The organism is Pseudomonas sp. 10S5 (assembly GCF_035019745.1).
Taxonomy (GTDB): Bacteria; Pseudomonadota; Gammaproteobacteria; order Pseudomonadales; family Pseudomonadaceae; genus Aquipseudomonas.
Map to the genome: position 1 here is coordinate 56430 of NZ_JASJVL010000015.1, position 57671 is coordinate 114100.

The following is a 57671-nucleotide window of genomic DNA, read 5'->3' on the forward strand; positions in this document are numbered from 1 at the left end:
CGTACATAACTGTCTGTACCGCCCACCAATTTGATAACTTCGATCTCGGTTCGGCGATTTTCGATGTGCAAACGAATTGTGTTACCAATTACCAAAAGCAGCGCCAATACCAGCAATACCGTTAGGCCGAAAACAAAACGATCACCCAGCTTTAAAATCGCGGCCAACCGCTCAACCCACACCAGGTCGAGCTGAGCCTGTTGCACCTTGGGTAGTTGCGCAAGGCGACCGCGCAACGCTTCGAGCGCTGGTTTATCGACTTCCTGCGGCGTGACTAACACCACACCCGGAAGTGGGTTCTGCGGCAGCTCCTTAAGGGCTTCACCCAATCCTGATTGCTGCTGAAACTCAGCCAACGCCTGATCACTGTTGATGTACTCCGCGTCGGCAACGCCGGGCATGCCTTTAATCTGTTCACGCAGTTGCTCGCCATCACTGACGTCAGCATCAAGCTTTAAATAAAGTGAGATCTGCGCCGCACGCTGCCAGGAGCCGCCTAGCCGCTCAACATTGCTTAGCAGCAGCGACAATCCCATGGGTAAGCTCAGCGCAATGGCCATCACCAGACAGGTAAAAAAACTGCCAATTGGCTGTTTGCCCAGACGCCGCAAACTATCAACCATGCTTGAGCGATGCGCTTCGAGCCACGCATTCAACTGTGCGCTGAAATCGGGGCCATCGTCGTCATCGTGCTGCTTTTTCTTTTTCTGCGGCGCCGGTTCGGCGGCCTTGGGTGAAACCCGCTCCGATACTTTTGGGGTACGTGTAGCACTCATACCGCCGCCTCCCCGTCACCGATCAATCGACCGCGTTGCAGGGTCAGCATACGATGACGCATCCTTGCAATCAGCGCCAAGTCGTGACTGGCGATCAACACGCTGGTGCCGAGACGGTTGATATCTTCGAACACGCCCATGATTTCGGCTGCCAGTCGTGGATCGAGATTACCGGTCGGCTCATCCGCCAGCAGTAAGGCTGGGCGGTGGACAATGGCTCGAGCTATACCGACGCGCTGTTGCTGGCCGGTGGATAAGTCGCCAGGGTAGAGATCGGTTTTGTCGGAGAGCGCAACGCGCTCCAAGGCCGAATCGACGCGTTTTGTGACTTCGCCTTTGGACAAACCCAGGATTTGTAAAGGCAAGGCAATGTTATTGAACACCGTACGGTCAGACAACAATTGGTGATTCTGAAAGACCACCCCTATCTGGCGACGCAAATAAGGAATCTGAGCGGTGCTGATTTTCCCTAGATCCTGGCCTGCAAGTAACAGCTTGCCAGTGGTGGGCCGCTCCATCGCCAGCAATAGGCGCAACAACGTACTTTTACCCGCCCCCGAGTGGCCGGTGACGAATAAGAATTCACCGCGACGGACTCGAAAGCTCAGCTCGTGCAGACCCACATGACCATTTGCATAACGTTTTCCGACTTGTTCAAAACGAATCATGTGCGCTCCCGCTCGGCAAACAGAGCTTGAACAAAGGGTTCGGCTTCAAAAGTGCGTAAATCGTCGATGCCTTCACCGACGCCGATATAACGGATCGGCAACCCGAATTGCTTGGCCAGCGCAAAAATAACGCCGCCCTTGGCCGTGCCGTCGAGTTTCGTCAGCGCCAAACCGGTCAGGGTCACGGTCTGGTGGAATTGCTTGGCCTGATTGATCGCGTTTTGCCCGGTGCCGGCATCCAGCACTAGCAAAACCTCATGGGGCGCCTCAATGTCAAGCTTGCCCATGACCCGGCGAACTTTTTTCAATTCTTCCATCAAGTTGTCTTTGGTATGCAAACGGCCAGCAGTATCGGCGATCAACACATCGATACCCCGTGCCTTGGCGGCCTGCACCGCATCGAAGATAACCGAAGCCGAGTCAGCGCCAGTATGCTGGGCGATGACTGGAATATTGTTGCGCTCGCCCCACACCTGCAATTGCTCCACGGCCGCTGCGCGGAAAGTGTCGCCAGCCGCCAGCATGACCTTCTTGCCTTCGAGCTGAAGTTTCTTCGCCAACTTGCCAATGGTAGTGGTTTTACCCGCGCCGTTGACGCCCACCACCAAAATCACAAATGGCTTTTGCTGACCGGTGATTACCAGCGGCTGTTCAACCGGCTTGAGCAGTGCGGTCAGCTCGTCTTGCAAGGATTTATAAAGGGCGTCACTGTCGGTCAACTGCTTGCGCGCGACTTTTTGGGTCAGGCTTTGAATGATCACGGACGTGGCTTCGACGCCCACGTCAGCGGTCAATAAGCGGGTTTCGATTTCTTCGAGCAGGTCATCGTCAATGGCCTTTTTGCCGAGAAACAAGCTGGCCATGCCCTCGCCAAGACTGGCGCTGGTTTTCGACAATCCCTGTTTGAGACGGGCGAAAAATCCTATTTTGTTGGCTTCGGTGGGTGCCGATTCAACCTCCAGTGCGGAAAGTGAAACGGGCGCCGCAACGGCGAGTGCTTCGACGACGATAATCGGCTCAGACTTGACCGGTGCTTCAGAGACGATGACCGGCTCGGGTACCGGCACCGGGTCAACCGCAACTAGCGGTTCAGCGATCACTCCAGGCAGCGGCTGCACGGTTGAATTATCCTGCGGCGCGATCGCGGGCGTTACGTGGGGTTCACGCTCGTCAACCAAAGCAACGGACTCTTCTGCAACCGGCAACACCAGCCAGGGTTTGGGCGCAAGGCTTTCGGGCGGATGCGCTTGTACCGCAGGATCGAGCAGAGTCCCAGGCTCTAACTGCGACGCGAATGACGGATCAACGGCCACCTGAGCCTGGTCGATGGCCGGCTCGGGCGCTGCTGAAGTTTCGTCTTGAGGCTGATCGGCAGCGGTTTCCTGCGGCTTTTTGCGCAGCCAACCGAATAGGCCTTTCTTCTCTGCAGCCGGAGCTGAGGTCTTCTTGTCGTCATTGGAACCAAACATGGAGGACGGCTATCTCAAGGTAGCGACGCGCCATAACGGCGGGTCTGGAAGTTCTGTCAATGCGAAACAGACTGCTTTTGACCCGCCTTGTTCACACTCAGCTATAGATAAGCAAAGAATAAACGGGCCTGAAAACGTCATTTCTGCGGATTTGTCGGCGCTCAATCAGCTACTAAAACACAAGTAACAACACAAGAACTGCTCTAGCCGTGGTCGGCAGCCAAACGGACCCGTATCCTAGCACCTCCGCGCCCGCCTACGCTAAGTTCAAGCAGGCCGCCTCACAGGTTCAAACACGAATGAATGCTTTCTCCCGCCGCGCTGCAGGCCTGCTGTTCAGCGCGGTTTGTCTGCCTTTTTCAGCACTGGCCGCAGTTCCGCAATCTACCCACGAATTCACTTTGGATAATGGCCTTAAAGTCATCGTTCGCGAAGATCACCGCGCCCCCGTGGTGGTTTCCCAGGTGTGGTACAAAGTCGGCTCCAGCTATGAAACTCCCGGCAAGACCGGTTTGTCCCACGCCCTTGAACACATGATGTTCAAAGGCAGTAAGCACGTCGGTCCTGGCCAAGCTTCGTTGATCCTGCGTGACCTCGGCGCACAAGAAAACGCTTTCACCAGTGACGACTACACCGCCTATTACCAAGTATTGGTTCGTGATCGTCTGGGCGTAGCCTTCGAATTGGAAGCAGATCGGATGGCCAGCCTGTTATTGCCGCCCGAGCAATTTATCCGCGAAATCGAAGTAATCAAAGAGGAGCGTCGGCTGCGCACCGATGATAAGCCCATTTCGAAAGCCTTCGAGCGCTTCAAAGCAATGGCTTTTCCCGCCAGCGGTTATCACACCCCGACCATCGGCTGGATGGCCGACCTCAATCGAATGGACGTCGCCGAACTGCGCCATTGGTATCAATCCTGGTACGTACCGAACAACGCCACGCTGGTAGTGGTTGGCGATGTGCAGCCTGATGAAGTGAAAGCCTTGGCGCAACGCTACTTCGGTCCAATCCCCCGTCGGGAGACACCGCCCTCGAAAATTCCGCTGGAACTGGCCGAACCCGGTGAACGGCTCATTACCCTACATGTACAGACTCAACTGCCAAGCCTTATATACGGCTTCAATGTTCCAAGCATGGCCACCGCCGAAGACAAAAGCTTGGTCAATGCCTTGCGCCTGATTTCCGCATTGCTCGACGGTGGCTACAGTGCCCGTATCCCCTCACGTCTGGAGCGTGGCGAGGAATTAGTGGCGAGCGCCTCATCGAGTTACGACGCTTTCAGCCGTGGCGATAGTCTGTTCATGATCAGCGCCACGCCTAACCTGCAGAAAAATAAAACCTTGGCCGATGTCGAGGCAGGTATCTGGCGCCTGCTGGATGAATTGAAAACTACCCCGCCTACCTCCGCTGAACTGGAACGGGTCCAAGCCCAGGTGGTTGCAGCGCTGGTCTTCGAGCGGGACTCGATCAGCAGTCAGGCCAGCACCATTGGCGAACTTGAAAGCGTCGGCTTGTCGTGGAAACTCATCGACCAAGAACTGGACGCGATCAAACACGTCACCCCAGCCGATATTCAAAAAGCTGCGCGCACTTACTTCATCCGCGAACGTCTTAGCGTTGCGCACGTTTTGCCTGAGGAGAAAAAACATGATTGAGCGCAAGGCTATGCATTTGACTGTGGCCACGGTGCTGGGTCTGTTCATCACGCTCTCGGCCAAAGCCAATGACCCTGCGCCCGACACAATGGCTCCGGCCTACACTCTGCAATCGTTGAAAGAACTCGACGGCAAGCCGCCAGCCCACCGCAAGATGAACATTCAGACGTGGAAAACCTCTGAGGGCGCCAAGGTCATGTTTGTTGAAGCTCCCGAGCTGCCCATGTTCGACATGCGCCTGATTTTCGCCGCAGGCAGCAGCCAGGATCAGGGCATTCCCGGTATTGCTGTCTTGACTAACGCCATGCTCAACGAAGGCGTGCCAGGAAAAAATGTCGGCGCCATCGCTGAAGGCTTTGACGGTTTGGGCGCGAACTTTGGCAATGGCGCTTATCGCGACATGGCGGTAGTTTCGTTGCGCAGTCTAAGCGCCTTGGATAAACGCAAGCCTGCGCTAAAGCTGTTCGCCGATATAGTGGGCAAACCGACGTTTCCTAAAGAGTCGTTGGTACGGATCAAAAACCAATTGCTGGCCGGGTTTGAATATCAAAAACAAAACCCCGGCAGGTTGGCCGGCAACGAACTTTTTGAACGTCTTTATGCAGAGCACCCTTACGCGCACCCAAGTGAAGGTACGGCTAAAAGCGTGACCCCGATTACGGTTGCGCAACTCAAAGCGTTCCACGCCAAGGCTTACTCAACGGGCAATGTGGTGATTGCGCTTGTAGGCGACCTGTCTCGATCAGAAGCCGAAGCTATAGCGGCTCAGGTATCCGCCGCATTGCCTAAAGGCCCTGCATTGCCAAAAATAGCCGAACCTGTGGCTCCAATAGCGGGCGAAACCCACATTGAGTTCGCCTCCAAACAAACCCACTTGATGCTCGCGCAGCTGGGAATTGACCGTAATGACCCGGACTATGTCGCGCTGACATTGGGCAATTCGATACTGGGCGGCGGAGGTTTCGGCAGCCGCCTGATGACTGAGGTGCGTGAGAGACGTGGCCTGACCTATGGTGTTTCGTCAGGTTTCACGCCAATGGAAGCCCAGGGTCCGTTTTTGATTGCTTTGCAAACTCGCGCTGAACTCAGCGAAAACACGCTTAAACTGGTTCAGGGCATCGTGCGAGACTTTCTCGCTACAGGTCCGACCCAGAAAGAACTGGACGACGCCAAGCGCGAATTGGCCGGCAGTTTCCCACTGTCCACGGCGAGCAATGCCGAGATTGTTGGCCAATTGGGCGCTATCGGTTTCTATGATTTACCGCTGACGTTCCTTGAAGACTTCATGCAGAAAGCCCAGAGCACCACGGTCGAGCAGGTCAAAACGGCGATGAACAAGCACCTGAGCGCGGACAAAATGGTAATTGTTACCGCCGGTCCGACCGTCGCGCAAAAGGAGCTACCGCCCCCTACAGATAACCCCGTCAAGCAGCTGCTTGGCGTACCGGAGCATTAATGGCTAATCCAAGACCTAAGGGCCACAACGGCCTGGGTCAACTGCGCATCATCGGCGGCCAATGGCGCAGCCGTCGCCTGACTTTCCCTGACGCTCCCGGTCTGCGCCCTACGCCAGATCGCGTACGTGAAACCTTGTTCAACTGGCTGGCGCCGACCATCGAAGGCGCTCGTGTCCTCGATCTGTTCGCAGGCAGCGGGGCGCTGTACCTTGAGGCGCTGTCCCGTGGCGCGAGCATGGCCTTGGCCCTAGACTCCAGCGGCGGGGCCATCGCCAGCCTGCGGCACAATTTAACCGCCCTCGACTGCACGACTGGGCAGTTGGTCCATACCGATGCATTGCGCCATTTGGAAGGCCAGCCTGCCGAGCAATTTGATGTAGTGTTCCTCGACCCGCCCTTTCACCAAGGCTTGTTGCCGACAGCCTGCGCGCTGCTGGAAGAGCGCAACTGGTTGGCCGATGAAGCGTTGGTCTACACCGAAAGCGAGATACCACCGGCAACTATTGGCGTCCCCGGCACTTGGCGCTTGCACCGCGAGAAGAAAGCGGGTCAGGTTTATTACGCGTTGTGGCAGCGGTAATTGACAGCGGTGTGCCTGGCGCACCGCTTCAAAGCGATACTCAAGGAGCAAATTGTTGGCGACACCTCGTGTTAGGCAAACCGCGTTATACCTCTCAATACACTGGCTCTTACAGTTGGTCAAAAACCTCCGCACGCCGTTCCACAGTTGTGGCAACGTAGCGATTAAGCAGTAACCGTGAATCGCCATGAGTAATAACGTGCCTATCCGATCTGCTTTGCCAACGCCCGCCGAACGCTTTATCCCTGCCTTGGGCTTGGGAAATCCGCACCTGCAAACTTTATGGGGGCCGCTGTGGCGCAAAAAAGCGCGAATTGAGCGTGAACGTGAGCGGATGTGGTTGGCCGATGGTGACTTTCTTGACCTCGATTGGTACGGCCCGCACGAAACGGATACCCCGCTGGTGCTGGTGTTGCACGGCCTGACCGGGTCATCGAATTCGCTATATGTACTGGGTTTACAGCAGGTGTTGGCCTGGCAAGGCTGGGCCAGTGTGGCGTTGAACTGGCGCGGTTGCTCCGGGGAACCTAATCTGCTGCCACGCAGCTACCACTCCGGCGCCAGCGAGGATCTTGCCAGTGTTGTCGCTCATATCCGTGCCAAGCGACCATTGTCGCTGTTGTACGCAGTCGGCTACTCCCTCGGTGGCAACGTCTTACTCAAATACCTCGGGGAAGAAGGCGTAAACAGCGAGTTACAGGGCGCCGTCGCGGTTTCAGTACCGTTTCGTCTGGATCAAAGCGCGGATCGGATCGGCCAAGGTTTTTCCAAGGTCTACCAGGCGCACTTCATGCGCGAGATGGTCGCCTACATCCGAGACAAACAGCGGCGTTTCCAGCACGAAGGGCTAAGCGAAGGATTGGCCGAGCTTTCAGCGCTGGGGTCGCTGGAGAATATGCGTACGTTCTGGGATTTTGATGGTCGGGTCACGGCGCCGCTGCACGGGTTTGTCGATGCCAAAGACTATTACCGCCGTGCTTCCAGCCGCTATTTTTTAGGAGAAATCCGCACGCCCACGCTGATTATTCACGCGGCCGATGATCCCTTCGTGTTTCTTCACAGCGTGCCAGACCCCAACGAACTGTCATCGAGCACACACTTCGAGCTTCATGCCCGAGGCGGACATGTCGGGTTCGTTGAGGGTTCGCTGAGAAACCCCAGCTATTACCTCGAACGGCGGATTCCGTCCTGGTTGAGCACGGCTCATGGCGTGGGTTCGCAGGTCGCTGATTGATCTAAGCGCACAATCGTTCAAGACGCGCTTTTCTAGACCGCCTACTATTGCGGGCTCAAGGAGCGACCCATGTCCCGTTATCAACTTTTTTCCCGAGGCCTTCGCGACAGCGCTCCAATGCTGGTTGGCATTGCGCCTTTTGGCATTATTTTCGGCACCCTGGCCGGGGCAGGCGGATTATCGCTGTGGCAGGCGGTTGGCATGTCGCTGTTCGTCTATGCCGGTTCCGCGCAATTCATCGTCGTCAGCCTTATGGGCGCAGGCGCCAGTGCGGTGGTGATTTTGCTGACCACCTTCATCGTCAACCTGCGTCACGTCCTGTACAGCGCTACGCTGCAACCGCAGGTGAATGAGCTACCCCAGCGCTGGCGCGTAGTGTTGGCGTTTTGGCTGACCGATGAAACCTTTGCGGTGGTTCAGCGTTATTACCTGGTGCACGGCCGCTCCACGCTCGCGCACTGGTATTGGCTCGGTGTCGCCAGCGCGCTGTACACCTGCTGGGTCGGCAGTTCCTTGGTGGGCGTCTTGTTTGGCGAAGCCGTTCCGAATATGGCCAGCTGGGGGTTGGAGTTCGCCATGCTCGCAACTTTTATCGGCATCGTCGTGCCCTTGCTGCGCAACCGACCGCAAGTGGCGGCGGCGCTGGCGGCAGGCGCGGTAGCACTGATCACACATGCCTGGCCGTACAAACTCGGATTGATGGCGGCGGCCTCCTGCGGCATAGCGGTAGGCGTTCTGCTGGAACGTCGGTGCACCGAGCAAGCCGACACGTCTAGCAACGAGGTGCATTCGTGAGCTATTGGTGGCTGATCCTCGGCATGACCTCGATTACCTTTTTGATGCGTTACAGCTTGTTCGCCTGGCCGAATTTGCGCTTCCCGCCGGTGGTTCGCCAAGGACTGCATTACGTGCCAACCGCCGTGCTTACCGCGATTGTTGTGCCCGGCATGCTCCTGCCCGACGGCGAACATTGGCAACTGACCCTGAACAACGCATATTTGCTGGCAGGATTAGCCACCATTGCCATCGCCGCCCTCAGCCGTAATTTACTGGCATCAATTGGTGGCGGATTGCTGGTGTTCTTCCTGCTGCGCTGGGCGCTGGGGCAAATCTAAAAAAACACCGACATCTGTAGAAAGGTGAAGTGGCACTGATCAAGCACCCGTGGCGATTTTATGGGTCGGGTCGGTTATCCACTCGCTCCACGATCCGGCGTACAGCTTGCCCATCGGATAGCCCGCCAAGCTCAGTGCGAAGAGGTTATGGCATGCCGTCACCCCTGAACCGCAGTAAGCCACCAAATCCTCGGGTGAGCGGTCTTCCAGTTTTGCCGCGAAACGCCGCTTGAGCTGGTCGACCGGCAAGAAGCGCGCATCCGGCCCAAGGTTCTCGTTGAATGCGGCACACACTGCGCCGGGAATATGGCCGGCGACGGGATCGATCGGCTCGACTTCGCCCCGAAAACGCGGTTCGGCGCGAGCATCGATTAATGTCATTTCCGGCTGGCCAAAACGCGCTTGCAACGCTTCTGCGCTTACTAGCAGCGACTCGTCTGCATGCCCGGTGAACGCTCCCTTTTGAACGTCGGGCACATCCAGACTGAGTTTTTGACCCGCCGCATGCCAGGCTTTCAATCCGCCATCAAGCAAATACAAGCCATCGCGCTTGCCCAACCACACCAACAACCACCAGGCCCGCGCGGCGAATGCACCGGGAGCATCGTCGTAAAGCACGATGTCGCTGTCCTGATTAACGCCCCACGCCTGCAAGCGCCGGGTCAAATCAACCGGGTTTGGCAACGGATGCCGGCCGGTTACACCCTTAGTCACGGGACCGCTAAAGTCACGTTCCAGATCCGCAAACAGCGCACCGGCAATATGCCCTTCGGCATAGCTGCTGTGGCCATATTCCGGGTCTTCCAAGGCGAAGCGGCAATCCAGAATTACCAACCCTGGTTCCCCCAGGCGGGCAGCCAGTTGTTCCGAGCTGATCAATTGCGCAATAGACATGACAGGCTCCTCTATGGAAAAAGTTGATTCAAACCCAGGCATCAGCTCATTTCTTGCAGCGCCCGGTTCAACGGCACATAAAATTCTTCGCACAATGCATTCACCGTACCGCGTGCGTGTGGGGTGACATAACCCAACTCCAACATCAACACTTGGTAAACGCCTCGCCGCAGGGCTTCTTCACTGAGCCGCGTGGCATTTTCGGTTGTGGTGCATAGAAAGCGCACCCACGAGGTGAGGATAATCCAGACGTTCAGGGTCAGCGATTCAATCTGCACTTTGTCCATCTGCAGAATGCCAGCTTCGACAAACCCGCCATAGATCGCCATGCCGTGAACCATGCAGCGCTGGGAAAACCGCCTGTAGCGCGCGGCCAATTCTGGATCGGCTTCCAGAAAATGCTCCAGGTCACGGTGCAAAAAACGATAGCGCCACATGCCGTCGAGCAGCTCTCGTAGATAAAAGCGCTTGTCTTCAAGACCAGGCAAACGGCCTTTAGGCAAGCGCAAAAAACTGTCCACCAGCGTTTCATATGCAGCAAACAGCTCAGCGATAATCGCCTGCTTATTGGGAAAGTGGTAATACAGATTGCCCGGAGAAATCTCCATGTGCGCCGCAATATGGTTGGTGCTGACGCTTCGCTCACCCTGCTGATTGAACAGCTCTAGACTGATATGCACGATACGCTCACGGGTTTTAATGCGGGGAGCCATGTTTAGGTCGACCGGGAAGACGGGATGGAATGAGCAGGATCTTAACGCAACCGCTGCGAGCGTACCTATTCTGGGAAGAACTTGCAGGAGCGCGCTCGACCGCAGCCGTTAAACGATCCGGCGATTCAACTTACAGTCGGACCAAGCCACCTATTGGGCTTGCCAATGAAAGCGCAATGAAAGCGCCCGCGTTTTTCTTTGGAAATCAGCGAGAGAATGACGGGCGTTCGCAAGCGAGCCAATCCCTCGCTGTCTGCGGCAATATGCGTTGCCGTACCGGCGCTGGGAGGGTCTGCGGGTCAGATCGTGACGCGGTGGATAGTTGCTAAAAAGGCAGCAGCGCCTACGAACAGCCCAGCGAAGGTACGGTTCATGCGGCGCTGTTGTTTAGGTGTGCGCAACAACCTTAGTACCCGCGATGCCAGACCGGTATATCCCGCCATGACCGTCAGATCCACAACAACCATGGTCACAGAAATAATCAAGTATTGGGCTAGCAAAGGCCGAATCGGATCAATGAACTGCGGCAGGATTGCCAGCATGAACACCAGCGCCTTCGGATTACTGATGTTCACCAGAAATCCGCGCATCACCAAGCTCAGTGGACGACCGATCGGACTGACCGCGTCGTCATTGGCCATGTCGATCGCCAAGGCACGCCATTGTTTGACGGCGAGGTAGACCAGATAGAACACGCCAAACCATTTGATCAGACTGAACGCCAATGCAGATGTTGCGAGAACTGCGCCCAGCCCAGCGGCAACAATCGCGATTTGCAGTACCAAAGCAACTTGCAGGCCGAGGGCGTTCCAGTAACCGCGCCAAAAACCGTAGCGCAAACCGCATGACATTGACGCAATAGCGCCGGCACCCGGAGACAGGCTGATCACCCAACAAGCGGCGAAGAAGGCCAGCCACGTTTCAAGTAACATCTTTCACCTCAGCAGTATATGAAGGCAGCTATGAGGACAGCGCTTCCAACTCGGCCTGCATGCTTTCCAGCAGCTCTAGCGCTTCCATCCAGGTTTCTTCCAACTCGGCTTCCCGAATTTTCAACTTGGCCTGATCGGCCAGCAAGTCGCGCAGTTTGTCTTTGTTCGCCGCGTCGTAATTCGTGCTATCGGCCAGCCCCGCTTCTACCGTGGCAAGCTTTTCATGCAGTGTACCGAGGTCGCGTTCGAGCTTGTCGGCCTCACGCTTGTGCGGCGCCAGCTGTTGACGTAAAGCCGCGGCCTGTTGGCGCTGGGCTTTTTTGTCGGTCTTATCAGGATTGACCGGCGTGTTGCTGACCGGTGCGTTGCGCAGGCGATAGTCCACCAACCAGCGAGCGTAATCTTCAAGATCGCCGTCGAAGGTCTGCACCAAGCCATCGGCCACCAGCAAGAAGTCATCTGTGGTGCTCTTAAGCAGGTGTCGATCGTGAGAAACCACCAACACCGCGCCACTGAACTCCTGAAGCGCCATAGTCAATGCCAGGCGCATTTCCAAGTCCAGGTGGTTGGTCGGCTCATCGAGCAACAGCAGGTTCGGCTTGCCCCAGGCAATCAACGACAAGGCCAATCGGGCTTTTTCGCCACCGGAGAAATTCAGTACGGGTTCGTCCAAACGCGGGCCACGGAAGTCAAAACCACCGAGAAAGTCGCGTAAGGTCTGTTCACGCTCGGTCGGTGCAATACGCTGCAAATGCAGAAGCGGGCTGGCTTTGGAATCGAGGGAGTCCAACTGATGCTGAGCGAAATAGCCCACGATAAGGTTCTCGCCACGGACCAATCGGCCACTCAACGGCTCAAGCTCACCGGCAAGGTTTTTGATCAGGGTCGATTTACCCGCACCGTTAGGGCCGAGCAAGCCGATTCGAGCACCCGGTGTGAGCTGCAATTTGACCTTTTCCAGTACAGCCCTTTCGCCGTAACCCAAGCGAGCATCGGACATATCCAGCAGCGGGCTGGATATTTTATCGGACTCACGAAAGGTGAAGTCGAACGGTGAATCGACATGTGCGGCTGACAGCTCCTCCATACGTTCAAGGGCTTTCATTCGGCTTTGAGCCTGACGAGCCTTAGTGGCCTGAGCCCTAAAGCGCGCAATGAATTTTTCCATGTGCGCGCGTGCTACTTGCTGCTTGTCGTACGCCTGCTGCTGCTGGGCCAGACGCTCGGCGCGAGCGCGCTCGAAGGCGCTGTAGCCACCACGATAGAGGATGATCTTTTTCTGTTCGACATGGGCGATGTGATCAACCACTGCATCGAGAAAGTCGCGGTCGTGGGAGATCAGCAGCAAAGTACCGCTGTAGCTCTTGAGCCAGTCTTCAAGCCATAGAATGGCATCAAGGTCCAAGTGATTGGTGGGCTCATCGAGCAACAACAGGTCCGAGGGACACATCAGTGCCTGGGCCAGGTTCAAACGCATACGCCAGCCACCGGAAAAATCTCCGACCTGTCGATCCATCTGTTCGTTGGTAAAGCCCAGACCGGCGAGCAACTTACGGGCTCGGGCGTCGGCCGTGTAGCCGTCGGCACCGTCCAGCTCCGCGTGAAACCGTGCTTGAGCGGAGCCATCTTGAGCCAGCTCGGCAGCCGCCAAATCGCTCTGGGCCTGACGAAGGCGTATGTCTCCGTCGAGGACATAATCCACGGCCAGGCGATCAAGAGTCTCGATCTCCTGGCGCATGTGTGCGATGCGCCAATCGGCGGGCAGCAGGCAGTCACCAGAATCGGGAGTAAGCTCACCCCGCATCAAAGCGAAGAGGCTGGATTTTCCGGCGCCATTGGCACCGATCAGGCCGGCTTTGTGACCGGCGTGCAGCGTTAACTCGGCGTCTTCTAGCAGACGTTGCGGGCCACGCTGTAAAGTCAGGTTTTGAAGTCGAATCATAATGGCGGCGGAGTCTACCAGCTTCGTTCCAAACAAGTAGATGACTATGCCTTCTGATCTTTGGAGTTTCACCGTTAATCTCTATGCCCGACCGGGCGTTGAGCAGGCTTGTCTGCGCCTGCAAGCCAGCGGAGCCAATGTTTGCACGCTCTTATGTGGCGCCTGGTTAGGGCAACGGGGCGTCGTTTGCTCGGCTGAGCGTTTGTGCGAAATCAGACAATTGGCCACGCCGTGGTACAACGAGGTGGTGCAACCGCTTAGGGCATTGCGCGCGCATTGGCGACGTGCGGCAGTCGATGATATCGAATGGCGAGACTTGCGTGAGCACGTAAAGGGATTGGAGTTGAGCGCCGAGCGCACGTTGCTGTCGCGTCTGGAAACACTGACACAGGACTGGTCAACGGGAATTACAGGGGATTTAGTCGCGTGGCTGGAGGGGCTTGCCGCGGATGCAGCCCAAGAAAACCGCGACGCGCTGCAAGTGCTGCGCGTCGCGGTGGACCAGCCTTAGGAAGCGCTGGCAGGCGTTGCCGTTACCGCTGGAGTCGACGCCGCAGGTGCGGTTGCAGTCGAGACGGTAGACGCTGACGATGTTGCCGATTTAACCGCTGGCTTGGCGGCAGCAGGTTTCGCAGCGGCTTTTACTGGTGCGGGTTTAGCGGCTGGTTTAGCAGCGGCTTTGACCGGGGCTTTAGCGGCAACGACTTTAACGGGGGCTTTTGCAGGCGCTTTTACGGCAGGTGCTTTTACAGCAGCCCCTTTAGCTACCGGTTTAACGACAGCTTTGGCACCCGCTACTTTAGGAAGTGATTTAGCCACCGCAGCTTTGGCAGCAAGGGGTTTTGCAGCACTTGCCACCGCTGGTGCCTTCGCAGCAGTTTTCGCAGCAGGCTTAACGGCAGCAGCTTTTGTCGCGGGTTTGGCCGCAGGAGCTTTAACCGGTTTGGCGGTGGCAACCGGCGCGGGAGCTTTAACTGCCACAGGCTTGGCTGCACGCAGAGTCAACGTTTTGCCCACTGCGTCTTTGACACGACCGATGCCTTGGGCCAGTTTCAGGCTCTCTTGAGCATCGCGCTTGAGCTGAAGGATGTAGGTGCGCGTTTCAGTCTGACGCGACTTGAGAGCGTCGAGTAACTCTTCGAGTTCGGACACACCCTGCTTCGCTTTAGCTTGTGCCTTGGCTTTTCCTGCGGTAGCAGCATCCTGTAGCTTGATGCGCGAATTGTGTAGCTTTTCTTGGGCTTTACCGCGCTGCTTTTCCAATTTCGCGAGCATTTTTTCAGCGTCGGTCATTGCCTGCGAGCAGGCATTTTCCAAATGTTCGAGCAGGCTGCTTGAAAGCTGTTGGAGCAAATGCAACGGTGTATGTACTGACTTCGTATTAACTGGCTTCTTTTTCGCCGACATGACTGACCTCCTGGCTGGCTTGGTTGCGGCTCATACTAGACCTCTGCATGAAGCGCCGCTAGGTCATGTTGACAGCTACAACGGGGCAACGTTTGCAGGGTGCCCGACTGATTGAGGGCACTACGCATAACAGTTCAATGAAATTCCCTTTCACACGAGGCAGCGTGGTGACGTTTGCGCTGGCATAATTGCCGCTTCCCAGGCTGGAGTGGACTATGTCGCGCTACCTATTAATGTCTTTGTTTCTACTGCTACCACTTGCTCAAGCCGCCGAAACTGCCGCTCCTGCGAGCGATCATGATCTTGCGTATAGCCTCGGAGCGAGCCTTGGCCAGCGATTGCGCCAGGAAGTTCCTGACTTGCAGATCCAGGCGCTGATCGATGGCCTGCAGCAAGCCTACCAAGGCAAAACGCTGGCGCTCAAAGAGGAGCGAATCGAACAGATTCTCAGGGATCACGATGCCACGGTAACGCAGTCCGAAGATGCACCCGCACCCGCATCTGCGCCTGAGCCGCAAAGCGAAGCGGCAATGAGTACAGAACAACGTTTTCTATCTGCCGAAAAAGCGAAGCCAGGGGTGCAGGTACTGGCGGATGGCGTGTTGATGACGGAGCTGAAGCCCGGCACCGGGCCGAAACCAACTGCGTCGGATAGGGTGCAAGTGCGTTACGTGGGTCGATTGCCTGACGGAACCATCTTCGATCAAAACACCCAACCACAATGGTTTCGCCTGGACAGCGTAATAGCTGGATGGACCAGTGCTCTGCAGGGAATGCCGGTGGGTGCGAAATGGCGGCTAGTGATACCTTCCGCACAAGCATATGGCGCCGAAGGTGCGGGCGATCTTATCGACCCGTACACACCGCTGGTATTTGAGATCGAATTGATGGCCGTTGCTCAATAACAGGACCAGCAACAACCGGGGCGCCGGGAGCGCACCCGGGGCAATCGCAGACGTCAGACCTCAATAGCGTCAGGCGTCTTGTGGGAGTTGTGCAGCACTTCGATCAGGCAGTCTTCGAGTTCGAAGCGTTCGTGCAACAGATTGCCAAGCTTTTTAAACTCTGCAGCAACGAGGTTCGCGTCAGAGCAATCACCTTTGTCACAGCGGTCGTTAAATGCTAACGCAAACTCTGTAATGACGTCGATTCGAGGATAGATTTGTTTGGCCAGATCCAGGCCACGCTCGTCGTTGAAGGCCTTCGCCTCACTGGTCAACTGTTCGTAGACTTCGAAATGCCCGGCCGAAACATAGTCGACCAAAACTCTACAGAAATCCTGGAGGGCTTCGCGGTCTGCAGCCAATGCTTCCGGCGTATCGCCGAGTGCATCGTAGTCGCGTACAAGCTGTTGGCGGTCGTCAAGCCAGCGATCAATCAGCTTATGAACTCCGCCCCAACGCTCCTGAGCATTCTTGCAACTTTCCAGCATGATGGTTTCTCTCTTCCCTTCAGGGTCATGCGGCTGTGTACCGCCTCCCCAGACTTCTAGTACGTCTCTGGGTTAGAGACGGGTCTGATGAAGCCACATAAACGCCATATTTCCAATAACGCGTACGGACCAGATTATGCCCGCACACCAACCCCATCAAGGTACGCAGGAGAGAAAGTTCATACAAGTGTTTAATCTTGAAGGGCTTGGGAATTCGACTATTCGTGGTCTACGCTAGCAGGCTCACGTTGAAACAACTGATAGGTTGCGAACACAATCAAACCTACGAAGGCCAGCAGACTCCATTCAGGAACACTCATTTCAAACAGTGTCCAAGTGACCTCATCGCAATTTACCCCACTCTCGAAAAGGCGCGATAAGGCTTGGCTAATAGACATTATTTCAAACAAATACTCGAAACCTGGCAAGCATGACATTGAATCTTGAGCCGGTATCGTCTGCAACCAAACCTGTCGCCCCGCAATCATTGCACCAGCCAAGGCAATAAGCAGCAGCATTGAAGAATAAATCTGCCAAGCAAGCTTGCCAGGCGCATGCAGGTAAGCGATCAACGAAATGACGCCGAACGTAACCACACAGGTGCGTTGAAGAATGCACAAAGCACAGGGTGTCAGCCCCGCCTCATACTCAAGAAACAGCGCAATGCCGATAACAAGCGCACAGGCTATGAACGCCAAAAAAAACAGGGGACGCGAGCGAGCCAATTGCATGGCGGATCCGTTACAGAATGCGAGGGCACCTACGGTAGAGAAAGCATCTGAACGTTTCAAGGCATCAGCGTACGGATACGTCTGCAATGCCGTAAGCCCCTAATGACGTGGTCTGTAGGACTTTATACCGGCTATGAAAAATATCCCCGTTCGGCTACCAACAGACTGGAAACGTCCTACAAGCTAGCTGTCAAACTGTTCCAGCAAGGACGTAGGAGCCCGCGCTCACGACGCCCCCCCTCAAGGGTTACGCCCTCGCTAACGCGGGAAGCGGCCTCGCCAGCAAACGCTCGTCAAGTAACCCAAGACCTTCCTGAAACAGTTGGTTACTTCGGTCCGTTTCGCCCAGTTGCGCTAAGAGTCGCGCCAATTCCGCGCATGCCTCCGGATTACGCTGCAAGCGCAAACTGTCTTCCAGATAGTCACGCGCTTTACCCCATAAACTGCTTTGAAGGCACAGACGTCCAAGTGTCAACAGCAGGCTTGGATCGGCGGGATGTTGTTTGAGCCAGCCTTCGGCCATTTGCAACTGCCGGGCGGGATCATTGCCGCGCAAGAGTCCGTAGAAACGCGCCAAATGACTGTTGTAATCACGCTTGAGCGCCCCTCGCAGCACCTCCTCTGCTTCTCCGTCGGCGCCTAATTGACGTAATTGCTCGGCATAGGCCAGAACCAGAGGCGGTTCCTGCCGTTGCGCGGAGGAAAGTTGTTTCCAAGCGTTGTTGAGCGACTGGAGTCCAGCCTCGCCTTCCAGTTCGCGGTGCGCCGCGAGCGTCAGATTTTCACCCCAAGCCCGGCGCTCTAGCTCAAGCAGTTCCGCCGAAGGCAGTACCTTGTCCTTTCGCAGCTCGGGCATCAGCCGAATCAGCGCAGCCCAATCCTGTTGCTGCTGATAAAGACGTTGCAATTGGCGCAGTACTTGTGGGTTGCGTGGGTGGCGTTCATGCATGGCCTCCAGAGTGGCCCGTGCACCGTCGTTATCGCCGCGATCCAACTGCAACTGCGCGTGACTTAACGCGATAGCCAGTTCTGCATGCGGTTGCCGCTCCAGGGCACGCTCTAGCAGGCTGTCACTGTCTTCGTAGCGACCGAGCTCATTCGCCGCTCGCGCTGCGCCAAGGTAGTACAGCAGCGGCTGACGGTCAGCCTCAGCCGCGCGCTGAAGATGACCTTGCGCGCTAGCCCAACGGCCTTCGGCGAGGTCCAGTTGACCTTGCTCGATCGCCTGCTGCACTCGACGACTGCGGTTACGCCGCGACCATGGATTGACCACCCCACTGGAAGTTGTGACCAGGTTCAATAAAACCCGCACCACAAATACCACCAGCCAAATAAGCAGCAGTAGCCCTAACGTTGCCCACAGGCTCGATTCGTAGCGAAAGTTTTGATACGAAATCAACACATAGCCCGACTGTTGGGAAATGGCCACGCCAATCAATGCCGCGACGGCGATTACCGCAAACAGAATCAGGTACACACGTTTCATGGGCTGGTCTCCTGCTTGGCTTGTGCGTCAGGCTTATTTGCGGCGACATGACGTTGCTCAAGGTAGGCCTGCACCGAACTCAGGCTTCGCGCCAAATCAGGTGTAATTACTGCCACAGGCTGCGTTGTCAGCGCTTGCAGTTGGTCATCAAGCACCTTGTTCTGCGGATTGTCTTTGTTGAAGTTGTTTTGCAGGACGTTGCGCGCTTCCGCCAGCGCTTGGGCGTAGACCTTGGGCTCGCCATTGAGCGCTGCCCATTGCGCCTGTTCCAGCGTCAGACTCAAGGCCAGTCGAACCTGAGTCAGACTCTGCCCAGCCAGTAACGGACGGATGTCTTTGTCGGCGTTGAAGTCAATACGGATGTAATGCGAGATCTGATCCCACCATTGCGCCCAACGGCTTTGGGTGGCATCGCCGGCAGCAGTTAGACCCAGCAGTGATTCACCTTTGTCCTGATACTCGGGCGCCAAGGTGTTGAGCTGAAGAACCTGATTACGCAAGGCCCCAAGTTGCAAGAACAGTCCGATACGATCCGGCTGTTCGACGCTACGCAATGCGGCCAGGCTTTTGGCCAATTGCTCGCGGGCGCCGAACGAACCAGGATCATCCTGCTCTTGCAGAATCTGATCGGCACCTTGAACCAAGGCCAACGCGCTGTTGATATCCTGCAACGCCGATAAACGCAGGCTGGCCAACCGCAGCAAGTGCTCGGCCTCGGCCAATCGCCAATCTTGGCGACTGGCACCCAGCACAGTCTCCAAGCGTTGACTCAACCGCTGCTGATCGCTTTGAAGTTGAGCCACCAGACGCCGGCGGTCTTCCAACTCCGCTGGGGGTGGCATTTGCGCCAGTCGTGCGGACAATTGCTGCTCACCCTGCTTGAGCGTCTGCGTCTGCGTGCCAATGTCCTGTAATTGGGACAACTGCTGTTGATGACCTGCTTGGAGGCTACGCACCTGCCACACCCCCCAACCGCCAACCGCGATACCCGCAACGCCCAGCAACAAAGCCAAGATCACAAGGCCGCTGCCACGGTTCTTCGAAGGAGTATTCGGGTTTGGCGCAGGCACCTCAATCACCGGTTCAAGTTGTTCTTTGGGCAAAACTGTTTCGCTCACGTATTCATCCTTTGCATTAGGGCGCACATCACTTCGAAGACAACGCTGCTCTGAATGAGGCCATCATCGCTACGCCTAGAGGGCAGGTTCCGGCTGTGCCCGTAACGCCGCCAGCAAAGCCGTGGCATTAGCGCCACGACAATCCACAACTGTCTGGGCCCCCGCCGCATACGCCAGTTCGGCGACCCGAGGGCTCGGTACAAATAAAGGTAACCGTGCCACATCCGGCCAGGCATCGCCTGCTAATATGCGCAAGTGTTCAAAACCCTGTCCACTGCTGACCACCACACCGTTCAGGCGTTCCGCTTCAATACGGCGTGGCAGCTCAGACGCAGCGTAGCTGGGCAAGGTGCGGCGGTACAACGGGAGATAATCGACACTTGCGCCCAGTCCACGCAAGCGCTCGGCCAACAGTTCCCTACCACCTTCACCACGAAGAATTAGTACCCGCGCGCCAGGCGATGCCAAAGTTTCTTTCAGGGGTGCCAATTCGAGCAAGGCTTCGCTGTCTTCACCGCCTTGGGGATAGGCGACGTCCAGGCCATATTCTTCCAGAATCTGCGCGGTCGCAGCGCCGACCGTGAACCACCGTTGAATGGGCGGCTGCGGCCAGATCTCATCAATCAACAACAAAGCCAGGCGTGCAGCCGGCTTGCTGACGACGATGACAACGGAGTAAAGGTCCAGATCGAAAATCATCGAGCGCTGCGCACCGGTGATTGGTAGCGGTTCGATGTCCAGCAATGGCAGGCTGCTGCTATAGACGCCAACGTCACCCAGCAAGGTCGCCAGCGCGGCTGACTCCTGCGCGGGACGCGTCAGCAGCAGTCGCCAAGCCGTCACTCTGCGCCCGCCTCGCCGTATACTTTTTGCAAAATAGCTTGTGCACCTTGGGCCAACAACGCTTCGGCAACCTGGACACCCAGTGCGTCAGGGTTAGCTCGAGGGCCCCGGGCATCCGCGTTTAGAAGAAGGCCGCCTTCTGGATCGCCGACCATTCCGCGTAGCCAGATCTGCTCACCTTCCAGCACCGCGTAACAAGCGATGGGCACTTGGCAGCCCCCATTGAGGTGCTTGTTCAAAGCTCGTTCTGCGGTCACCCGCACCGAGGTATCAGCGTGATTGAGAGGCACGAGCAAGGCTTGAATTTCGCTATCAGCCGTGCGGCATTCGATTGCCACCGCGCCTTGACCACCTGACGGTAATCCGTCTTCGATGCTGATTGGCGCGGTGATACGCCCTTCAAAGCCCAATCGAATCAAACCAGCCGCCGCAAGAATAATCGCGTCGTACTCACCCGCATCCAGTTTGGCCAAGCGGGTGTTTACATTGCCGCGCAGGAAACGAATCTGCAGATCCGGCCGTCGCGACAGCAGTTGCGCCTGACGACGCAAGCTCGATGTTCCGACAATGCTGCCCGCAGGCAGTTGATCCAGGCTAGCAAAAGTGTTGGAGACAAACGCGTCGCGGGCGTCTTCGCGCTCGCAGATACAGAACAGACCAAGACCTTCAGGGAAGTCCATCGGAACGTCTTTCATCGAGTGCACCGCGATGTCGGCATTACCCTCAAGCATGGCTGTTTCCAGCTCTTTGACGAACAAACCCTTGCCACCAATCTTGGACAAGGGTGAGTCGAGCAACTTGTCAGCACGGCTGACCATGGGCACCAAAGTCACGATCAATCCAGGATGAAAATCTTCAAGGCGGGCTTTGACATATTCGGCCTGCCATAAGGCCAACGCACTTTTTCGGGTAGCGATGCGAATTTCGCGAGTGAACATGGATCAATCCGTACTTGAGTAGATGCTCCGGATAATAACAGCTGCAAGGCCCCACCGGCGTGCGTCAGCTTGAAGCGGCACGTCAGGCAGATTGATATCTGCTCCTGCGAAGCAGTAAAAACCCTGCCAGAGCGTATCCAATCGCGAAGGGAAATCGCGGTTACGTGACACGTCGCGCCACTTAAAGCTGCTGCATCATTTTCCGCACACCCGCTACGTGGCGTCGGCTGACGATCAGCGCGTCGCCGTTAAGACCACGCAGGAACAGCTGGAAATGTCCCAGCGGCGTACGTTGCAAGCGCTCAATGCGATCCCGCGCGACCAGCGCATTGCGGTGGATGCGTACAAACCGGTCGCCGAACTCATCTTCCAACGCCTTGAGCGGCTCATCCAGTAACACCTCGCCGCCTTCGTGGCGCAGGGTCACGTACTTATGATCAGCAATGAAAAAAACTACCTGATCCAGTGGTATCAGCTCAATCCCCTTACGGGTTCGGGCACTGATATGGCTACGCGGACCGCTACCCGTTTCAGCAGCAGGTCGGGTCATGGCTGCAAGCTGGACACGATTGGGCCGCTCGGCTTTTTTCAACGCCTCAAGCAAATGCTCCGCTCGTACCGGTTTAACCAAGTACCCCACAGCGCTTACCTGAAAAGCCTCTAGGGCAAATTCGTCGTGAGCGGTGCAGAAAACAACTGCGGGCGGCGTCTCGCGCTCGCACAATTTGGCGGCCACCTGAAGACCGTCCAGACCTGGCATACGGATATCGAGCAGCACTACATCCGGTTTAAGGCTATCGATCAGCGCCAAGGCTTCTTCGCCATTCGTAGCGCTGGGTTCGAGGACTCTGTAACCCTCGATTTCACTGACCAAGCGACTCAGTCGCTCACGGGCCAGGGGTTCGTCATCAACGATCAGGACATTCATATTGCTTTGGCTTCCTGCGTGAGTCTCGCACAAGGATAGCGTAGACAGGTGAAGTGACGACCATCACGACGTTCCACGCTCAGACTGGCGCGCGGGCCAAAAAGTGCCGTAATTCGCGCACCAATGTTCACGAGTGCCTGATGGGTGCCGTTGGAAGTCTGCGTTTTGGCGACTTCGTCATAGGGATTGCTGACGCACAATATAAACTCCCCCTCTTTATAGGTTGCTTCGACCCTGACTACGCCGCCTTCAACACGCGGTGCAATGCCGTAGAGCAAGGCATTCTCAAGTAATGGCTGCAAGGTTAGCTGTGGAATGGGCAAGTCGTCTGGAATTGCACTCACTACCCAGTCCAACTGTAGACGCTCGCCGAGACGATATTGCTCAATCGAAAGATAACGTTTTGCCAATTCAAGTTCGTCACTCCATGTAACAAGATTTCCAGGCTTGGCGAGACTCGCACGAAACAAATCGGATAAGTCCAATACCGCTTGTTCGGCCTTAATCGGATCGCTAGCGACCAAACTGGCAATACTGTTGAGCGTGTTAAAGAGAAAGTGCGGCCGGATCCGCGCTTGCAGCGATTCGATCCTGGCGCGCAATTCACCTTGCTGCTGCTTGCGCCACAGACTTTGCAGATAAAAGTAACGCAACATCAATGCCGACATGATCAGCGCAATCAGCGAATAGCGAAAATACCGCTCTACCCTCAGTCCGACCGTCGCCGTTCCCGCCAGTTCGAAATACTCTGTCGCTGCCGTGCACGCCAGGGTCAATCCCACTACCAACCCGCAACACAGCAAACCCGCGACACTTGGTGGCAAGCGTGCCAGCCAGGGGCGCAACCCGCACATCAAAGCGGCTGAAAGCAAAACGATCCATTGTACAAACAGTGAAATCAGCGCGAATCGCACCCAGTTAAATGCCGGAATCATGGGCTCGACCAACACCAAAACCATAACCAATAGCTCAGCCAGAACCACCAACACCAACAATGCCTGGGGCTCGCACAGCTCAGGTAGAAAAAATTCTTTTTCGGGCACTGACTCCGCCCCCGTTTTCAGCTGTCTATTTTGCATCGCATCAGTCTCTGCGCCGCCGACCCTAGCGACAAGCTACCCAAGAATAAAAAAACAGCAACCCTGCTATTATCGCCAGCGCCGCCTCAACCTCGGCCACTCCCATTTTTAAACACCAAACAGCAGGCTAACGAGCGAATCCATGAGCACCGACAAGACCAATCAGTCCTGGGGCGGCCGCTTCAGTGAACCCGTCGACGCGTTTGTCGCCCGCTTCACCGCCTCCGTGACTTTTGATCAGCGCCTCTATCGCCACGACATCATGGGCTCCATCGCCCATGCAACGATGCTGGCCCACATTGGCGTTCTCACTGACGCAGAGCGTGATGCGATCATCGACGGCCTGAACAATATCCAGACCGAAATCCAGGCTGGCAATTTCGACTGGCGCATCGACCTTGAAGATGTGCACATGAATATCGAAGCGCGCCTGACCGATCGCATTGGCGTCACTGGCAAGAAACTGCACACCGGACGCAGTCGTAACGATCAGGTCGCGACCGATATTCGTCTGTGGCTGCGCGATGAAATCGATCTGATCCTGGCTGAGATCACTCGCCTGCAACAGGGTCTGCTGGGGCAAGCCAAACGCGAAGCCGAGACCATCATGCCTGGCTTCACGCACTTGCAAACCGCCCAACCAGTGACATTTGGTCATCACATGTTGGCGTGGTTCGAGATGCTCAGCCGCGATTACGAACGCCTGGTTGACTGTCGCAAGCGCCTCAATCGCTTGCCGTTGGGAAGCGCTGCATTGGCGGGCACGACCTACCCCATTGATCGCGAAATGGTCTGCAAGCTGCTCGGTTTTGACGCCGTGGGTGGCAATTCACTAGACAGTGTTTCCGATCGTGATTTCGCTATCGAATTTTGTTCCGCAGCCAGCATTGCAATGATGCACTTGTCGCGCTTCTCCGAAGAGTTGGTGTTGTGGACCAGCGCCCAGTTTCAGTTCATTGACCTACCAGATCGCTTCTGTACCGGCAGCTCGATCATGCCGCAAAAGAAAAATCCTGATGTACCAGAACTGGTACGCGGCAAAAGCGGTCGAGTATTTGGTGCGTTAATGGGCCTGCTGACTTTGATGAAAGGTCAGCCTTTGGCCTACAACAAGGACAATCAAGAAGACAAAGAACCGCTTTTCGACGCCGCCGACACTTTGCGCGATTCGTTACGTGCTTTTGCCGACATGATTCCGGCAATCAAACCCAAGCACGCGATTATGCGCGAAGCGGCTTTACGTGGCTTCTCCACCGCCACAGACCTTGCTGATTACTTAGTGCGCCGTGGCCTGCCTTTTCGCGACTGCCACGAAATCGTTGGCCATGCTGTGAAGTATGGCGTGGAAAGTGGTAAGGATCTGGCCGAGATGAGCCTGCAAGAGCTGCGTACTTTCAGCGATCACATTGACCAGGACGTGTTCGCCGTATTGACTCTCGAAGGTTCGGTCGGTGCGCGTAACCACATCGGCGGCACTGCACCGGTTCAAGTCAAAGCCGCAGTAGTGCGCGGCGAAGCGCTGTTAGCCACTCGCTAGGACTGGGGCCAACTTGTTGGGGGCGTGCATCTGCCGAAATGCCGGGCACACTTCGCCAATAAGTTGGCTATAGACCATTGTTGTTGCCCGCATGTGGCTATTTTTTCAGGAAAATTAATATGACCGACAAAAACGACGTAATTGACGACGATGAAGAAGAGTTCGCCGAGTCTACCTTAATCCAGGCCATCGAAAACCAGATCGAAAGCGATATTCCACCGGCTGCCAAAGCGACTTTCAACAAGCTCACATTAGTCGGCTATGAGCGCGAAGAGATTCTGCAATTGATGGCCCATGTGCTCGCAGTAGAGATTGACGCCCTACTTGAAGAAGATCGCCCGTTCAATACTGAGTGGTATGAGCAGGCGCTGCGGGCGCTTCCAACGCTGCCTCCTGAATCCAAATGACCTGCGGTTAAAGTTCTGCTGCAAAAATAGCGCACCCTGTCTACACTGCAAAAGCCCCGCTGCCGTATCACCTCCGGGGCTGTCGCGCCACGCCGGCATTCTGGGTCCTAAAGAGCTCAATAAGCGCAGGACAGCTCGTTCCTGTACCTTGACTCAAGACAGACCCCCAACACCAGAGCGGCGCATCACTGGAAATGTCTGGAGTGTCTATGTCGTATACCCCTGAGTTGGTTGCCGAACTGGAAATCCTCGCACTGTTCAATCTGGGCAATACCCTTGAGGGCCTCAAAGTCCACCACATAGCAGCTCCCAAAGCGATTGCAGCCGCACAGCGCTTGTTTGATAAGGGACTGATTACTCAGTTCGATGGTGGCTACCTGACCAGTTTGGGTCTAGAAGCTGCCGAGCACGTCCAATCACTTCTGACCATCCTCAATGTCACCGAAACCGCCTGAGTAACCTCGCCGGGCTCGCGGGAATTCACCTTCCAAACAGGTCTCGCGAGCCATTCTTTCAGGCCTTCACTTTTTAAACCGGCTGCCGATATTATTTTGGCGTCAACTATTCAGTCAGCTAAAAAGTACCCGTTCGTTAGCTGCAAGCTCTCGCCGCCTTGAACACTCTTTTGAACCTCGTCTGCCGGTTAGCTGCGATGACGCGTACCTTTGAAATCCGCCCCGACCTGAATGAAGGCATCGACCGCAAGGTTCTCAGCCAACTTCGCAATCGGTTTCTGACCGTCAACGATGGGCGGCTGGGCCGTGCCATAGAAGGTCTGTCAACACGCCAACAAGCGGTATTGACCCTATTGCCGCTGTTCTTTCACGTTAATCATCCCCTATTACCGGGCTATGTTTCCGGCAGTACGCCCGCAGGGGTTTCTGGCTATGACCCTAACGCTCAGGCGCTGGCTGAAGCGCAACGATTGACCCGATCCTTCTCCTACAAGCAACGCCACGGTAATCCACCGCAACCGATTCACGGTCTGTATCTAATGGGTAGTCTCGGCACCTTAGCCCAGGCCGAGCAGAGCGATATGGACGTTTGGGTCTGCCATGACTCGCTGCTGAGCTCAGGCGCCATCGTCCAATTGCGCCAGAAATGCGAAGCGCTGGAAAGCTGGGCCCTTAGCCAAGGCGCTGAAGCGCATTTTTTCCTCATCGACCCGAAACGGTTTGTGCTGGGTGAGCGCGATGCACAATTGAGCTCAGAGGATTGCGGCACCACTCAACACTACTTGCTGCTGGATGAGTTTTACCGCACTGCTATCTGGCTGGCTGGCCGCACACCGCTGTGGTGGTTGGTACCTACCTATGAAGAACAGCATTACGGTCAATACACCCATACGCTGATCTCCAAGCGTTTCATTCGTGCGGATGAAATTCTCGATCTCGGTCATCTGGCGCATATCCCGCCCGGCGAGTTCATCGGCGCAGGACTCTGGCAACTGTTCAAGGGCATCGAATCGCCCTACAAGTCGGTTCTGAAACTTCTGCTGACAGAGGTATATGCCAGCGAGCAGCCGCACGTGCAATGCCTGAGTTTGCGCTTCAAACACGCGGTGTTTGCCGATGCGCTGAATCTCGATGAGTTGGACCCGTACATGATGGTTTACCGGCGCATTGAGGAGTACCTCAACGCCCGAGGCGAGACGGAGCGTCTGGAACTGGTGCGGCGCAGCCTTTATCTGAAGGTCAATAAAAAGCTCACCGGCTCGCCACGGCAGCGCACCACCAGTTGGCAGCGCTTGCTGCTGGAACGTCTGACCAAGGAATGGAAGTGGGACGAACGACAGCTCGCGCTGCTCGACAGCCGCAGCCAGTGGAAAGTGAGACAAGTCGCCACCGAACGCCGAGCGCTGGTCAACGAGCTGAACCACAGCTATCGATTCCTCACCGAGTTTGCCCGCAAGCAAAAAGCCGTCAGCCTGATCAACAAACGTGACCTGAATGTGCTCGGGCGACGCCTTTATGCAGCGTTCGAGCGCAAGGCCGGCAAAGTTGAGTTCATCAATCCAGGAATCGCGCCGGATTTGGCAGAAGACACACTGACCCTGGTGCAATCGCCGAATAAACGTGAACCCGGCAAAACTCAGTGGGCGCTCTACAACGGCAGCCTTGGCGCGCACGAGTGTGAGCACTTTTCACCGATCAAGCGCAGCCGGGAATTGCTCGAATTGCTGACGTGGTGTCACCGCAACAACGTGATCGACCCCACCACGCGCCTGGCACTGCACCCTGGCACCAGCGATTTAACCGAATTGGAGCTGTTCAACCTGATCGGCAGCCTGCAACAGGCTATTCCCCTGCCCCTTACCGCCATCAGCGAGGAGCATTTGCTGCGACCCAGCGTGCCGAGCGAGGTGTTGCTATTGGTTAATGTCGGCGTCGATCCGCTCAAGCATCATCGCGACCTGAACATTCTGATGACCACCGAGCGTACTGACTCGCTGAGTTACGCCGGGGTTCGCGAGAATTTGGTACTGACCTTCGACCAAATCACGCTTAACAGTTGGAACGAAATACTGGTCAATCGGTATGACGGGCCCCACGCCTTGCTAGACTGCCTAAGCAATGTACTAAGCAACCTGCCGGAGGGTGTGCAGCAGCCGCGAATAAGCGTGCGTTGCTTCTGCCATAACCGCGCACCCGCCATCGCTCTTCGGGTCGAAGAGCTGGTGAAAACCGCACAACTATTGTTGGTTCGACGGTTGAACCACCGCTACCTCATTCAGGTCCAGCAGCAATACCACGTACTGGAAATAATTCCCGGGCAGGTCAACCATGTACCGCTGCCCAGCTTTCCAGCGTTACTGGACTATTTGAGTGAAGAGCTGCCCAGTTACAGCCCATTGCATCTAGACGCGTATGCGTTGCACGACCATGACTTGGCGATGATTCTGCCTCATGGCCAGCCCGAATGTATTCAAGTGTTCTACCGAATCAGCGAATCCCACGCTGACGTTTATGTGCTCGACGAATATAACGCCCTATGGCACCAGCGGTTGCCGTACTTTGACGAGCCGAGTCTGTTAATGCCGTTGCAACGCTTCTTCCAGTCGCTAGTCTTTCGACGCGGCGCGTTGTTATCGCTGGATAATCCGCTGTTACCTTTAGCGCTGGAAACGTTGTACTACCAATTAATGCCCAGCGGTCCAGGTCGCGCCCGACGCATCGAACCCCGCTTAGCGCCAGCGACGCCCGCCGACAAACCGTTTTATGAGGTGCAGGCGATCATCGAAGAAGCCACCCAGGGGCAAGTAAGCGTCACCTTGTACTGCAATCAGCGAGAGTTCTCGGAGCTGGAATATGGCAAGCAATTATTCGCCGTCGTCGCAGAGCAAATCCTGCGACAGCGCAGCGAAGGCGAACGCTATCGCTGCTACATCACCGACCTCGACCTTTCCGGACTGCTGGGTGATACGCGCGGGCAAAGCATTTTATTTCTGCGCTACAAGGCCGATCTGGAAAGATCGCTAAACAGCGCAATGGACGCGGTTTGAGAGCGCTGTGTTTCGGGCAGGGCGCTTCGCCAACTCAACGGTGAGCAGCAATAATTCGATCCCATAGCCTGATCTGAACCCCCGACAGGGCACTGAATCCGAATTATTCGAAACGTCGCTCAACATCCAGCTTGCGCTGCTCGGCAGTTGCGCGAATGTGTCGGCGGCGATTGTCGTCCGCCGAGCGCCATTCGCGGATGTCTTCCACATGCCGCCAGCAACCGGTGCAGACTTTGTTTTCATCAAGCCGACAAATACTGATGCACGGCGAAGGCACAGCGGGGCTGACGTTGCTAAAAAGCGGTTTAGCCGGTTTGACCGGTGTGGGGTTACTCACGATTAAATCTCGTCGAAATCCAGCTCAACACCACCTTGCTGCAAGCAAAGACGATGGAGCATTTCACTGAGCAGCTCTTCACTGGTATCGCACGCCCAACGCTTCTCTTCTTCGTCGTAGTCGAAATGGAAACCACCTGTTTTCGCAGCCAACCACAACTGGCGCAGCGGTTCTTGGCGGCTGAAGATGAGCTGAGTGCCGTTTTCGAACTTCACGGTCAGCACGCCGGCCGAGTTTTCCAGGTCCAGATCCATATCACTTTCATCGAAAACATCCTCCAGCGCTTGCTGGGTGGCGTCGACCAGGTCGTGAAAGCGGGCTTCAGTCAAACTCATTACAGGAACCTCAAAAAGTGTCTACCAACGCGCAGCGACGCAAGATACGGTCGCTTTAAGACAAATGCAAAACATACCCGCCAAGAGCAGGCAGCTACGTCGATAGCGCGACCATGCCAGTCCAAGCCCCTTGCTTTCATTTGGAGCCCCGTCGGACGGGGCGTCCCCTACATAGGCAAGGCGCTGGGTGGTCGGTATACTCGGACGCAATTAATGCTTTTACAAAGGATTTCGCCATGAAGCGCCTGATCTCGTCCATTGCTGCGCTCCTCGCGGTCGCCTGTCTGGTCTCTGCCTGTGGTCAAAAAGGGCCGTTGTATATGCCTGATGACAGCCAAAACCCTGATGACCAAGCCAAATCGTCGCAATCAAGTTCGCACAAGCACTCTTCTTACTAGGGAACACCCATGGACGCCTTCAACTACCGCGACGGTGAGCTGTTCGCGGAGGGTGTAGCGTTGTCTGCCATTGCCGAACGCTTCGGCACGCCGACTTACGTTTACTCCCGCGCGCACATCGAAGCGCAATACACCGCGTACACCGACGCATTGAGCGGCTTGCCCCACTTGGTGTGCTTCGCGGTGAAAGCCAACTCCAACCTGGGTGTACTCAATGTCCTGGCGCGCCTTGGCGCTGGTTTCGACATCGTGTCCATCGGCGAGTTGGAGCGTGTGTTAGCCGCTGGCGGTAGCCCTGACAGAGTTGTATTTTCCGGCGTTGGCAAAACTCGCCAAGACATGCGTCGAGCCTTGGAAGTTGGCGTTCACTGCTTCAACGTTGAATCCACTGACGAACTCGAACGCCTGCAAGTTATTGCCGCCGAATTAGGTGTTCGTGCGCCAATATCGCTGCGCGTGAACCCGGACGTCGATGCTGGCACGCATCCTTATATCTCCACCGGCCTCAAAGAAAACAAATTCGGCATCGCCATCGCTGAGGCCGAAGACGTTTATCTACGTGCAGCGCAACTGCCAAACCTTGAAATCATCGGTGTCGATTGTCACATCGGTTCGCAATTGACCAGCCTGCCACCTTTTATTGATGCGCTGGATCGCTTGCTGGCACTGATCGACCGCCTCGGCGAATGCGGGATACATTTGCACCACGTTGATCTCGGCGGCGGATTGGGTGTTCGCTATCGTGACGAAGAGCCCCCATTGGCCAGCGAATATATTGCTGCCGTGCGCGAGCGCCTTGACGGTCGCGACTTGGCGCTCGTATTCGAGCCCGGCCGCTTTATCGTAGCCAATGCTGGCGTGCTGCTGACACAAGTGGAATACCTCAAGCACACCGAGCACAAGGATTTCGCCATTGTCGATGCGGCGATGAACGATTTGATTCGCCCGGCGCTGTATCAAGCCTGGATGAACGTAACTGCCGTACGCCCCCGCGATACACAGTTGCGAACCTACGACATCGTCGGACCGATCTGCGAAACCGGTGACTTCCTGGCCAAGGGCCGCGATTTAGCGCTGGTTGAAGGTGATCTGCTGGCGGTGCATTCGGCAGGCGCCTATGGTTTTGTCATGAGCTCCAACTACAACACCCGTGGCCGTACCGCTGAGGTATTGGTTGATGGCAGCGAAGCATTTGAAGTGCGCCGCCGCGAAACCGTGGCAGAGCTGTTTGCTGGCGAAAGCCTGCTGCCGGAGTAACCCATGCTGCTGCGTTTTACCAAGATGCACGGCCTAGGCAACGACTTCATGGTTTTGGACCTTGTTAGTCAGCACGCGCATATTTTGCCCAAGCACGCCAAACAATGGGGTGATCGTCACACCGGGATCGGATTTGATCAGCTTTTGCTGGTCGAAGCGCCAAGTAATCCCGACGTGGACTTTCGCTACAGAATCTTTAATTCCGACGGCTCCGAGGTCGAGCAATGTGGCAACGGCGCACGCTGTTTTGCCCGTTTCGTGCTGGACAAACGCCTAACCGCCAAACGGCAGATTCGCGTCGAAACCAAAGGCGGGATCATTGAGCTCGATATCCGCAGCGACGGACAGATCAGCGTCGACATGGGCCCACCCAGGTTGATTCCGGAGCAGATCCCGTTTCAGGCAGCCGAGCAGGCGCTGAACTATGCGGTTGAAGTCGATGGTCAAAACATTGAGCTTGCCGCAGTATCGATGGGCAATCCGCATGCGGTGTTGCGTGTTGATGACATCAATAACGCCCCCGTGCAGGTGCTGGGACCAAAGCTGGAACATCATCCGCGCTTCCCTGCTCGGGTCAACGTCGGCTTCTTGCACGTGGTTGATCGCCAACGCGCGCAATTGCGTGTCTGGGAACGCGGTGCAGGGGAAACACAGGCCTGTGGAACTGGCGCTTGCGCAGCAGCGGTGGCGGCCATCACTCAAGGATGGATGGATTCGCCCCTGCTGATCGACCTGCCTGGCGGGCGCCTGTCCATTGAATGGGAAGGCCCAGGCCACTCCGTGAAAATGACGGGACCGGCCGTGCGGGTTTACGAAGGACAGGTTCGTCTATGAGTGAGCAAATTCGATGACCGATCAGCCTCAGAATTCAGCTGGGAAGCCCAGTAAAGCCGCTACCGAAGGTGCAGTGCCAGCCTTGGAAGCGCAGGCCATAGCCGCGTATTTGCAGCAACACCCAGAGTTTTTCGTGGACCACGAAGAACTGCTGACAACCCTGCGCCTCCCGCATCAGCGTGGCGATACGGTGTCACTGGTTGAGCGTCAGCTCAAGCTGCTGCGTGATCGCAACATCGAAATGCGCCACCGCCTTTCGCAATTGATGGACGTTGCGCGGGACAACGATCGGCTGTTCGAAAAAACTCGTCGCCTGATGCTGGCGTTAATAGACGCTACCAGCTTGGAGGAGGTGGTCATCGCCGTTGAGGACAGCTTACGCCAAGAGTTTCAGGTGCCTTTCGTCAGTCTGATCCTGTTCAGCGAAAAGCCTATGACGGTCGGACGCTGGGTTAGCGCGGACGAAGCACAGAAATCTATCGGCGGACTGATTTCAGATGACAAGATCGTTTGTGGGGCGTTGCGTGAGCATGAACTGTCGTTTTTATACGGCGCAGATCAAGGCGTCCAAGTCGGCTCCAGCGCAGTCGTAGCCCTGACCCATCAAGGCCTGCACGGCGTACTGGCGATCGGCAGCCGCGATCCTCAGTATTACAAAAGCTCGGTCGGCACTTTATTCCTCAGCTACATCGCTGAAGTATTGGGCAGAGTATTGCCACGCTTCGCTCAACCTCCTCGCCCGGTTTACTAACTGTGGAAAGACAACTGAACGCTTATTGCATGCACCTGCGCAGCGAGCGTCAGGTGTCACCGCATACGCTGGAGGCCTACCGTCGAGACTTGAATAAAGTGCTGGCCTTCTGCGAGAAACAAGACGTGAACAACTGGTCAGCGCTGGACACTCAGCACCTGCGCAGCTTGATTGCTCGCTTGCACCAGCAGGGTCAATCATCGCGCAGCTTGGCGCGCTTGCTATCGGCGGTTCGCGGTTTGTATCACTATTTAAATCGCGAAGGGCTGTGTAATCACGACCCCGCCAATGGCTTGTCGCCGCCCAAAGGTGAGCGCCGCTTGCCGAAGACCCTTGACGCCGACCGCGCGCTGCAATTACTCGACGGCGCGGTCGAGGACGATTTTCTGGCCCATCGTGATCAAGCCATCCTGGAGCTGTTCTATTCTTCGGGTCTTCGCCTATCCGAGCTGACCGGGCTCAATCTGGAGCAATTGGACTTGAGTGACGGCCTGATTCAAGTTCTTGGAAAAGGGAGCAAAACCCGGGTGCTTCCGGTGGGTAAAAAAGCTCGCGAAGCCTTGGAAATCTGGCTGCCATTACGCGCTTTGGCTAATCCGCAGGATGACGCGGTGTTTATCAGCCAACAGGGGCGACGCTTGGGTCCGCGAGCTATTCAAGTGCGCGTGAAAGCTGCAGGCATACGCGAATTGGGGCAGAACCTGCACCCGCACATGCTTCGCCATTCGTTCGCCAGCCACCTACTCGAATCTTCGCAGGATCTACGTGCGGTTCAAGAGTTGCTCGGACACGCCGACATCACTACTACCCAGATCTACACACATTTGGACTTCCAGCACCTGGCAACGGTCTACGACAGTGCCCATCCCCGGGCCAAACGCTTAAAGGGCTCTGACCATGATTAAGCTGGTTACTTTCGATCTTGATGACACCTTGTGGGACACCGCCCCGGTGATCGTTAGCGCCGAAGCTGTGCTGCGAGACTGGTTGGCCGAACACGCACCAAACCTGGGAGCGGTTCCGGTTGAGCATCTGTGGGCAATCCGCACACGGTTAGTCGAGGTTGACCCGTCATTCAAGCACCGGATCAGTGCACTGCGCCGCCAAGTGTTGTTTCATGCATTGGAAGATGCCGGGTATCCCCATGATCAAGCACAGGGTCTCGCCGATAAAAGCTTTGAAGTTTTTCTGCACGCGCGGCATCAGATCGAGATCTTTCCTGAGGTTCAGCCAACCTTGGAAATCCTTGCTAAAACCTACACGCTAGGGGTTTTGACTAATGGCAACGCCGACGTCAGGCGTTTGGGGCTTGCGGATTATTTCGCCTTCGCACTGAGCGCAGAAGAAATTGGCATCGGTAAACCCGACCCTGCTCCATTTCTGGAAGCGTTAAAGCGCGGACGTGTCGATGCCAACGCTGCCGTACATATCGGCGATCATCCGGGGGACGATATTGCCGGTGCACAGCAAGCAGGCTTTCGTGCAATCTGGTTCAACCCAACGGGTAAACCGTGGGAAGCCGATGACCATCCTGATGCGGAAATCAAAAGCCTGACCGAATTGCCAGAGCTTTTGAAACGCTGGCATTAGATTAACTTGGCAGAATCGCCGTCAAGAAAAAGCCCGCAACGACAGCGGGCTTTTTCTCAACGGCAACTGCAACCAATGCCTAAATAGGCCGGCTACCGTACTTGTTATCAGGCTTCTTCGGCGGATCGGCGACCACATTGGCCTCCACTTCCTGCACGGTGCCGCCTTTGGCCAGGAACTCTTCCATTGCGCGAGCCAAGGCATCACGCTCTTTGTTCTTGGCTTCTACGCTGGGCAGCTCATCAACTGCAGCAGCAGCCTTGGCTTTGCCCTTAGGTAGAGCCGGAGCACCGTCTGGGCTATCGTCAACCTCAGGGCCGTCCTCTTCACCACCAGCAACGGCCAGTTCCTCACCGCCTTCTTCGTCTTCCAGATCGTCTACCAAATCGTTGTCGTCGTCGCTCATGTTCTACCTCATGACTTGCGAAAGCAGATTAGTTATAGCCCAGCTACACCAACTTTCGAGGGTCGCCAGAAAAAATTCAACATCCGCTGACAATCAGCGGTCATCCCCATCACCTTGCAGGGTGACAAGAACTCTGCGAGCACCACCTACATCACGATGCTCACCCAAATAAACACCTTGCCAGGTGCCCAACGCCAAACGCCCTGCCGTAATTGGCAAACTCAATTGGCAGCCAAGCAAGCTGGCCTTGAAGTGCGCAGGCAGATCATCGGGTCCTTCGTCGTGATGTTCGTATCCGTCCATTCCCTGAGGCACCAGACGGCTGAAAAAACGTTCGAAGTCACGACGCACGGCCGGATCGGCATTCTCGTTAACGGTCAACGAGGCCGAGGTATGCTGCAGCCACAAATGCAATAGCCCGACTCGACAACTGCGCAGTTCAGGCAAACCTGCCAGTATCTCGTCGGTCACGAGATGAAAGCCGCGAGGCCTTGCTCGCAACGTAATCAGCGTCTGTTGCCACATACAATTCTCCACGCTTCGGCGCGCATTCTAACGCGCTGGCAAAAAAAACAAAGCGCGTTATAAGCCACGTTAGCTGTAAGCCATAGTCCAGAAGCGAGCTACGCTCGCGACCGTACCTACATCGACAAAACTCAGACAAAAAAATGCCCGGTTACCCGGGCATTATTTTTGTGCTCGCTTACAAGTTGTAGCCACGCTCGTTGTGAAGTGCAAGGTCAAGGCCGACAGCCTCTTCTTCTTCGGTGACACGCAGGCCCATGACCGCGTCAACCACCTTGAGAATGATAAATGTCGCAATCGCCGTGTAGATAATCGTGAACCCTACGCCTTTGCATTGAATCCAGACTTGTGCCGCGATGTCAGTCACAGTGCCGAAGCCGCCCATGGCAGGTGCTGCGAACACACCGGTCAAAATCGCGCCGAGGATACCGCCGATACCATGTACACCGAAGGCGTCCAGGGAGTCATCGTAGCCCAGTTTGCGTTTCAAGCTAGTAGCGCAGAAGAAGCAGACCACGCCCGCTGCCAAACCGATAACCAACGAGCCCATCGGGCCGACAGTACCGGCTGCAGGAGTAATGGCAACCAGACCGGCAACCACACCCGAAGCGATGCCCAAGGCACTTGGCTTACCGTGAGTCATCCACTCGGCGAACATCCAGCCCAGCGCAGCAGCAGCGGTAGCAATTTGGGTAACGAGCATTGCCATACCGGCAGTACCGTTGGCCGCAGCAGCGGAGCCGGCGTTGAAACCGAACCAGCCAACCCACAACATGGCGGCACCCATCAATGTGTAACCGAGGTTATGCGGGGCCATCGGTGTAGCTGGGTAGCCTTTACGCTTGCCCAGTACCAGACAGGCAACCAGACCAGCAACACCGGCGTTGATGTGAACCACGGTGCCACCAGCGAAGTCGAGAACACCCCAATCGCCCAACAGTGCGCCCGGACCGCTCCAGACCATGTGCGCAATCGGCGCATACACGAAGGTGAACCAAAGGGTCATGAAGACCAGCATTGAAGAGAACTTCATGCGATCAGCAAATGCACCGACGATCAACGCCGGGGTGATGATGGCGAAAGTCATCTGGTAGGTAACAAACACCGCCTCAGGGAACAGCGCGGTTGGGCCAGTGATGCTTGCTGGCGTGATACCTGCGAGGAACGCTTTGCCGAAGCTGCCTATAAATGAGTAGTAATTAACGACGTTTACTTCCATGCCCGTTGTGTCGAACGCGATGCTGTAGCCATAAATGACCCACAGGATGCTGATCAGACCGGTAATGGCGAAGCACTGCATCATTATTGCGAGAATGTTTTTGGACCGAACCATGCCACCGTAGAACAGCGCCAGACCGGGGATGGTCATAAACAACACCAACGCTGTCGAGGTCAACATCCACGACGTATCGCCGGAATTGAGCACTGGAGCGACAACGGGCACCGGGTCAGCCGCCAGGGTCAGACCAGGTATTAAAAGGGACAACAGGGCTCCTAGCCCTGCGAATTGACGCAGAGTCATATTGTTTTACTCCTGGGGCGATGGGGGTTGGCGGCTTAGATTGCGTCGGTATCGGTTTCGCCGGTACGGATGCGAATAGCCTGTTCCAGATTAACCACGAAGATCTTCCCGTCACCAATCTTGCCGGTGTTGGCTGCTTTGGTTATCGCCTCGATAACCCGGTCCAGATCCTTATCATCTATAGCGACATCGATTTTTACTTTAGGCAGGAAGTCGACTACGTATTCCGCACCGCGATACAACTCGGTGTGACCCTTCTGCCGACCGAAGCCTTTCACTTCAGTGACGGTGATGCCCTGCACGCCGATTTCGGACAGCGACTCGCGCACATCGTCCAACTTGAACGGCTTAATGATTGCAGTGACTAGTTTCATGAAACTTTCTCCCGAATTGGTGGACTTGCCCCAGGAAAACAAACCCGACTCAAGTCTAAGCGCAGTGCTTGGCTTTGTAACCCGTCGGTCGTCTCATACGAGCCCGACTCCCAAAAAAACTGCTTCCGACGAAACTCTTCCCTGCTTCGCCTTCCGCACTCCATCGTCACAGTGACGGCATCAGTGCATGGGTTATAAGCCACTAAGCAGAAAGCTTGCCATCTTGTGTAAAACCGCTGATATCAATGTTTTTAAGGATAATCCCCGCGCCTCCAGATAAGCACTTCATCTAACACGCACACAAACAGTGCGTTCGTGCCCGTCGGTACGCACAATAACCGTGCAGTGCAACAGGGCTGGATTGACTATAGACGCTGCGTGATACACTGCCGCGCATCTGTTTATGGAAACTTGACCATGCTCGCACCCAAAGCCTTCCTCGATGCCTTGAGCGGCCACGCCTCACGTTTGTTCAATGGCGAAACACCGGTTCCACGTACAGAATTCGAAAGTCAGTTCAAAACCCTAATACAAAGCGGGTTTAGCAAACTGGACCTGGTCAGCCGTGAAGAATTTGATAGCCAGATGGCCGTACTTGCCCGAACCCGCGCTCGTCTAGAAGCGCTGGAATCGAAAGTGGCCGAGATGGAAGCACGATTGGCTCCGTCGGCTGAGTGACACGCCCTGAAGAACTTCGAGCCTGCGCTGGCGCAGCGTAAACAAAGGACATGTAAAAGCTGCCGAAGTCCATAAGTTCACACCCTGTAGTGATTCCCCTCCCCAGCTTCTTCGCTAAATCCCGCAGGATGCGGTTATTCGGACATCAAGGAATGATCATGTCTCTAGCCATCGTCCTCAGTCGTGCCCAAGTAGGCGTGGAAGCACCTGCCGTTACCGTCGAATGTCACTTAGCCAACGGTTTGCCGGCGTTAACGCTAGTCGGGCTGCCCGAAGGTGCAGTCAGAGAAAGTAAGGACCGAGTACGCAGTGCCATCTTAAATTCAGGTTTTCAATTTCCAGCACGTCGGATCACGCTGAATCTCGCACCCGCTGATTTGCCCAAAGACGGCGGACGCTTTGATCTTGCTATTGCATTAGGGTTGTTGGCTGCCAGTGCGCAATTACCCGCGCTCGCCTTGCAGGGCGTGGAATGTTTGGGTGAGTTGGCTTTGTCAGGGTGCATTCGACCGATTCAAGGCGTGTTGCCTGCAGCGTTGGCAGCACGGGCGGCAGGCCATACGTTAATCGTGCCTACCGCGAACGCTGAAGAGGCGTGTCTGGCTTCCGGCTTAAGAGTCCTCGCCGTCAACGACCTACGTCAGTTGGTGGCGCATTTCAACGGCCAGGCACCGATCATCCCCTATGTATCCAGCGGCCTATTGCACCAGAGCAAACCTTATCCGGACTTAGATGAGGTACAGGGCCAAACTGCCGCCAAACGTGCGCTCCTGGTCGCAGCGGCCGGGGCGCACAATCTTCTTTTCAGCGGGCCGCCTGGCACCGGTAAGACACTTCTCGCCAGCCGCTTGCCCGGCTTGCTGCCGCCGCTGGATGAACATGAAGCGTTGGAAGTGGCGGCGATTCAGTCGGTTGCCAGTCAGACGCCTCTAACCAGTTGGCCGCTTCGACCTTTTCGACAACCGCATCACTCAGCCTCCGGCGCCGCGCTGGTGGGCGGCGGCAGTCGGCCTCAGCCGGGGGAAATAACCCTTGCCCACCATGGAGTGTTGTTTCTCGATGAGTTGCCCGAGTTCGACCGCAAAGTGCTGGAGGTGCTGCGTGAACCGCTGGAGTCCGGCCATATCGTCATTGCTCGGGCCCGAGACAGAGTGCGTTTTCCGGCGCGTTTCCAGTTGGTCGCCGCAATGAACCCTTGCCCCTGTGGCTATCTCGGTGAACCGAGCGGTCGCTGCCGGTGCTCGACGGAGCAAATCCAGCGTTACCGCAACAAATTGTCCGGCCCACTGCTGGATCGGATCGACTTGCACCTGACCGTCGCCCGTGAAGCTACCGCGCTCAACCCAGGCCCGCAAACCGGCGACGACACGGCTACAGCTGCAACGCTTGTCGCACAGGCCCGCCACCGACAACAACAACGTCAAGGTTGCCCCAACGCCTTTCTAGACTTGCCGGGACTGCGCAAACATTGCCCGTTATCAACCGAAGATGAGACGTGGCTGGAAACCGCCTGCGAGCGCCTGACCCTTTCACTCAGGGCTGCGCACCGTCTGCTGAAAGTGGCGCGGACCTTGGCTGATTTGGAGCAAGTCGATGGGATTGCCCGTCACCATCTGGCCGAAGCGTTGCAGTACCGGCCTTCGGGTTATTGAAGCTCCGGCACTGAACCTCTGTAGGAACCAGCTTTCTAGCGAAAAACGCTTAGTAAAAGCTTGACCGGCAACAGAGTATCTACAGATACATCCAACAGCCGACTACGGTGTCGGAGCGTGTCCGACTGGCTGCGCAATCGTACCCATTGCCCACTCAGATTCACGACTGGCCAACGCGTCGGCAATGGACTGAACACTGGTCGAATTGATTTCTGCTGGCAACGGGTCAAGCCCGGCGCTGGCGAAGATCTGCCCGTAAGCGTTACGCAAGTCAGCGTATGCCAAATCGCGACGCAGGTCGGCCTGCAAGGTGACCAGTTCACCCTGGATCAAATCTAGTTCGCCCAAGCCCGCAGCCTTATACCGGTTGCGCATTTGGGTCAGGATCTGCTGGTCGATGGTCGCCAGTTTCTGGCTGGTGTTGAACTGGCGCTGGGATTCCCGGTAGTTGGCGTTAGCTACATACAGCTGAGCCAATACCGCGATCGACATCGCCTGACGACGTGCCGTAGCGACTTTCTCACCCGCCTTGGCCACATCGATAGCCGCCGGAGCAGAAATTACGTTGAACAGGTTCCACGTGACCTTGACCCCTAAATCGGCCCAACGCTGATCAACCAGGAACGAGTTACTGTCGTAATGTCCGCCAGCCGAAAACTCTAGGCCGGGCAGCATACGCAGCATGGCCTTGCGGGTTTCGGCGGTGCTGATGCGAGCCTGATAATCCTGCTCACGCAATTCCGGACGGCTGGCCAACGCTTCCTGCTCAAGACGGGCGAAATTGACTTTCAATTCCGGCGGCGGGTAATCCTCTGGCGCGGCCAAGGTCAACTCTGAGCCCAACGGCAGGTTGATCAAGGTCGCCAACTCGGTTTTGGCCAAGGATAACGCCTTGCGTTGCTCTTCCAATTGGCGCATGGCATCAATCAACGAACGCTGGTAACCCAACGCCTGAATCGGATCACCGATGCGTTGTTCGCTCATGCTCTGGCTGTTGCCCTGAGCTTGCTCGACTCGGGCCATCAGGCTGTCGATCTGCTTGAGCAGACGCTCAGCCGCCACCGCACGCCAATAGGCCGAGCGCACGTCCTGAACGATGGTATTGATGACTTTGCGACGACGTTCTTGGACGATCAGCCTCTGGTCGCCTTGCTGCTTGGCGCTAATGTAGCTGACGCCGAAGTCGAGCACGTTCCACACCATGGTCAGGTCGGCTACGCGGCGGTCGCGGTCTTGGGAGGTGGACGGTTCAAGGGACTGGGTGCCCGTACTGACACTCTGGCTGCTGGACGCACTGGTGTTGGTACGTCCGGCGTATCCGGCCGATACCGCCATGCGCGGCAGCATGTCGAAGCTGGCGAGGTCCAGCTGACGATTGGCCAGCGCTTCCTCCATGATCTTCAGCCGACCTTCGAGGTTGTACTTCACTGCCCGGGCCATCGCTTGGTGCAGGGTCAGCGGACCGCTAAGAGGTTCCTGATCCTTGTACATGTTTTGCAAATCGGTTTTTGCCCGCTGCTCACTGACACTGCGCTCAATCGGATCGCTGGTGACCGCGCAGCCGCTGACCATCAATGCCAGCAAGCCGGCACTGACTAACTTTTGACTTCTGTTCATCCGTGTACTGCCCCTGGCGCTAGCGCACCCTAGATCTAATTAAGTGTCAGGCCTGCATTTCGCTGATGCCAACCTGCTGCAAAGCCCAAGCGAGATCATGGATCTGCCGTTGCTCGGTATCTTTTATCTGTTGTAATTGCTGGCCTAGGGTCGGTGCGCCAAAAAAACTGCTCGCCCCTTTCCCCGTGTCCTTTTGATCTTTCGTCTGCTGGATGTCGAATGCATCGTGAGAAAAACCCGTGGTCGACTCATGATTGAACAGGGTCGACAACGTGCTGTTGCCAAACACGCCACCTTCGCCCCCGCCAAAGCCGAGAAAACCCGCCCCTTTGCTGCTATTGATGCTGTCAGCGCCAAACACCCCAGCTATAAAGCTTGGGGCTGGTGCTCCGTTGCTGATGAAAATGCTGCCCACCGGCGGCAGGTCCCCACCTGTCGTGCGCTGCTCGAACAAAGGGGCGAAGGTCAGCGGCGTCCCCAAATTACCGGTAGGCGAGGTAAATATGATTGGTTGCAGCGGGACGTTTGGCAGGCTTGGCGCCGCTAATGGCTCACCGCTTCGGAACAGCGGATTACCGTTAGTCGAGACTGTGGTAACGCCATAGTTATTGGAGTTAGCAAAACCAGATCCGGCGTTACCCAATAGGTCGGAGACTTTGCCGGTGTCGAGGGTGACCACGTTACTCGGGTCGACGATGTTCGCCGTTGGCGTCAGGGTCGCGGTCCAAGTCTTGCCGCCGTCAGCCGTGACCAGGTTGGACAACGTGCCGTTGGTCACGCTCAGCTCGGACAAGTCGAAATTGCGGACTTTTTCGCTGAAGGTAAAGGTCACCAGTGTCGTCTGCCCGGTGGTCAGCGCCGGGTTGGCAATGACGATGGACGCCGTTGGCCGGTCGCCGTCGACTACGTAGTTGTTGGATCGCGTGATGCCAGCCCCAACGTTGCCGGCCAAATCCGTCACGCGGCTGTTGTCGAGCCCGATCAGGTTGCTGGCGCTAGTCAGGCTGGCGGTCGGCGTCAAGGTCGCGGTCCAGGTCTTGCCGCTGTCGGCAGTGGCCAGGTTGGACAGCGCGCCATTGGCAACCGTCATATCCGAAAGATTAAAACCGGTCACTGCTTCGGTGAAGGTAATGGTCACGGCAGAGGTCTGGCCGATCGCTAACGAACTGTTGGCCACCACAATGCTTGAGGTCGGCGGGGCCGTGTCGATGGCGTAATTGTTGGAGGCGGTGGTGCCATTGCCCGCATTGCCCGAAGCACCGTGCACCATGCTGTTGTTCAGGGCGATGACGTTGCTGCTGTGAGTAACAGCGCTGGTTGGCGTCAACGTCGCGGTCCAGGTAATACCGCCGTCGCCGCTGGTCACGTTGCTCAACGAACCATTGGCGACGGCCAAGTCAGCATTGCTGAAATCACTGACAGCTTCACTGAAGGTGATGGTCACTGTCGAGGTATGACCGACGTTAAGTGCGCTGTTCGCGACCACGATGGTCGACGTCGGCAGCACGGTATCGACGGTGAAGTTGCCCGAACTGGTAATGCCGTTGCCGGCATTGCCCGCCAGATCGGTCACACCGGTATTGTTCAGGCTGATGATATTACTGGTGTTGGCGATGCGGGTGGTCGGCGTCAACGTGGCCGTCCAAGTAGTGCCACCGTCGCTGCTGCTCACCGCGCTCAAGGTGCCGTTGGGCACGCTTAAGTCCGAGTTATCAAAACCGTTCACCGCCTCGCTAAAGGTGATAGTCACCAGCGAAGTTTGCCCCGCGATCAAGCTTGGATGGGCCACCACAATGATTGCGGTCGGGCGCTGACTGTCGATGGCGTACAGGTTCGACTGGGTAGTGCCCGCACCGGCGTTACCAACCAAGTCGTTAACGCCACTGTTGGCGAGCGTAATGGCGTTGCTGCCCTGAGTGATGCCAGCCGTGGGCGTAAGCGTCGCGGTCCAGGTAACACCGCCGTCGCTGCTGCTGACGCTGCTCAGGGTGCCGTTGTTAATGGTCAAATCGGCGTTGGTAAAACTGGTCACCGCTTCGGAGAAGGTGATAGTTACCAGCGAGTTCTGACCGATCGCCAGGTTGTTGTTGGCGACCACAATCGACGCAGTCGGACGCTGAGTATCGATAGCGTAACTGTTGGAAAGGGTGGTGCCGGTGCCGGCGTTGCCCGAACTGGCAGCCTGAACCCCAGTGTTATCCAAGGTGATATGACTGGCAGCGTTGGTGATGTTGGTGGTCGGCGTAAACGTCGCATCGTAGGTGAGGCCACCGTCGCTGGAGCTTACCGAGCTTAACGTACCGTTGCTGATGGTCAGGTCGGCATTGGTGAAGCCGCTCACCATTTCGCTGAAACTGATAGTCACGGCCGAGGTATCGCCAATTTTCAGCGCGTTGCTTGCCACCACAATGGTCGCCGTTGGCAGCACGGTATCGATGGTGAAGTTGCTCGAACTGGTAGTGCCGCTGCCGGCATTGCCGGCCAAGTCGGCTACACCAGTGTTGGCCAGGGTCACCGCGTTGGTGCCCGCGACAATACCTGCCGTCGGGGTGAAAGTCGCGGTCCAGGTAATGCTGTCGCTGGACGTCACGTTGCTCAACGTGCCGTTGGCAATGGTCAAGTCGGCATTGGTGAACCCACTCACTGCTTCGGAGAAGGTGATGGTCACCAACGAGGTGCCACCGCCGTTAATACTGGTATTGGCCAACGCGATGGTCGCGGTCGGACGCTGGGTGTCGATGGCGTAGCTGTTGGAAAGGGTGGTGCCGGTCCCGATGTTGCCCGCCGTGTCAGCGCAACCGGTGTTGTCCAGCGTAATGTGAGCGGCAGCATTCGTAATGTTAGCGTTCGGCGTAAACGTCGCATCATAGGTGAGGCCACCGTCGCTGGAGCTTACCGAGCTTAACGTACCGTTGCTGATGGTCAGGTCGGCATTGGTGAAGCCGGTCACTGCTTCACTGAAGGTGATGGTCACCAGCGAGGTCTGGCCGATCGCTATGCTGTTATTGGCGACCACAATGGACGCGGTCGGGCGCACGCCGTCGATGTCCACGTTGTTGGAGGTGGTCGTGCCGCTGCCGGCGTTACCCGCCAGGTCAGCCACGTCGGTATTGGCTAAAACGATATGGTTGCTGGTACTGACAATGTTCGCCGTCGGGGTAAAAGTCGCGGTCCAAGTCACGCCTCTGTCGGCGCTGGTTACCGCACTCAGGGTGCCGTTGCTTACGGTTAGGTCGGCGTTGGTGAAGCCGGTCACCGCTTCGCTAAAGGTGATGGTCACCGCAGACGTCTGGCCGATACCCAGGGTGGTATTGCCGAACACGATAGTCTCCGTTGGCCGCACCGTATCGACACTATAGGTATTCGAGGTGGTGGTGCCGCTACCCGCATTGCTCGCTGTGTCACTAATCCCTGAGTTATTCAAGGTGATCACGTCGCCGGTGTGTGAAACCGACGCGGATGGGGTAAAGGTCGCGGTCCAGGTGATACCGCCGTCGGCGCTGTTCACAGAGGTCAATGTGCCATCGGCCGCCGTCAGATCGGCGTTGGTGAACCCGGTGACCGCTTCGCTGAAGGTGATGCTCACTTCCGAGGTGCTGCCAATGTTCTGCGCATTGTCGAACACCGCAATGAGAGCGGTCGGCCGTACGGTATCGACGGCGTAGTTATTGGACGTCGTCAGACCTGTGCCCGAATTACCCGCGAGATCGTTGTAGAGGGCGTTGTTCAGGGTCACCACGTTGCTGGCACGGGTGGCACCCAGGACCGGGGTAAGCGTCGCGCTCCAGTGGCTGCTATCCGTGCTGACAAAGTTGCTCAGAGTACCGTTGGACGCCGTTGCGTCGGTGTCCGTAAAGCCACTCACCGCTTCGCTGAACGTAAAGTTTACCGTGGCGGCGCCCCCAATATTCAACGCGCTGTTGCTGACCACGACGGTCGCCGTCGGCCTGACGGTGTCTATGGTATAGCTGGCCGAGGTGCTGGTACCAATCCCAGTCGTGCTCGGCGAGCCGCTCTGCACGCCGGTGTTGTCCAAGACAATGTGGTTGGTTGAACTGGTGACGCCTGCATTGGGAGTAAAGGTTGCGGTCCAGGTAGTGCCACCGTCGACGCTGCTCACGGTGCTCAGCGTGCCGTTGCCCACGGTCAAGTCCGCGTTGGTGAAACCGGTCACCGCTTCGTTGAAGGTGATGGTCACCGTCGAGTTGGTGCTGATCCGGAAAGTGGATGATGCCATCGCAATGGTCGCGCTTGGAGTCGCGGCATAGGTGAGGTTTTGAGTGGCGCCTCCAGCGGTGTCGGTGTAGATATTATTGTCCACCGTAGCCACGGAGGCGCCGGTAGCACCGGTTAATGCCGGCCCACCGGCACCATTGCCTCCGGCGTTTGCGCTCATCGCCGCGTAGTTGGCCGACGTGATTAGCAACACGCCTTCGTTCCAGATGCCGCCTACGCCCTTACCGGCTGCGCCACCGTTGGAACTCACACTTTGAGGACCCGCACCGCCGCCGCCGCCGCCCGTAGCAGCGTTGCCAGTCACGGTGACGTTATCCAGCGTCAGGATGCCCATGTTGTAAATGCCGCCGCCCAACTGCGAAGGAGCGCTTAGGTCAACGTTACCACCCGTGCCCGCTAGCATTCCTTTGGTGATGATCAAGCCATCCAGCGTCGCAGTGACCCCGGCATCGACCTTGAGCACCCGGAGCTTGTTCTGACCGCTGATGGTGACATCGGCAATACCGTCGCTGTTCACGTCGCCATCAATGGTCAGGTTCTTGGTGATCTCCAACGTCGAGTTCAGGGCGATCGTCATGCTGTTTTGGAACAACACGATATCGCCCGCCACCGAACTGAGCAGAGCCTGACGCAGGGTGCCAGCACCCGTGTCGGAGTTACTGGTAACCGTGAAGGTCGCTAGGCCGTACTGATAATCCGCCATCGACTGCGTCGACAGTACGTTCTGGCTTTCGATGCTGCCTGTGGTCATTTCCAGGGTCCAGTCGCCACCCAGGCCAGTTCGGTTAGTCGACGCGGCGATGTCACGCCCGGTGTACTGAGCCAGGGAATCGACAAAGCTGACGCCGGTTGCGCCTTCGGCGGTGTTGCAGGCGTAGATTAGAATGTCGCCGCCGACATTTATGTCCTTGCCGATTTGCGCCAACACGTCGCTGCGCGCGGCGACGTTGTCGGCCGACAGGTACGTGCCACCCAGCCACAGATCGCCCGAATTACCGTGAGCGATAATTTCCACGGTGCTGATGTTTTGGTGGGTGTCCAGATAATCGGCGATCTGCTGCAAACCGTCCTTGTCGGCCTGCAATTCGACCACTTGGGTGCCGGGCGCGACGCCCTTGAGCAGGCTGTCGAAATCCTTGACTCGTGAGTCGACAAACACCACCGCCTGGCCGGGCACGGCAACTGGTGTCGGGGTCAGCGTGGCATCGGATTGCGGGTGAGTGGTGGCGTCGGTGGCCGGCGCTTTCGCTGCAACAGTCGCTGGGTGAGCGGCATCAACAACGGTAGCCGCCACGGCGCCGTCGAACAGCATGCGCGGCTCCAGCGACATGATCATTGGTGAAACCAAGGTTTTTGCGCCCTCGGATGCCCGCGGTACTGTCCGCGATTTTTGTTTGCTCCACCACATGCTGCTCACCCTGCACTCAAGCGTTTTGCCCGCTGAATGGCTTATAGAAAAAAAACGCAATCAACTGATTGCGGAGTTGGTTTTCATACGAATGACGTTGGCCGCGCTGGAGGACCCATCGTGCCAGAAAGACAATTCTGAATACTTTTCGAACAGGTCAGGCGGCAAAATCGTACGTCGCGATTGCGCCGCCACCTTTGGCTTGACCTTGTGCAGACCTGCCACACCCAACGCTTGGTCGAACTCCGGCGCGTCGTACACCAAGTTGTCAAAATCGTGCTCAAACCATGGTTCGCCAACGAAGTCGTAGACCAGCCGCAGGACCCGCTCCGGGGCCTGGGACAGCAAGTCGTAATCGACCACCAACAGCGAATCGGCGTGCTCGCCGTAATAGGCTTCTTTGAGCGCTGTCCAGGCAAACCCGACCAACCGGTTGCGCTGGGCCAGGGTTTCGCAACGGCTGTACACGGTATTGCGCTCGATTTCGTCGTTGAACAGCTTGGTGTTCTCGAACGGATTGGCCCGATACAAACACTCAAGGCTGTCCATGACCCAGGCGACGTTGCGCACACAGGCGATGACTTTGGATTGGGGAAACAGGTCCATCAACGCCGGCAGCCGGGAGCACCACTGGCGATTGGTATCGAAGATGACCGGTTGATTAGCCTTGTCGGCGTAATAGGAATCAAACAATCCCGTGAGCAAGCGACGGCGCATGTCGATATTGATGACCGAACCGAACTCACTGCCGGCGCTGCACTGGTCCAGCACGCTGGTAAACAGCGAGCCTACGGGACTTGTCATCCCGGCATGAAAACGAGGGTTTTGCAGAAGAATGGCGGACAGTAAGGTTGAACCTGAGCGCGGTAAACCCGAGATAAAGTGGAAGCTGTGCATCCCTTCACCTATTGATGGTAATAGTCCTTTTGTAGAATAAAGCCTAACAGTAACCAGATGTAACGAACTAGTATTATTTTGACATCATTTTTCTCAAAATTAAGTCGAGGACGGCTACTCTGTTGGCCGGTGAAGACTTCGGACTGATGTCTGAAGCAATTCAGCCCTTGCTTCGGGGTCATGACACCGCCTATTGACCTACTAAAAAGAGAAATATATGGACGTATTTATCGGCAATATCCAGATGTTTGGCTTCAACTTTGCGCCCCGTGGCTGGGCCCTCTGCGATGGAAGCCTCTTGCAGGTCCAGCAATTCCAAGCACTGTTTACACTGCTCGGCACGACCTATGGAGGGAATGGCTCCGTCAATTTTAGCCTGCCCGACCTGCGCAGCCGGTTGCCAATCGGCCAAGGCGCCGGCCCGAACCTGACCCCACGCACCGTCGGCGACCACAGTGGCACAGAAAGCGTTGTGGCGACTCTCGACAACCTGCCTACGCATAGCCACGGCACCACTGCGCTGCACGCTGTTACTGCGGTCAAGTTGGCCAATGCCCCCAGCAATCCCGCGACCGTACCCACGGCCACCAACTCCTATCTGGGCGCGTCCATCAGCGGTGGCCCGACCAGTGCAGCTATTTACTCCGACCAACAAGGCAATGCACCGGTCACTCTGTCAGGGGTAACTACGGGCATCACGGGTATCACTGACCCTGCTGGCAAAGGTCTCCCCATGGCAACCATGAATCCCTTTCTGGCAGTGAATTTCAGCATTGCGCTGGAGGGGCTTTTCCCTACACGCAACTGAGCTCCCTAAGCCGGGGCCTGTCGCCCCGGCCTTTATGCACAGAGCGGAGACGACTCATGCTGCACGAGATTACCAGCGAGCACTTCACTAACCTGCTGACCACACCGAGCACCCTGCACCTGCCGAATGGCAACAGCCTGATAGTAATGATCGAAGCCGTGACCCTTAAACCACAATCACGTTTACCGGAGAGCCCGCGCATCCCGTTCACCGTGATGCTGCACAGCGTGGAACCGACGACTTTTGCCAGTGGCCTGTGCGCGCTTGACTTGGCGCCGTTGGGCCGGATGGAAGAGATCTTTGTGTCCCGGGAACCCGCCATGGGACGGGACGCCTCGCTGGGCTATTTCAATATCGTATTCAACTGACGACGGGGCTGCCGGGGTACCACACCAATCGCTCAGCGCCCGGGCTGGACTCCTCGACTCGAAACCCCAGTGCCAGGTAATGCTGGCGCGCTTGGGGATTGCTGGCCCACACCACCGTCGCGACCGGGCATCGGACTTGCTCGGCGGCCTTTTGCACCCCTTGCAGTACCGTGCGCCCAAAACCCTTACCGCGCGCGGCCGGAATGAACGCCAAGTACAACACGCGGATTTCATTCGGGCCGAAGTCGGCGCTTAGCGCCCCGATGGGCGTATCAAGCTTCTCCACCACGTAGTGCATCGCATTAGGAAAGTTCTCGCCGACCCCCTGTTCCTGCACCTGGAACTGCTGGGCGACGATCTGCTCCACCTTCTCCGGCTCGGCGTCGATCCATTGCAGCTCGGGTCGAGCCGAGGTGTACAGTATCTGCAGAAACGGCGCGTCAGTGGCCCGAGACGGTCGCACGACCAAACCATCGGATGACGCCGGACTCTTCAACATGGACATTCTCGCTCGACATACTTATCGTCAAAAACCACTTTCACGCACACCCAAGGCCGCCATTCGACGCCAGACTGTACCCAATAAACTTTCGCGCAGACCCTGCAACACCACCACGCCCCGCAACGGCTGGCTTGGGTCAATCGACGCTTCGATCAGCTTAAGATGCACACCGTATTGCGCCTGCACCGGTTCCGGGCGATGGTTCTCGTCCCGGCGCACGGCAATCGGCCCGTGGTGATCGGAGGTCAGCGCTTCTTGATCAATAAACGCCACGCCATTGGCGTCCACGTCCACCAGCTCTACCGCCAACGCAGGGCGCATTGGGTCATCGGCGATAAACCGTCCGGTGGCACCGGGGGCAACACGCCACAGGTCGTCTTCGGCCAAATAGCCGCGCAGTCGTGCGCCACTCTCGACTACCCGGGCCAGCGGTTCCTTGGTTGAAACCCAGCGACCCACCGTCAGTTGCGGCATCAGATCGCGGACTTGACCGGCCTGCGGTGCACGCAACAACAGCCGTTCACGTCGAGCGGTCAACCCGCGATATTCCGCCACGGACTCGGCAAGACGCTGTTCAAGGATGCCGACATCTGCTGCGGTCTCGCTGTGGGACGCTTGGCGGCGCATCTGCAATTGCAGGATATCGATTTCCTGACGCACGATCGTCTGACGGGATTCCACGTCAGGTGATTCCAGCTCGATCAGCACCATCCCTTGGGCCACCGTCTGACCGTCCTGTACATTCACTTGTTTGACGCGCGCCGCCACCGGCGCATGCAAGGCCGTAACCCGCCCTGCTTCTAGCATCACCGGCAGTTCCACGGCACTACGCCACGGGACAATCAGCAACAACACCAACCCTAGCAGCACCAATGCGCTGAGTACTGCTCGCAAGAATTGAGCCTGTTCGCGACGGGACCACCACTCTCGTCCTTCCTTGAAAATGGGCAGAAAGATGAACCACACCAGTTCCACCTGCATCAGGAAAATCCCCAACAGCTTGAAGAACAGGTGATACACCGCCAGCGCAATGCCGAAAAACAACGCCGCCCGCCATAACCAAGACAGATAACCCCACCACAGCAAGCGCCGTTGCATGGTTGGTGACCATGGCTCAGGCGCCTGCTGGCCATAACCGAACAAGACTTCGCCCAGGCGCCAACGGCACAGGGCGAAGGCACGCCCTTGCAGGTTGTCTACTTCCCACAAATCGCTGAGCAAAAAATAACCATCAAAACGCATGAACGGATTGAGGTTGACTGCCAACGTCGTCAACCAAGTGGCGCTGGCGAGCATGAACGCTGCCGTGCGCGCCGGCCCATCGGGCAATAGCGACCAAGCGAGCAAGGCGATACAGGCCAGCAGCATTTCTGCCATTACCCCACCAGCACCGATCAACAGCCGCGCGCGCCGGTCATTGACCCGCCAGGCATCGCTGACATCAGTATAAAACATCGGCAGCATGACCATAAAGGCCACGCCCATGCTCTGCACCCGGCAACCCGCTCGCTTGGCCATGAACGCATGGCCGAACTCATGGAACAGTTTGGCGAAAAACAGTGCTGTGCCAAAAGACAGGGCGCCGCCGAGGCTGAACAGGTGCGGGAAGGTCGAGATAAAGCGCTGCCAATCTCGCGAGACCAGAAACACCCCTAGGCCCAACGTCGCCGGCGAGCCATAACGCAGCAGTCTGGGGCCGAATCGCTCAAGCCAAGGCCATGCCCAATTGAGGAACGCATCCGGGCGCCACAATGGAATGCGAAAAAACAAATACTGATGCAACAACATCTGCCACATCCCCCGCCGCTGGGCCGCAGCTTTATAGGCATAGCTGGCGCGTTGCTGCGGATCGAGGGCTCCAATCAGATCATGGGCGCGCAGGAATACCAGCAGTTCATCCAGTTCGGTAGCACCCAACGGCAAACCCGGTTCACGGTTGGCCGCTTGCAGCACCTGCTCGGCATCCCCCAGCGACCAATGACGCAGCAGGCGAATGGCCGCGATGCTCAGCTTGAAATAGCGCCCGCGCACCGGATCGGCCAAGGTCCAGCGTGGGGAACCGTCCAGCGAGGCCGATGCCTGGGACAGCTGTAAATCGGCCCGCAGGCTGGGCAAGCTCATCTACAGACCCACGCTTTGGCGCAATCCGGCCAGTGGTCGACGGAGCAAATACAGCGCCAGCGGTGCACGGTCACCGAACAATTTGGCAGTGCCGCGCAGACCGATACGCGGCGGTGTGTCGTTAAAGCTAGCGTCCAGGCGATATGCCAATTGTCCACCCGGCGTCGGTTGCGCCTCGTAGGCCTCGCGTTCGAGCGTGGCCAAGTGTCGCTGCAGTGGATCGCTGTCGAGAAACAGCGCTACTTCGGCGCCCGACTCCAGAGCGATGCCGTCGCCTACCGCCAGCTCAATTCGTAACTCGGCCTGGGTCGGGTCAGCGATTTCCAGTAAGCGCTCACCCGTCTGCACCGGTTTGCCAGTCCAGCGCTCAGCGTCGGCAAACACCGCAATGCCGTCGCGCTCGGCGCGCACTTCGCTACGCTTGAGCAGCTCGCGGGCGTAATCGCGCTCGGCCCGTTTCTGTTCAACTCGCGCCGCCAACAAGTCCAGCTTGGAGTTGGACTCAGCATCGGTAAAAGCACGCTGGGAGTTGGCCTTGAGTTCGGCTTCGGCCACGCCCAAAGCGCGACCAGCCACATCGGCCTGGGCCTTGAGCGTGGTGCTTTCAAAACGCAGCAGCAGGTCCCCCGCCTTGACGCTCTGATTTGGCTTCACCAGAAACTCGGCGATAACACCATCCAACGGCGCGGCCACCACCTGCCCACCCAATGGCACCACTTCGGCCGGGGCTAGCACGGACTGACGCACCGGAATCAACAGTGCCAGCAACGCTATGCCGACCAGTGCCGCTTGACGCTGGCCGGTCCAACGCAACCGCCAATGTTGACGCGGCTGCAAGGCGAGCCACGCGTGGCTGTATGTGTCACCCAGTTGCGACAGCAATACCTGTTCGGAAGGACTCCAAAGCGTATCCCGCGCCAACCATAAGCCGCCAAAGACTTGGCCCTTATGATCAAGCAGAGGCAACCAAAACAGATGGGCCGCCGACAGAGCCTGCCAATCGGCCTGCAATGAGCCACTCAGGACGTCGGCAGGGACGACCCGTGCCATATTCAGGAGCTCGCGCTTGAACAACAGCGCCACTGCCTGTTCGACGAACGCGACAAATGGAGAGTTGGGCTCGACGCTGCTGACACTGGTCACGGCGCGGACCCTGCCGGCAATTAACAAAGCGGCATGACGAAAGCCGAACAATGCCTGCCCGTCATTTACTAGGCTGTACTCTAACTGCTCAACGGTACGGGCCGCCCGAGTCTGTCGCTCCAGATCAAGAAATTGGGCAAAAACCCGCTCGACCATGCCGGCTACCGGGACGTTCACTTGAGCTCCGCAAAATGCGCAGTGCCACTCATCCCCGCAAGCAAACCCGTGACATTGGGCAACGTCGCCACCAGCAGCAAGGTCTGGCTGCCTTCGTCGATGCGCGCGCCGAGGCGCTTGATGGTAGCGGTCAACCGCTTGCCGGTTTCATCGGGAACAAATTCAAACGTTTGCCCTGGCTTAAGCTTGCCCATCCAACGCGAAGGCACCAGCAACTGAATTTCCAGGGTACGATTATCGACGATCTCCAGCATCGGCGAGCCGGCGGATACGCTTTCGTAACGCTGGACCTTGCGCTGGACCACTTGGCCGTCATAGGGCGCGACCACGCTGCAACGCTTGACCTGAACTTGATACACCTGGGCCTGGGCCTGGGTTTCCGCCAGCTTGGCTTCGGCACGAGAGACTTCGAAATGCCCCACAGAGTTGAGTGCGGCCAGTTGCTTGTTATGAGCCAGCTCTTCGCCGGCACCGCGGATCGCCGCCTGCGCGGCATTCAGCTGCGCCTGATAGGCCGAGCAATCGAAGCGCGCCAGCGTGTCGCCTTTATTGAAGGACTCACCGTCACTGAACGGCAAGTCGACGATTCGCCCGGAAAGCTCACTGGCCAGCATCGCTTGGTCACGGGCTCGCAACATGCCACGGGCTTCACTCGCGCTCGCAGACGCAACCTCGGGGTTTACGGGTTCCGCAAGCGGATCGTCTGGAAAAGGCGTTTGAGCCTGAGCCAGGAACGCGAAACAGGTCAGTCCATAAGCCCATCCACGAAAACGCTGCATTACCATAACTCCTCGACGATTCGCGGCATTCTACGACAGAAGGGAAAATCAAAGAGCCATCATCTAAACCGGGTGCTAAAAATGCATGATTTCAACTCACCGAAACCGATTCACTTCCTTACGCAACTCCGCCGCTAGCTGATCCAGCTCCTTGGCTGTAACTGCAAGGTTCGATACCACTTGGCGTTGCTCACTGTTGGCAAGAGCGATGCTTTGCAAGTTGCTACTGAGCAGGGTCGCCGTGCTGCTTTGTTCTTGAGTGGCAGTGGTGATGGCGGCAAATTGCTCACCGGCAGAACGACTTTGCTCATCAATCCGCGCCAGTGCGGCGGCAACGTTGGCGTTACGTGACAGGCCTTCCTGCATCAGTGCATTACCCTGCTGCATGGTGCTAATGGCGTTGCCGGTTTCGAGTTGGATGCTGGCGATCATGCCCGTGATTTCATCGGTGGCTTTACGGGTGCGCGACGCCAAGTTGCGTACCTCATCAGCGACCACCGCAAAACCACGGCCCTGCTCACCCGCGCGGGCAGCCTCAATCGCAGCGTTGAGCGCCAGCAAATTGGTCTGCTCGGCAATCGAGGTAATTACACCAACAATGCCACCAATCTCCTGCGAGCGCTGGCCTAGGGTATTGATCACGGTGGCGGTGCCTTCCAGCGACGTTGCAATCTGCTGCAGCGCCGTCGAAGCCTCGTCCATGGAGGTTCGGCCAATGCGCGTCTGTTGGGCGTTTTCCTGCGCCAGGCGCTCGGTGTTACCCATGTTGTCGGCGATGTTCAACGAAGTGGCGCTAAACTCTTCAACCGCACCTGCCATGCTGGTGATTTCGCCGGACTGCTGCTCCATCCCTTCGTAGGCGCCACCCGACAAACCAGACAGCGCTTGAGCGCGGCCACTGACCTCCTGAGCAGCAATGCGAATGTGCGAGACCATGTTTGATAACGCTTCACCCATTTGGTTGAAGCTGCTAGCCAATTGACCAATTTCGTCGTGGCTGGATACGTTTAGTCGAGCGCTCAGGTCACCTGCACCCAAGGCCTCAGCCTGGCGAACGAGGTCCGACAGCGGCTGCAGTTTACGGCGCAACAACCAAATGGCCGCACAGACTGCGATCAACATGGCCAGCAGACTGCCAATGGCCAACTGCGTACCAACGTTCCACGTCACGGCGTTGATTTCCGCTTCTGGCATGCTTGCAAACACCGTCCACGGCCCCCCGGCAAACGGCGCAGCAACGGTATAAAACTCCTGATCATTGTTCACCCAAAACTGGCCCAAACCAGGATGGTTGATAATGTCGGCCAAACTCTCCATCGCCTGATTCAAATCTTTGACTCCAGCTGGAGCAACCAGCCAGTGACTTTGCTCATCAAGCAGCGCCAGCGAACCGGTGTTTCCAATGCGGAAATTTTTCAGGTTTTCAAATTGAGTGTTTTGCGCGTCGGTGTAGTCAAAACCGACGAACAGGGCGGCGATGATCTTGCCGCTGCTGTCGCGCACCGGGGTGTACTGCGTCACGTAATAGCGGTCGAACAATAAAGCTCGACCCACGTAACCCTGGCCCGCCATCAAACGCTCATACGCGGAGCTTTTGTGGTCAAGCAATGTGCCAATAGCTCGCGTGCCGTCCTGCTTGCTCAGCGACGTGCTAATGCGAATAAAATCGTCGCCGCTGCGCACAAAAATGGTCGCTACACCGGCGGTCATTTGCTTGAAGTTATCAACTTCGGTGAAGTCATTGTTCAGTACCCTATCACCCGACACCAAACCCGGCGTTTGTATGCCGGCAACGGCCACTGAGTTTTCTGGGTGCAGGCTTAATCCACCGGCGAAACGTTTCTCAAAAAGCCCGCTCAATCGAAGCGTGCTTTCGCGCAGGCTGCTATGAAATGTATTCAGCTGATCAGCAAGCAAGCGAGCTTCGCTGGCCATGTGCTCTTCACGAATTACCAAGTTAGCTTTGTGCAGTGAGCGCAGAGCAAATACCGTACTACCGGTAATGACCACAGCCAAAATTACCGCCAAGGCGACGCCCAACTGCGTGGCGATACGGGCACGAGGTTCGGACATGGAAGCTCTTGGCTGGCAACGGCAGCGTTTTAATTCCAAACGGCTACCCAGCAAAATTTCGATGAAGGGCACTTGATCTTTTTTTAACGAATTGCCCTGAATACAGGGATTCGGCCGCTGCAAAGAATACTTGAATACAGCGCTAGGCCACAAAGCCGCAGTGGCACAGCCCCCTAGGGCAATGACAGCGGTTTAATTCAATATTTCTACCGTAGGCAGATCCATTGCCCGCACTTCACCCTGAAGAAAGTCGCTGAGCCGACGCAAGCGCTCGGCGCCCGGCCGCGTCTTTGGCCACACCAGATAATAGTTTTCACCGCTGACCACTGCGGTGCGCCACGGCAAACTGAGACGACCCTGCGCGACGTCCTCGGCAACCATCAGCAAATCGCCCATGGACACACCATAACCACGAGCGGCGGCAATCATGCCCAACTCAAGGGTGTCGAAGAGTTGGCCACCCTTAAGTGAAACCTTATCCAACAAGTCCATTCGCTCAAGCCAGCTTCGCCAATCCCGACGGTCCGGCGTTGGGTGCAGCAGCTCTGCGGCGGCTAAACGGTCGACATCCCACGGTTGATCCTCAAGCAATGTCGGGGCGCCAACGGGAATCAGCAATTCGGGAAAAAGATAGGTGGCTTCCCAGTCCGGTGGAAAGTTTCCGCGGCTGAGTAACACCGCGCAGTCGAATGGCTCTTGAGTGAAGTCGACACTCTCGATGTCCATCCAGGCACTGGTCAGCTGCACTTCATTGCCGACCTGCAGGTGACGAAAACGGCTCAAGCGCGCCAGCAACCAGCGCATTGTCAAGGTGGAGGGTGCTTTCATGCGTAGCACGCCATCCTCTGCACGCAAAGTGCTGCACGCCCGCTCCAATGCGGAAAAACCTTCACGTACACCCGGTAATAATAGGCGCGCCGCTTCGGTCAATTGCACGTTACGGCCATTGCGCTGAAACAAGCGGCAGGCAAAATGCTCTTCAAGAGTGCGGATATGACGGCTCACCGCGCTTTGGGTGATCGACAATTCTTCAGCCGCCCTCGTAAACGAACTGTGTCGGGCAGCGACCTCAAAGGCACGAAGTGCATAAAGCGGGGGCAAAATACGCGGCATACAGCGCTTCCTGTTGCGATGTCCGACCACTCTACCTGAACTCGATTCAGATGAGTTTTACTCATGCAACGCATCGGATTTATCCCTTTGTGCCAGCGTGCATAACTGTCGAGAATCAGTCGCTCAAAGATCCCCCGAAAACTGAGCCCCCATGCAACCCGTCGCCAACAAAGCCCCCTGGATAAACGAGCTCAGGATCATCCTGCGGCTGGCCGGGCCGCTGATCGCGTCGCAGATGGCGCACATGCTGATGGTCTTTACCGACACCGTAATGATGGGCCATCTGGGGCCAGACGCGCTGGCGGGCGGTGGACTGGGGGTAGCCAGCTATAACCTGATCGCATTCTTCTGTGTCGGCGTAATTGCCGCCGTCGGCACGTTGGTCGCAATACGTCACGGGGCTGGCGATATTGAGGGCGTCACCCGCCTGACTCAGAACGGATTATGGCTGGCATGGGGCATGGCATTGATCGCGGCAACGCTGCTGTGGAACCTCCAGCCGATCCTGCTCAGGCTCGGCCAGAACGAGGCGAACGTGCACACGGCCGGTGAATTTATGGTCACCCTACCGTTCGCGCTACCCGGTCTGTTGAGCTTTATGGTCTTGCGTGGGTTCACCAGTGCGCTGGGCAGTGCGGGTTCAGTCATGGTCATTAGCATCGGTGGGGTGGTGGTCAATTTTGGCCTTAACTATGCTCTGATCCACGGGCTGTTTGGTTTGCCGCATTTGGGGCTGATGGGTATTGGTTTAGTGACGGCGCTGGTTGCGAATGGCATGGCGTTACTGTTGGCGCTGCATATTCGCCGGCACCCGGCCTACGCCCGCTACCCCCTTCGCCAAGGCTTGATGCGCCCGTCTCTTCACTATTTGAAAGAGCTGTGGCGTCTTGGCTTACCCATCGGCGGTACGTATGCCGTTGAGATCGG

Annotated in this window: 54 protein-coding genes (2 of these 54 cut by a window edge); 23 read left to right on the forward strand and 31 right to left on the reverse strand. The window is 56.9% G+C overall.

The annotated features are described in order from the left end of the window. The 3 genes in view from ftsX to ftsY are tightly spaced (each overlapping or abutting the next) and all read right to left on the reverse strand, a layout consistent with a single transcriptional unit that may run on beyond the window. Nucleotides 1-776, reverse strand: partial view of a permease-like cell division protein FtsX gene (gene ftsX, locus QN378_RS16775; protein ID WP_322206219.1) — the 5' portion only. It extends 253 nt beyond the left edge of the window; 776 of the gene's 1029 nt are visible here — the first part of the coding sequence; its start codon is at nt 774-776; its stop codon lies beyond the left edge, outside the window. Beyond that, entirely contained in the window at nt 773-1444 is a 672-nt protein-coding gene (ftsE, locus tag QN378_RS16780) for a cell division ATP-binding protein FtsE (RefSeq protein WP_322206218.1), read from the reverse strand. Before ftsE ends, ftsX begins: the two co-directional genes overlap by 4 nt. After that, nucleotides 1441-2913: a signal recognition particle-docking protein FtsY gene (gene ftsY, locus QN378_RS16785; protein WP_322206217.1), complete on the reverse strand. Its 1473-nt coding sequence runs from the start codon at nt 2911-2913 to the stop codon at nt 1441-1443. The genes ftsE and ftsY overlap by 4 nt, the downstream gene beginning before the upstream one ends. A gap of 299 nt (nt 2914-3212) precedes the next feature. On the opposite strand from ftsY, the gene QN378_RS16790 reads away from it, so the two are divergent. From QN378_RS16790 to QN378_RS16815, 6 genes are all read left to right on the forward strand, one after another. Further along, entirely contained in the window at nt 3213-4568 is a 1356-nt protein-coding gene (locus QN378_RS16790; protein ID WP_322206216.1) for a pitrilysin family protein, read from the forward strand. Beyond that, nucleotides 4561-6024 carry a pitrilysin family protein gene (locus QN378_RS16795; protein ID WP_323548397.1) on the forward strand — a complete coding sequence of 488 codons (1464 nt, stop codon included), beginning with the start codon at nt 4561-4563 and terminating at the stop codon, nt 6022-6024. The genes QN378_RS16790 and QN378_RS16795 overlap by 8 nt, the downstream gene beginning before the upstream one ends. Then, nucleotides 6024-6605: a 16S rRNA (guanine(966)-N(2))-methyltransferase RsmD gene (gene rsmD / locus QN378_RS16800; protein WP_322206213.1), complete on the forward strand. Its 582-nt coding sequence runs from the start codon at nt 6024-6026 to the stop codon at nt 6603-6605. Before QN378_RS16795 ends, rsmD begins: the two co-directional genes overlap by 1 nt. A gap of 187 nt (nt 6606-6792) precedes the next feature. After that, nucleotides 6793-7839, forward strand: a complete 1047-nt coding sequence (locus QN378_RS16805) for a hydrolase (protein ID WP_322206212.1) — start codon at nt 6793-6795, stop codon at nt 7837-7839. A 69-nt stretch (nt 7840-7908) separates the two neighbouring features. Beyond that, complete coding sequence (locus QN378_RS16810) at nt 7909-8634, forward strand: AzlC family ABC transporter permease (protein WP_322206211.1); 726 nt, start codon at nt 7909-7911, stop codon at nt 8632-8634. After that, nucleotides 8631-8954 (forward strand): AzlD domain-containing protein, encoded by a 324-nt coding sequence (locus QN378_RS16815; protein ID WP_322206210.1) that lies wholly within the window; start codon nt 8631-8633, stop codon nt 8952-8954. Before QN378_RS16810 ends, QN378_RS16815 begins: the two co-directional genes overlap by 4 nt. A 39-nt stretch (nt 8955-8993) precedes the next feature. Here the strand turns inward: QN378_RS16815 and QN378_RS16820 are convergent, their stop codons facing one another. The 4 genes from QN378_RS16820 to QN378_RS16835 all read right to left on the reverse strand — a co-directional run bounded on the left by QN378_RS16820 (nt 8994) and on the right by QN378_RS16835 (nt 13435). Beyond that, on the reverse strand, nt 8994-9848 hold the full coding sequence (locus QN378_RS16820) for a sulfurtransferase (RefSeq protein WP_322206208.1): 855 nt from the start codon (nt 9846-9848) through the stop codon (nt 8994-8996). A 41-nt stretch (nt 9849-9889) separates the two neighbouring features. Next, nucleotides 9890-10561 (reverse strand): TetR/AcrR family transcriptional regulator, encoded by a 672-nt coding sequence (locus QN378_RS16825; RefSeq protein WP_323548399.1) that lies wholly within the window; start codon nt 10559-10561, stop codon nt 9890-9892. Between the two features lie 299 nt (nt 10562-10860). Continuing rightward, the gene (locus QN378_RS16830; RefSeq protein WP_322206206.1) at nt 10861-11493 is read right to left on the reverse strand and encodes a LysE family transporter; all 633 of its coding nucleotides are present in this window, start codon (nt 11491-11493) and stop codon (nt 10861-10863) included. A 28-nt stretch (nt 11494-11521) separates the two neighbouring features. Next, the gene (locus QN378_RS16835) at nt 11522-13435 is read right to left on the reverse strand and encodes an ATP-binding cassette domain-containing protein (protein ID WP_322206205.1); all 1914 of its coding nucleotides are present in this window, start codon (nt 13433-13435) and stop codon (nt 11522-11524) included. 46 nt (nt 13436-13481) lie between these two features. Here QN378_RS16835 and QN378_RS16840 point away from each other — a divergent pair, with 46 nt between their 5' ends. Then, on the forward strand, nt 13482-13946 hold the full coding sequence (locus QN378_RS16840) for a TIGR02444 family protein (protein WP_322206203.1): 465 nt from the start codon (nt 13482-13484) through the stop codon (nt 13944-13946). Here QN378_RS16840 and QN378_RS16845 read toward each other — a convergent pair. Continuing rightward, nucleotides 13943-14842, reverse strand: a complete 900-nt coding sequence (locus QN378_RS16845; RefSeq protein WP_323548401.1) for an AlgP family protein — start codon at nt 14840-14842, stop codon at nt 13943-13945. The genes QN378_RS16840 and QN378_RS16845 overlap by 4 nt on opposite strands. Nucleotides 14843-15057: 215 nt before the next feature. On the opposite strand from QN378_RS16845, the gene QN378_RS16850 reads away from it, so the two are divergent. Continuing rightward, entirely contained in the window at nt 15058-15747 is a 690-nt protein-coding gene (locus QN378_RS16850; RefSeq protein ID WP_322206201.1) for an FKBP-type peptidyl-prolyl cis-trans isomerase, read from the forward strand. A gap of 53 nt (nt 15748-15800) precedes the next feature. On the opposite strand, the gene rsd is transcribed toward QN378_RS16850, so the two are convergent. The 8 genes from rsd to QN378_RS16890 form a co-directional block, all read right to left on the reverse strand. Beyond that, complete coding sequence (gene rsd, locus QN378_RS16855; protein ID WP_322206200.1) at nt 15801-16274, reverse strand: sigma D regulator; 474 nt, start codon at nt 16272-16274, stop codon at nt 15801-15803. A gap of 218 nt (nt 16275-16492) precedes the next feature. Continuing rightward, nucleotides 16493-17005, reverse strand: a complete 513-nt coding sequence (locus tag QN378_RS16860; protein WP_323548403.1) for a disulfide bond formation protein B — start codon at nt 17003-17005, stop codon at nt 16493-16495. Between the two features lie 247 nt (nt 17006-17252). Next, complete coding sequence (locus QN378_RS16865) at nt 17253-18491, reverse strand: heme biosynthesis HemY N-terminal domain-containing protein (protein ID WP_322206198.1); 1239 nt, start codon at nt 18489-18491, stop codon at nt 17253-17255. Further along, nucleotides 18488-19609, reverse strand: coding sequence for a uroporphyrinogen-III C-methyltransferase (locus tag QN378_RS16870; RefSeq protein ID WP_323548405.1), 1122 nt, complete (start codon nt 19607-19609; stop codon nt 18488-18490). The genes QN378_RS16865 and QN378_RS16870 overlap by 4 nt, the downstream gene beginning before the upstream one ends. 75 nt (nt 19610-19684) lie before the next feature. Next, nucleotides 19685-20452 (reverse strand): uroporphyrinogen-III synthase, encoded by a 768-nt coding sequence (locus QN378_RS16875; RefSeq protein ID WP_322206196.1) that lies wholly within the window; start codon nt 20450-20452, stop codon nt 19685-19687. After that, nucleotides 20449-21390, reverse strand: a complete 942-nt coding sequence (hemC, locus tag QN378_RS16880; protein WP_322206195.1) for a hydroxymethylbilane synthase — start codon at nt 21388-21390, stop codon at nt 20449-20451. Before hemC ends, QN378_RS16875 begins: the two co-directional genes overlap by 4 nt. Before the next feature lie 181 nt (nt 21391-21571). Continuing rightward, nucleotides 21572-22318, reverse strand: a complete 747-nt coding sequence (locus QN378_RS16885) for a LytTR family DNA-binding domain-containing protein (RefSeq protein ID WP_322206194.1) — start codon at nt 22316-22318, stop codon at nt 21572-21574. Next, nucleotides 22315-23397, reverse strand: coding sequence for a sensor histidine kinase (locus tag QN378_RS16890; RefSeq protein ID WP_323548407.1), 1083 nt, complete (start codon nt 23395-23397; stop codon nt 22315-22317). Before QN378_RS16890 ends, QN378_RS16885 begins: the two co-directional genes overlap by 4 nt. A gap of 142 nt (nt 23398-23539) precedes the next feature. On the opposite strand from QN378_RS16890, the gene argH reads away from it, so the two are divergent. From argH to QN378_RS16910, 4 genes are all read left to right on the forward strand, one after another. Further along, entirely contained in the window at nt 23540-24934 is a 1395-nt protein-coding gene (gene argH, locus QN378_RS16895; protein WP_322206192.1) for an argininosuccinate lyase, read from the forward strand. A gap of 119 nt (nt 24935-25053) precedes the next feature. Continuing rightward, nucleotides 25054-25341: a hypothetical protein gene (locus QN378_RS16900; protein WP_322206191.1), complete on the forward strand. Its 288-nt coding sequence runs from the start codon at nt 25054-25056 to the stop codon at nt 25339-25341. Between the two features lie 209 nt (nt 25342-25550). Further along, entirely contained in the window at nt 25551-25796 is a 246-nt protein-coding gene (locus tag QN378_RS16905) for a TIGR02647 family protein (RefSeq protein ID WP_322206190.1), read from the forward strand. Nucleotides 25797-25993: 197 nt separating this feature from the next. Continuing rightward, complete coding sequence (locus tag QN378_RS16910) at nt 25994-28843, forward strand: class I adenylate cyclase (RefSeq protein ID WP_323548409.1); 2850 nt, start codon at nt 25994-25996, stop codon at nt 28841-28843. 103 nt (nt 28844-28946) lie between these two features. Here QN378_RS16910 and QN378_RS16915 read toward each other — a convergent pair whose 3' ends face one another. Together QN378_RS16915 and cyaY are read right to left on the reverse strand one after the other, a co-directional pair. Then, nucleotides 28947-29180 carry a DUF1289 domain-containing protein gene (locus QN378_RS16915; RefSeq protein ID WP_322206188.1) on the reverse strand — a complete coding sequence of 78 codons (234 nt, stop codon included), beginning with the start codon at nt 29178-29180 and terminating at the stop codon, nt 28947-28949. Between the two features lie 2 nt (nt 29181-29182). After that, nucleotides 29183-29515, reverse strand: a complete 333-nt coding sequence (gene cyaY / locus QN378_RS16920; RefSeq protein ID WP_322206187.1) for an iron donor protein CyaY — start codon at nt 29513-29515, stop codon at nt 29183-29185. Nucleotides 29516-29751: 236 nt separating this feature from the next. Here cyaY and lptM point away from each other — a divergent pair, with 236 nt between their 5' ends. From lptM to QN378_RS16950, 6 genes are read left to right on the forward strand one after another with little or no spacing between them, the layout of a single operon-like run. Next, entirely contained in the window at nt 29752-29913 is a 162-nt protein-coding gene (gene lptM / locus QN378_RS16925) for an LPS translocon maturation chaperone LptM (protein WP_322206186.1), read from the forward strand. A gap of 9 nt (nt 29914-29922) precedes the next feature. After that, nucleotides 29923-31170, forward strand: a complete 1248-nt coding sequence (gene lysA, locus QN378_RS16930) for a diaminopimelate decarboxylase (protein WP_322206185.1) — start codon at nt 29923-29925, stop codon at nt 31168-31170. A 3-nt stretch (nt 31171-31173) separates the two neighbouring features. Next, nucleotides 31174-32004, forward strand: a complete 831-nt coding sequence (gene dapF / locus QN378_RS16935; protein WP_322206184.1) for a diaminopimelate epimerase — start codon at nt 31174-31176, stop codon at nt 32002-32004. A 13-nt stretch (nt 32005-32017) separates the two neighbouring features. Next, the gene (locus QN378_RS16940) at nt 32018-32755 is read left to right on the forward strand and encodes a DUF484 family protein (RefSeq protein ID WP_322206183.1); all 738 of its coding nucleotides are present in this window, start codon (nt 32018-32020) and stop codon (nt 32753-32755) included. Nucleotides 32756-32757: 2 nt separating this feature from the next. Continuing rightward, complete coding sequence (gene xerC / locus QN378_RS16945) at nt 32758-33660, forward strand: tyrosine recombinase XerC (protein ID WP_322206182.1); 903 nt, start codon at nt 32758-32760, stop codon at nt 33658-33660. Further along, a complete protein-coding gene (locus QN378_RS16950) occupies nt 33653-34345 on the forward strand; it encodes an HAD family hydrolase (RefSeq protein WP_323548412.1) in 693 nt (230 codons plus the stop codon). Before xerC ends, QN378_RS16950 begins: the two co-directional genes overlap by 8 nt. Before the next feature lie 79 nt (nt 34346-34424). Here QN378_RS16950 and QN378_RS16955 read toward each other — a convergent pair whose 3' ends face one another. From QN378_RS16955 to glnK, 4 genes are all read right to left on the reverse strand, one after another. Next, nucleotides 34425-34751 (reverse strand): hypothetical protein, encoded by a 327-nt coding sequence (locus QN378_RS16955; protein WP_322206180.1) that lies wholly within the window; start codon nt 34749-34751, stop codon nt 34425-34427. Nucleotides 34752-34844: 93 nt separating this feature from the next. Next, a complete protein-coding gene (locus tag QN378_RS16960) occupies nt 34845-35276 on the reverse strand; it encodes a secondary thiamine-phosphate synthase enzyme YjbQ (protein WP_323548414.1) in 432 nt (143 codons plus the stop codon). A gap of 178 nt (nt 35277-35454) precedes the next feature. After that, entirely contained in the window at nt 35455-36798 is a 1344-nt protein-coding gene (locus QN378_RS16965; protein WP_323548415.1) for an ammonium transporter, read from the reverse strand. 35 nt (nt 36799-36833) lie between these two features. After that, nucleotides 36834-37172, reverse strand: a complete 339-nt coding sequence (gene glnK, locus QN378_RS16970; protein ID WP_002555808.1) for a P-II family nitrogen regulator — start codon at nt 37170-37172, stop codon at nt 36834-36836. Between the two features lie 417 nt (nt 37173-37589). On the opposite strand from glnK, the gene QN378_RS16975 reads away from it, so the two are divergent. Further along, a complete protein-coding gene (locus QN378_RS16975) occupies nt 37590-37850 on the forward strand; it encodes an accessory factor UbiK family protein (protein ID WP_322206177.1) in 261 nt (86 codons plus the stop codon). Between the two features lie 158 nt (nt 37851-38008). Next, a complete protein-coding gene (locus QN378_RS16980; protein WP_322206176.1) occupies nt 38009-39502 on the forward strand; it encodes a YifB family Mg chelatase-like AAA ATPase in 1494 nt (497 codons plus the stop codon). 102 nt (nt 39503-39604) lie between these two features. Here QN378_RS16980 and QN378_RS16985 read toward each other — a convergent pair whose 3' ends face one another. The 3 genes from QN378_RS16985 to QN378_RS16995 are packed head-to-tail and all read right to left on the reverse strand — an operon-like array spanning nt 39605 to nt 47660. After that, nucleotides 39605-41119: a TolC family protein gene (locus QN378_RS16985; protein ID WP_322206175.1), complete on the reverse strand. Its 1515-nt coding sequence runs from the start codon at nt 41117-41119 to the stop codon at nt 39605-39607. Nucleotides 41120-41165: 46 nt separating this feature from the next. Continuing rightward, a complete protein-coding gene (locus QN378_RS16990) occupies nt 41166-46763 on the reverse strand; it encodes an Ig-like domain-containing protein (protein ID WP_323570708.1) in 5598 nt (1865 codons plus the stop codon). Nucleotides 46764-46823: 60 nt separating this feature from the next. Continuing rightward, nucleotides 46824-47660 (reverse strand): sulfotransferase, encoded by an 837-nt coding sequence (locus QN378_RS16995; RefSeq protein WP_322206174.1) that lies wholly within the window; start codon nt 47658-47660, stop codon nt 46824-46826. Nucleotides 47661-47877: 217 nt separating this feature from the next. Between QN378_RS16995 and QN378_RS17000 the strand changes: the two genes are divergently transcribed. Together QN378_RS17000 and QN378_RS17005 are read left to right on the forward strand one after the other, a co-directional pair. Continuing rightward, nucleotides 47878-48468: a phage tail protein gene (locus QN378_RS17000; RefSeq protein ID WP_322206173.1), complete on the forward strand. Its 591-nt coding sequence runs from the start codon at nt 47878-47880 to the stop codon at nt 48466-48468. Nucleotides 48469-48524: 56 nt separating this feature from the next. Continuing rightward, nucleotides 48525-48836, forward strand: coding sequence for a hypothetical protein (locus tag QN378_RS17005; protein WP_322206172.1), 312 nt, complete (start codon nt 48525-48527; stop codon nt 48834-48836). Here QN378_RS17005 and QN378_RS17010 read toward each other — a convergent pair. The 6 genes from QN378_RS17010 to QN378_RS17035 all read right to left on the reverse strand — a co-directional run bounded on the left by QN378_RS17010 (nt 48829) and on the right by QN378_RS17035 (nt 56744). Beyond that, nucleotides 48829-49335, reverse strand: a complete 507-nt coding sequence (locus tag QN378_RS17010) for a GNAT family N-acetyltransferase (protein WP_322206171.1) — start codon at nt 49333-49335, stop codon at nt 48829-48831. The genes QN378_RS17005 and QN378_RS17010 overlap by 8 nt on opposite strands. Nucleotides 49336-49362: 27 nt before the next feature. Continuing rightward, on the reverse strand, nt 49363-51459 hold the full coding sequence (locus QN378_RS17015) for an HlyD family efflux transporter periplasmic adaptor subunit (protein WP_322206170.1): 2097 nt from the start codon (nt 51457-51459) through the stop codon (nt 49363-49365). Continuing rightward, a complete protein-coding gene (locus tag QN378_RS17020; RefSeq protein ID WP_323548749.1) occupies nt 51460-52779 on the reverse strand; it encodes an efflux RND transporter periplasmic adaptor subunit in 1320 nt (439 codons plus the stop codon). Continuing rightward, entirely contained in the window at nt 52776-53558 is a 783-nt protein-coding gene (locus tag QN378_RS17025) for an efflux RND transporter periplasmic adaptor subunit (RefSeq protein WP_322206168.1), read from the reverse strand. Before QN378_RS17025 ends, QN378_RS17020 begins: the two co-directional genes overlap by 4 nt. Before the next feature lie 96 nt (nt 53559-53654). Then, complete coding sequence (locus QN378_RS17030; protein WP_323548750.1) at nt 53655-55631, reverse strand: methyl-accepting chemotaxis protein; 1977 nt, start codon at nt 55629-55631, stop codon at nt 53655-53657. A gap of 192 nt (nt 55632-55823) precedes the next feature. Continuing rightward, the gene (locus QN378_RS17035) at nt 55824-56744 is read right to left on the reverse strand and encodes a LysR substrate-binding domain-containing protein (protein WP_322206166.1); all 921 of its coding nucleotides are present in this window, start codon (nt 56742-56744) and stop codon (nt 55824-55826) included. Between the two features lie 151 nt (nt 56745-56895). On the opposite strand from QN378_RS17035, the gene QN378_RS17040 reads away from it, so the two are divergent. Then, nucleotides 56896-57671, forward strand: the 5' portion of a protein-coding gene (locus QN378_RS17040; protein ID WP_322206165.1) for a NorM family multidrug efflux MATE transporter. 622 nt of this gene lie beyond the right edge of the window; 776 of the gene's 1398 nt are visible here — the first part of the coding sequence; the start codon lies at nt 56896-56898; its stop codon lies beyond the right edge, outside the window.

Coding starts and splice junctions, on each gene's coding strand:
- QN378_RS16960 (WP_323548414.1), bottom strand. CDS start 35,276: ATGTGGCAACAGACGCTGATTACGTTGCGAGCAAGGCCTCGCGGCTTT.
- ftsE (WP_322206218.1), bottom strand. CDS start 1,444: ATGATTCGTTTTGAACAAGTCGGAAAACGTTATGCAAATGGTCATGTG.
- QN378_RS17000 (WP_322206173.1), top strand. CDS start 47,878: ATGGACGTATTTATCGGCAATATCCAGATGTTTGGCTTCAACTTTGCG.
- QN378_RS16805 (WP_322206212.1), top strand. CDS start 6,793: ATGAGTAATAACGTGCCTATCCGATCTGCTTTGCCAACGCCCGCCGAA.
- QN378_RS16980 (WP_322206176.1), top strand. CDS start 38,009: ATGTCTCTAGCCATCGTCCTCAGTCGTGCCCAAGTAGGCGTGGAAGCA.
- cyaY (WP_322206187.1), bottom strand. CDS start 29,515: ATGAGTTTGACTGAAGCCCGCTTTCACGACCTGGTCGACGCCACCCAG.
- QN378_RS16995 (WP_322206174.1), bottom strand. CDS start 47,660: ATGCACAGCTTCCACTTTATCTCGGGTTTACCGCGCTCAGGTTCAACC.
- QN378_RS16965 (WP_323548415.1), bottom strand. CDS start 36,798: ATGACTCTGCGTCAATTCGCAGGGCTAGGAGCCCTGTTGTCCCTTTTA.
- QN378_RS16905 (WP_322206190.1), top strand. CDS start 25,551: ATGTCGTATACCCCTGAGTTGGTTGCCGAACTGGAAATCCTCGCACTG.
- rsmD (WP_322206213.1), top strand. CDS start 6,024: ATGGCTAATCCAAGACCTAAGGGCCACAACGGCCTGGGTCAACTGCGC.
- QN378_RS16865 (WP_322206198.1), bottom strand. CDS start 18,491: ATGAAACGTGTGTACCTGATTCTGTTTGCGGTAATCGCCGTCGCGGCA.
- ftsY (WP_322206217.1), bottom strand. CDS start 2,913: ATGTTTGGTTCCAATGACGACAAGAAGACCTCAGCTCCGGCTGCAGAG.
- QN378_RS16820 (WP_322206208.1), bottom strand. CDS start 9,848: ATGTCTATTGCGCAATTGATCAGCTCGGAACAACTGGCTGCCCGCCTG.
- QN378_RS16975 (WP_322206177.1), top strand. CDS start 37,590: ATGCTCGCACCCAAAGCCTTCCTCGATGCCTTGAGCGGCCACGCCTCA.
- QN378_RS16850 (WP_322206201.1), top strand. CDS start 15,058: ATGTCGCGCTACCTATTAATGTCTTTGTTTCTACTGCTACCACTTGCT.
- dapF (WP_322206184.1), top strand. CDS start 31,174: ATGCTGCTGCGTTTTACCAAGATGCACGGCCTAGGCAACGACTTCATG.
- QN378_RS16795 (WP_323548397.1), top strand. CDS start 4,561: ATGATTGAGCGCAAGGCTATGCATTTGACTGTGGCCACGGTGCTGGGT.
- QN378_RS17015 (WP_322206170.1), bottom strand. CDS start 51,459: ATGAGCTTGCCCAGCCTGCGGGCCGATTTACAGCTGTCCCAGGCATCG.
- QN378_RS16860 (WP_323548403.1), bottom strand. CDS start 17,005: ATGCAATTGGCTCGCTCGCGTCCCCTGTTTTTTTTGGCGTTCATAGCC.
- QN378_RS16790 (WP_322206216.1), top strand. CDS start 3,213: ATGAATGCTTTCTCCCGCCGCGCTGCAGGCCTGCTGTTCAGCGCGGTT.
- QN378_RS16910 (WP_323548409.1), top strand. CDS start 25,994: ATGACGCGTACCTTTGAAATCCGCCCCGACCTGAATGAAGGCATCGAC.
- QN378_RS16950 (WP_323548412.1), top strand. CDS start 33,653: ATGATTAAGCTGGTTACTTTCGATCTTGATGACACCTTGTGGGACACC.
- rsd (WP_322206200.1), bottom strand. CDS start 16,274: ATGCTGGAAAGTTGCAAGAATGCTCAGGAGCGTTGGGGCGGAGTTCAT.
- QN378_RS16955 (WP_322206180.1), bottom strand. CDS start 34,751: ATGAGCGACGACGACAACGATTTGGTAGACGATCTGGAAGACGAAGAA.
- lysA (WP_322206185.1), top strand. CDS start 29,923: ATGGACGCCTTCAACTACCGCGACGGTGAGCTGTTCGCGGAGGGTGTA.
- QN378_RS17010 (WP_322206171.1), bottom strand. CDS start 49,335: ATGTTGAAGAGTCCGGCGTCATCCGATGGTTTGGTCGTGCGACCGTCT.
- QN378_RS16835 (WP_322206205.1), bottom strand. CDS start 13,435: ATGATTCGACTTCAAAACCTGACTTTACAGCGTGGCCCGCAACGTCTG.
- QN378_RS16825 (WP_323548399.1), bottom strand. CDS start 10,561: ATGGCTCCCCGCATTAAAACCCGTGAGCGTATCGTGCATATCAGTCTA.
- QN378_RS17030 (WP_323548750.1), bottom strand. CDS start 55,631: ATGTCCGAACCTCGTGCCCGTATCGCCACGCAGTTGGGCGTCGCCTTG.
- QN378_RS16845 (WP_323548401.1), bottom strand. CDS start 14,842: ATGTCGGCGAAAAAGAAGCCAGTTAATACGAAGTCAGTACATACACCG.
- lptM (WP_322206186.1), top strand. CDS start 29,752: ATGAAGCGCCTGATCTCGTCCATTGCTGCGCTCCTCGCGGTCGCCTGT.
- glnK (WP_002555808.1), bottom strand. CDS start 37,172: ATGAAACTAGTCACTGCAATCATTAAGCCGTTCAAGTTGGACGATGTG.
- QN378_RS17035 (WP_322206166.1), bottom strand. CDS start 56,744: ATGCCGCGTATTTTGCCCCCGCTTTATGCACTTCGTGCCTTTGAGGTC.
- QN378_RS16985 (WP_322206175.1), bottom strand. CDS start 41,119: ATGAACAGAAGTCAAAAGTTAGTCAGTGCCGGCTTGCTGGCATTGATG.
- QN378_RS17025 (WP_322206168.1), bottom strand. CDS start 53,558: ATGCAGCGTTTTCGTGGATGGGCTTATGGACTGACCTGTTTCGCGTTC.
- QN378_RS16830 (WP_322206206.1), bottom strand. CDS start 11,493: ATGTTACTTGAAACGTGGCTGGCCTTCTTCGCCGCTTGTTGGGTGATC.
- QN378_RS16840 (WP_322206203.1), top strand. CDS start 13,482: ATGCCTTCTGATCTTTGGAGTTTCACCGTTAATCTCTATGCCCGACCG.
- QN378_RS16990 (WP_323570708.1), bottom strand. CDS start 46,763: ATGTGGTGGAGCAAACAAAAATCGCGGACAGTACCGCGGGCATCCGAG.
- QN378_RS16900 (WP_322206191.1), top strand. CDS start 25,054: ATGACCGACAAAAACGACGTAATTGACGACGATGAAGAAGAGTTCGCC.
- hemC (WP_322206195.1), bottom strand. CDS start 21,390: ATGTTCACTCGCGAAATTCGCATCGCTACCCGAAAAAGTGCGTTGGCC.
- QN378_RS16890 (WP_323548407.1), bottom strand. CDS start 23,397: ATGCAAAATAGACAGCTGAAAACGGGGGCGGAGTCAGTGCCCGAAAAA.
- QN378_RS16940 (WP_322206183.1), top strand. CDS start 32,018: ATGACCGATCAGCCTCAGAATTCAGCTGGGAAGCCCAGTAAAGCCGCT.
- argH (WP_322206192.1), top strand. CDS start 23,540: ATGAGCACCGACAAGACCAATCAGTCCTGGGGCGGCCGCTTCAGTGAA.
- QN378_RS16810 (WP_322206211.1), top strand. CDS start 7,909: ATGTCCCGTTATCAACTTTTTTCCCGAGGCCTTCGCGACAGCGCTCCA.
- QN378_RS16885 (WP_322206194.1), bottom strand. CDS start 22,318: ATGAATGTCCTGATCGTTGATGACGAACCCCTGGCCCGTGAGCGACTG.
- QN378_RS17005 (WP_322206172.1), top strand. CDS start 48,525: ATGCTGCACGAGATTACCAGCGAGCACTTCACTAACCTGCTGACCACA.